General features: G+C 50.1%; 49 protein-coding genes and 1 tRNA gene (2 of these 50 cut by a window edge). 21 read left to right on the top strand and 29 right to left on the bottom strand.

Annotation, left to right across the window (positions count from 1 at the left end):
• From fruB to JK211_RS02935, 3 genes are all read right to left on the bottom strand, one after another.
• Positions 1-698 carry the 5' portion of a fused PTS fructose transporter subunit IIA/HPr protein gene (fruB, locus tag JK211_RS02925; protein WP_212707176.1) on the bottom strand. 436 nt of this gene lie to the left of the window's left edge, so the window shows 698 of its 1,134 coding nt (coding positions 1-698); it begins with the start codon at positions 696-698; its stop codon lies off the left edge, out of view.
• A gap of 394 nt (positions 699-1,092) precedes the next feature.
• Positions 1,093-1,932: an SDR family oxidoreductase gene (locus JK211_RS02930; protein WP_212707177.1), complete on the bottom strand. Its 840-nt coding sequence runs from the start codon at positions 1,930-1,932 to the stop codon at positions 1,093-1,095.
• Entirely contained in the window at positions 1,929-3,131 is a 1,203-nt protein-coding gene (locus JK211_RS02935; protein WP_212707178.1) for an MFS transporter, read from the bottom strand. The genes JK211_RS02930 and JK211_RS02935 overlap by 4 nt, the downstream gene beginning before the upstream one ends.
• Positions 3,132-3,573: 442 nt before the next feature.
• Between JK211_RS02935 and JK211_RS02940 the strand changes: the two genes are divergently transcribed.
• Positions 3,574-4,515 (top strand): LysR family transcriptional regulator, encoded by a 942-nt coding sequence (locus tag JK211_RS02940; protein ID WP_212707179.1) that lies wholly within the window; start codon positions 3,574-3,576, stop codon positions 4,513-4,515.
• Between the two features lie 67 nt (positions 4,516-4,582).
• On the opposite strand, the gene JK211_RS02945 is transcribed toward JK211_RS02940, so the two are convergent.
• Entirely contained in the window at positions 4,583-4,837 is a 255-nt protein-coding gene (locus JK211_RS02945; RefSeq protein WP_212707180.1) for a YkgJ family cysteine cluster protein, read from the bottom strand.
• Between the two features lie 172 nt (positions 4,838-5,009).
• Here JK211_RS02945 and yeiP point away from each other — a divergent pair, with 172 nt between their 5' ends.
• Positions 5,010-5,582, top strand: coding sequence for an elongation factor P-like protein YeiP (gene yeiP, locus JK211_RS02950; RefSeq protein WP_212707181.1), 573 nt, complete (start codon positions 5,010-5,012; stop codon positions 5,580-5,582).
• A gap of 331 nt (positions 5,583-5,913) precedes the next feature.
• A complete protein-coding gene (locus JK211_RS02955) occupies positions 5,914-6,609 on the top strand; it encodes a phosphatase PAP2 family protein (RefSeq protein ID WP_212707182.1) in 696 nt (231 codons plus the stop codon).
• Between the two features lie 63 nt (positions 6,610-6,672).
• On the opposite strand, the gene JK211_RS02960 is transcribed toward JK211_RS02955, so the two are convergent.
• On the bottom strand, positions 6,673-8,235 hold the full coding sequence (locus tag JK211_RS02960; protein WP_212707183.1) for an APC family permease: 1,563 nt from the start codon (positions 8,233-8,235) through the stop codon (positions 6,673-6,675).
• A gap of 656 nt (positions 8,236-8,891) precedes the next feature.
• Between JK211_RS02960 and mepS the strand changes: the two genes are divergently transcribed.
• Positions 8,892-9,467: a bifunctional murein DD-endopeptidase/murein LD-carboxypeptidase gene (gene mepS / locus JK211_RS02965; protein ID WP_212707184.1), complete on the top strand. Its 576-nt coding sequence runs from the start codon at positions 8,892-8,894 to the stop codon at positions 9,465-9,467.
• A gap of 82 nt (positions 9,468-9,549) precedes the next feature.
• On the opposite strand, the gene JK211_RS02970 is transcribed toward mepS, so the two are convergent.
• From JK211_RS02970 to rsuA, 3 genes are all read right to left on the bottom strand, one after another.
• A complete protein-coding gene (locus tag JK211_RS02970) occupies positions 9,550-9,879 on the bottom strand; it encodes a hypothetical protein (RefSeq protein WP_212707185.1) in 330 nt (109 codons plus the stop codon).
• Between the two features lie 226 nt (positions 9,880-10,105).
• Positions 10,106-11,287, bottom strand: a complete 1,182-nt coding sequence (locus JK211_RS02975) for a Bcr/CflA family multidrug efflux MFS transporter (protein WP_212707186.1) — start codon at positions 11,285-11,287, stop codon at positions 10,106-10,108.
• An 18-nt stretch (positions 11,288-11,305) separates the two neighbouring features.
• Positions 11,306-12,025, bottom strand: coding sequence for a 16S rRNA pseudouridine(516) synthase RsuA (gene rsuA, locus JK211_RS02980; RefSeq protein WP_212707187.1), 720 nt, complete (start codon positions 12,023-12,025; stop codon positions 11,306-11,308).
• 143 nt (positions 12,026-12,168) lie between these two features.
• Here rsuA and JK211_RS02985 point away from each other — a divergent pair, with 143 nt between their 5' ends.
• Positions 12,169-13,923: a DEAD/DEAH box helicase gene (locus JK211_RS02985; RefSeq protein ID WP_212707188.1), complete on the top strand. Its 1,755-nt coding sequence runs from the start codon at positions 12,169-12,171 to the stop codon at positions 13,921-13,923.
• Positions 13,924-14,064: 141 nt separating this feature from the next.
• Positions 14,065-14,352, top strand: a complete 288-nt coding sequence (gene rplY, locus JK211_RS02990; RefSeq protein ID WP_212707189.1) for a 50S ribosomal protein L25 — start codon at positions 14,065-14,067, stop codon at positions 14,350-14,352.
• Positions 14,353-14,741: 389 nt separating this feature from the next.
• Here the strand turns inward: rplY and yejK are convergent, their stop codons facing one another.
• Positions 14,742-15,752, bottom strand: a complete 1,011-nt coding sequence (gene yejK, locus JK211_RS02995; RefSeq protein WP_212707190.1) for a nucleoid-associated protein YejK — start codon at positions 15,750-15,752, stop codon at positions 14,742-14,744.
• 254 nt (positions 15,753-16,006) lie between these two features.
• On the opposite strand from yejK, the gene JK211_RS03000 reads away from it, so the two are divergent.
• The 5 genes from JK211_RS03000 to JK211_RS03020 all read left to right on the top strand — a co-directional run bounded on the left by JK211_RS03000 (position 16,007) and on the right by JK211_RS03020 (position 19,730).
• Entirely contained in the window at positions 16,007-16,234 is a 228-nt protein-coding gene (locus tag JK211_RS03000) for a YejL family protein (RefSeq protein ID WP_212707191.1), read from the top strand.
• 18 nt (positions 16,235-16,252) lie between these two features.
• Positions 16,253-18,007: an LPS biosynthesis-modulating metalloenzyme YejM gene (gene yejM / locus JK211_RS03005; protein ID WP_212707192.1), complete on the top strand. Its 1,755-nt coding sequence runs from the start codon at positions 16,253-16,255 to the stop codon at positions 18,005-18,007.
• Between the two features lie 75 nt (positions 18,008-18,082).
• Positions 18,083-18,159, top strand: a tRNA-Pro gene (locus JK211_RS03010).
• Between the two features lie 315 nt (positions 18,160-18,474).
• Positions 18,475-19,380, top strand: a complete 906-nt coding sequence (locus JK211_RS03015; protein ID WP_212707193.1) for a GGDEF domain-containing protein — start codon at positions 18,475-18,477, stop codon at positions 19,378-19,380.
• A gap of 107 nt (positions 19,381-19,487) precedes the next feature.
• Entirely contained in the window at positions 19,488-19,730 is a 243-nt protein-coding gene (locus JK211_RS03020) for a DinI family protein (protein ID WP_212707194.1), read from the top strand.
• Positions 19,731-19,855: 125 nt separating this feature from the next.
• Here JK211_RS03020 and JK211_RS03025 read toward each other — a convergent pair whose 3' ends face one another.
• A complete protein-coding gene (locus tag JK211_RS03025; protein ID WP_212707195.1) occupies positions 19,856-20,269 on the bottom strand; it encodes a DoxX family protein in 414 nt (137 codons plus the stop codon).
• A gap of 439 nt (positions 20,270-20,708) precedes the next feature.
• Positions 20,709-21,626, bottom strand: a complete 918-nt coding sequence (locus JK211_RS03030) for a LysR family transcriptional regulator (RefSeq protein ID WP_212707196.1) — start codon at positions 21,624-21,626, stop codon at positions 20,709-20,711.
• Between the two features lie 189 nt (positions 21,627-21,815).
• Here JK211_RS03030 and JK211_RS03035 point away from each other — a divergent pair, with 189 nt between their 5' ends.
• Together JK211_RS03035 and JK211_RS03040 are read left to right on the top strand one after the other, a co-directional pair.
• Entirely contained in the window at positions 21,816-22,535 is a 720-nt protein-coding gene (locus tag JK211_RS03035) for a GNAT family N-acetyltransferase (protein WP_212707197.1), read from the top strand.
• A 63-nt stretch (positions 22,536-22,598) separates the two neighbouring features.
• Positions 22,599-23,330, top strand: coding sequence for a 4'-phosphopantetheinyl transferase (locus JK211_RS03040; RefSeq protein WP_212707198.1), 732 nt, complete (start codon positions 22,599-22,601; stop codon positions 23,328-23,330).
• 7 nt (positions 23,331-23,337) lie between these two features.
• Here the strand turns inward: JK211_RS03040 and JK211_RS03045 are convergent, their stop codons facing one another.
• On the bottom strand, positions 23,338-23,949 hold the full coding sequence (locus JK211_RS03045; RefSeq protein ID WP_212707199.1) for an alpha-ketoglutarate-dependent dioxygenase AlkB: 612 nt from the start codon (positions 23,947-23,949) through the stop codon (positions 23,338-23,340).
• Between the two features lie 23 nt (positions 23,950-23,972).
• On the bottom strand, positions 23,973-25,016 hold the full coding sequence (apbE, locus tag JK211_RS03050; RefSeq protein ID WP_212707277.1) for an FAD:protein FMN transferase ApbE: 1,044 nt from the start codon (positions 25,014-25,016) through the stop codon (positions 23,973-23,975).
• Between the two features lie 194 nt (positions 25,017-25,210).
• Between apbE and JK211_RS03055 the strand changes: the two genes are divergently transcribed.
• The gene (locus JK211_RS03055) at positions 25,211-25,369 is read left to right on the top strand and encodes a hypothetical protein (RefSeq protein WP_212707200.1); all 159 of its coding nucleotides are present in this window, start codon (positions 25,211-25,213) and stop codon (positions 25,367-25,369) included.
• Between the two features lie 59 nt (positions 25,370-25,428).
• On the opposite strand, the gene ompC is transcribed toward JK211_RS03055, so the two are convergent.
• Entirely contained in the window at positions 25,429-26,556 is a 1,128-nt protein-coding gene (gene ompC / locus JK211_RS03060) for a porin OmpC (protein WP_212707201.1), read from the bottom strand.
• 975 nt (positions 26,557-27,531) lie between these two features.
• Here ompC and rcsD point away from each other — a divergent pair.
• Together rcsD and rcsB are read left to right on the top strand one after the other, a co-directional pair.
• The gene (rcsD, locus tag JK211_RS03065) at positions 27,532-30,174 is read left to right on the top strand and encodes a phosphotransferase RcsD (RefSeq protein ID WP_212707202.1); all 2,643 of its coding nucleotides are present in this window, start codon (positions 27,532-27,534) and stop codon (positions 30,172-30,174) included.
• Between the two features lie 14 nt (positions 30,175-30,188).
• Positions 30,189-30,836 carry a response regulator transcription factor RcsB gene (rcsB, locus tag JK211_RS03070; protein WP_212707203.1) on the top strand — a complete coding sequence of 216 codons (648 nt, stop codon included), beginning with the start codon at positions 30,189-30,191 and terminating at the stop codon, positions 30,834-30,836.
• A 70-nt stretch (positions 30,837-30,906) separates the two neighbouring features.
• On the opposite strand, the gene rcsC is transcribed toward rcsB, so the two are convergent.
• Both rcsC and gyrA read right to left on the bottom strand, forming a co-directional pair.
• Positions 30,907-33,747, bottom strand: a complete 2,841-nt coding sequence (gene rcsC, locus JK211_RS03075) for a two-component system sensor histidine kinase RcsC (protein WP_212707204.1) — start codon at positions 33,745-33,747, stop codon at positions 30,907-30,909.
• Between the two features lie 210 nt (positions 33,748-33,957).
• A complete protein-coding gene (gene gyrA, locus JK211_RS03080; RefSeq protein ID WP_212707205.1) occupies positions 33,958-36,591 on the bottom strand; it encodes a DNA topoisomerase (ATP-hydrolyzing) subunit A in 2,634 nt (877 codons plus the stop codon).
• 177 nt (positions 36,592-36,768) lie between these two features.
• Between gyrA and ubiG the strand changes: the two genes are divergently transcribed.
• The 4 genes from ubiG (at position 36,769) to yfaE (ending at position 41,697) form a co-directional block, all read left to right on the top strand.
• A complete protein-coding gene (ubiG, locus tag JK211_RS03085) occupies positions 36,769-37,500 on the top strand; it encodes a bifunctional 2-polyprenyl-6-hydroxyphenol methylase/3-demethylubiquinol 3-O-methyltransferase UbiG (RefSeq protein WP_212707278.1) in 732 nt (243 codons plus the stop codon).
• 426 nt (positions 37,501-37,926) lie between these two features.
• On the top strand, positions 37,927-40,206 hold the full coding sequence (nrdA, locus tag JK211_RS03090) for a class 1a ribonucleoside-diphosphate reductase subunit alpha (RefSeq protein WP_212707206.1): 2,280 nt from the start codon (positions 37,927-37,929) through the stop codon (positions 40,204-40,206).
• An 88-nt stretch (positions 40,207-40,294) separates the two neighbouring features.
• Entirely contained in the window at positions 40,295-41,425 is a 1,131-nt protein-coding gene (nrdB, locus tag JK211_RS03095; RefSeq protein ID WP_212707207.1) for a class Ia ribonucleoside-diphosphate reductase subunit beta, read from the top strand.
• A gap of 2 nt (positions 41,426-41,427) precedes the next feature.
• Positions 41,428-41,697 (top strand): class I ribonucleotide reductase maintenance protein YfaE, encoded by a 270-nt coding sequence (yfaE, locus tag JK211_RS03100; protein WP_212707208.1) that lies wholly within the window; start codon positions 41,428-41,430, stop codon positions 41,695-41,697.
• 130 nt (positions 41,698-41,827) lie between these two features.
• On the opposite strand, the gene JK211_RS03105 is transcribed toward yfaE, so the two are convergent.
• Complete coding sequence (locus JK211_RS03105) at positions 41,828-43,009, bottom strand: nicotinamide mononucleotide deamidase-related protein YfaY (protein WP_212707279.1); 1,182 nt, start codon at positions 43,007-43,009, stop codon at positions 41,828-41,830.
• 343 nt (positions 43,010-43,352) lie between these two features.
• Between JK211_RS03105 and JK211_RS03110 the strand changes: the two genes are divergently transcribed.
• Positions 43,353-45,008 (top strand): glucan biosynthesis protein D, encoded by a 1,656-nt coding sequence (locus tag JK211_RS03110; RefSeq protein WP_212707209.1) that lies wholly within the window; start codon positions 43,353-43,355, stop codon positions 45,006-45,008.
• Between the two features lie 29 nt (positions 45,009-45,037).
• Here the strand turns inward: JK211_RS03110 and JK211_RS03115 are convergent, their stop codons facing one another.
• From JK211_RS03115 to nuoC, 12 genes are all read right to left on the bottom strand, one after another.
• Positions 45,038-45,508: a GNAT family N-acetyltransferase gene (locus JK211_RS03115; RefSeq protein WP_212707210.1), complete on the bottom strand. Its 471-nt coding sequence runs from the start codon at positions 45,506-45,508 to the stop codon at positions 45,038-45,040.
• Positions 45,509-45,623: 115 nt separating this feature from the next.
• A complete protein-coding gene (nuoN, locus tag JK211_RS03120; RefSeq protein WP_212707211.1) occupies positions 45,624-47,081 on the bottom strand; it encodes an NADH-quinone oxidoreductase subunit NuoN in 1,458 nt (485 codons plus the stop codon).
• 6 nt (positions 47,082-47,087) lie between these two features.
• A complete protein-coding gene (nuoM, locus tag JK211_RS03125; protein WP_212707212.1) occupies positions 47,088-48,608 on the bottom strand; it encodes an NADH-quinone oxidoreductase subunit M in 1,521 nt (506 codons plus the stop codon).
• Between the two features lie 96 nt (positions 48,609-48,704).
• Positions 48,705-50,540: an NADH-quinone oxidoreductase subunit L gene (gene nuoL / locus JK211_RS03130; protein WP_212707213.1), complete on the bottom strand. Its 1,836-nt coding sequence runs from the start codon at positions 50,538-50,540 to the stop codon at positions 48,705-48,707.
• A complete protein-coding gene (nuoK, locus tag JK211_RS03135; RefSeq protein ID WP_212707214.1) occupies positions 50,537-50,839 on the bottom strand; it encodes an NADH-quinone oxidoreductase subunit NuoK in 303 nt (100 codons plus the stop codon). The genes nuoL and nuoK overlap by 4 nt, the downstream gene beginning before the upstream one ends.
• Complete coding sequence (gene nuoJ, locus JK211_RS03140) at positions 50,836-51,390, bottom strand: NADH-quinone oxidoreductase subunit J (protein WP_212707215.1); 555 nt, start codon at positions 51,388-51,390, stop codon at positions 50,836-50,838. The genes nuoK and nuoJ overlap by 4 nt, the downstream gene beginning before the upstream one ends.
• Before the next feature lie 10 nt (positions 51,391-51,400).
• Positions 51,401-51,943, bottom strand: a complete 543-nt coding sequence (gene nuoI / locus JK211_RS03145; protein ID WP_212707216.1) for an NADH-quinone oxidoreductase subunit NuoI — start codon at positions 51,941-51,943, stop codon at positions 51,401-51,403.
• Between the two features lie 11 nt (positions 51,944-51,954).
• Positions 51,955-52,932, bottom strand: coding sequence for an NADH-quinone oxidoreductase subunit NuoH (gene nuoH, locus JK211_RS03150; RefSeq protein ID WP_212707217.1), 978 nt, complete (start codon positions 52,930-52,932; stop codon positions 51,955-51,957).
• On the bottom strand, positions 52,929-55,652 hold the full coding sequence (gene nuoG / locus JK211_RS03155; protein WP_212707218.1) for an NADH-quinone oxidoreductase subunit NuoG: 2,724 nt from the start codon (positions 55,650-55,652) through the stop codon (positions 52,929-52,931). Before nuoG ends, nuoH begins: the two co-directional genes overlap by 4 nt.
• A gap of 113 nt (positions 55,653-55,765) precedes the next feature.
• Positions 55,766-57,112: an NADH-quinone oxidoreductase subunit NuoF gene (nuoF, locus tag JK211_RS03160; protein WP_212707219.1), complete on the bottom strand. Its 1,347-nt coding sequence runs from the start codon at positions 57,110-57,112 to the stop codon at positions 55,766-55,768.
• Entirely contained in the window at positions 57,109-57,627 is a 519-nt protein-coding gene (nuoE, locus tag JK211_RS03165) for an NADH-quinone oxidoreductase subunit NuoE (RefSeq protein WP_371734573.1), read from the bottom strand. Before nuoE ends, nuoF begins: the two co-directional genes overlap by 4 nt.
• A protein-coding gene (gene nuoC / locus JK211_RS03170) for an NADH-quinone oxidoreductase subunit C/D (RefSeq protein ID WP_212707220.1) crosses the window boundary here: on the bottom strand, positions 57,627-57,671 show its final stretch. Its footprint extends 1,755 nt past the window's final position; 45 of the gene's 1,800 nt are visible here — the last part of the coding sequence; its start codon lies off the right edge, out of view — the gene reads right to left on this strand; the stop codon is at positions 57,627-57,629. Before nuoC ends, nuoE begins: the two co-directional genes overlap by 1 nt.

Genomic DNA, 57,671 nt, shown 5'->3' on the forward strand with positions numbered 1-57,671 from the left:
AGCGCAACCCGTTCATTGTCTGCCGTGGTGAAAGGCGTTGCCGGACGACTGACCGCAATCGCACTGAAAATATTGCCTGCGGCACTGTCATTCAGCCAGATACCCTGTCCCAGGTTCAGTGGTCTGGCAGAAATTACCTGACTGACAAAAGAAGCATCCACCGCGCCGGCGGCCTGTAACCGGCCGGCATTCAGTGCCTGCAGGGTCATCAGTTCAGCCGCAGCAACATCTGTCACAATCATTGAGGTATCAAAACGGAATTCTGCCGCCTGTTTTTCCCCCATCAGAATGGCGCGTAATTCTTCAGCTGACGCGGTTTTAAGTGTTTCAGCAATGCTGTCATCACTTAACACATGTGTCAGCTGACGCAGTAAAGTCAGGTGTTCATCAGATTTGGCCGCGATACCAATCACCACATAGGCGGTCTGGTCTTCACCCCAGCTAACGCCCTGCGGAAACTGAAATACCTGCACGCCGGTTTTCAATACCAAATCGCGGGTATCGGTCGTCCCGTGGGGTATGGCAATACCATTGCCGAGGAAAGTAGAAGTTTGCTGTTCGCGTGCCAGCATTCCGCTGACGTAAGCTTCGGTCACATTACCGGCAGAAGCTAATGCCGCCGCAACCTGACGAATAGCATCGGTTTTATCACTGGCGCTGGCACCCGTGTGTATCGCCTGAACATCGAGCTGGAACATAGTACTCCTCGCTATCTGCTGTTGAATCGTTTCAGCAACTTCCCGAAAAAAAATCACCCGGTCTGAACACAGGATCCCCATAAACGCTGAAACGTATCAGTTATACTGAAGTCGAAATGATTATGCCGCAAGAAATAACCGGATTTCGATTGTAAATTTTTGAGGCCACGCACAATTCATAATTGTTACTGACGATTCTACGGTATTCCGCTCAGAGAAAATTGATACAAATCATTGACGCGAATCCTTTTCAGCAAGCTTCAGCAAACAGTATCAGGGCGCAGTGGGTCAGCGCCTAATCCACCCGCACAGCCCGTCGCCTGCCGTCGGGAGTCAACCCCGGCGCCCTGTAAAATCAGATGTTGTGCTGAATGAAACAGACTCGCGAGGAATATCAGCTTTTCATCCAGCCTTCAAAAGCAGCCTTCCAGTCAGGATGCCAGCGAGACAGAGCCGGACGGTTTTCGGTGATATCCTGAGTAGCCCACAGGATGCGTTTAGCATCCATTTCACTGGTAACGGCATTATCAGGACAGATAATGTAGAAGTCCCCGCGCTCAAAGCGCGGCAGAAAATAGTCGATAACCTGTGTTGCCGTCCATGCTTCATGCGGTTTTTTACCGTTATGCTCATCCATACCCGGATCATTCATATCAGTCCAGGTATAGCCCGGAACCAGAAGATGAGCCGTGAGTCTGGTACCGGTTTCCTGTAACAGCTGATGCGACAATTGTTCAGTAACAACTTTTACTGCGGCTTTTGAAGCATTATAAGCCGCAAATCCCGGCGGGGTTGTAATGCCTTCCTTTGACCCGAGGTTAACAATTGCTCCCTTTTTCGGCATTTTTAACATTTCAGGGAGAAACATATGCTGGACCGCGACCATTGACAACAGATTAACCTCCATCTGTTCTCTCCACAGATCGGGGGAATCACTGGCACCGGCAGTAATCTTGACCCCGGCATTGTTAAATAACAGACTCACCTCTAGCCGGGCACTGTAAACCTTGTCCATTAGCTGTTGCCGGTGTTCGCCACAGGTAATGTCACCCACCACCAGCTGTACTTTCGTATCAAGTTCGCTGGCCAGTTGTTCAAGCCGATACTTGTCACGATCGAAGAGAAACAGCGTCATCCCTTTTTGGGCCAGTACTCTTGCCGCCGCCGCTCCGATACCTTTTGCTGCACCGGTAATGACAGCAACATTACCTGCACTAATGATTTTGTCGTTCATGTGTGACTCCTGTCTTTTATACGTACTGATAAAAACATAATAAAAAGTGCCAATATGGAAAAACACGCCCCTACCCAGCCTGTAGAAATCCAGCTACCGCCCGAAACGATAATAAAACCGCCTGCTGCTGCGCCGAGGGCATTCGAAATATTAAATGCACTGTGAGTCAGTGATGAAGCAAGGGTCTGTGCCTCACCGGCAATATTCATCATATGTGACTGAAGTGCCGGTACGAGGGAAAAGCCACATCCGAGCATAAACAGCACAATAAGTGCCGGAGCTTTCAGGGTACCGGCCAGGGAAAACAGCCCGAGAAAAACGATATTCCAGAGAATGATCCCAAAAATTGAAGGGACCAGAGCAATATCAGCAAGCCGGCCGCCGATAATATTGCCGGCAACCATACCTGCTCCCCAAAGAGCAAGGATCCAAGGTACAGCCCCGAGAGGAAACCCTGCTGTATCCGTCAGCGCAGGAGTAATAAAGCTGTATACAGCAAACATCCCGGCAAAACTGACCGACGCGACTGCAAATGTCATCAGAATTTGTGGCTTTTTCAGTGCGCCAAGTTCTTTCAGCGGGGATGCTGACTTGTCTGCCGCAACAGATGGAATAAACAACACAACCATTAAGGCTGTCAGGACCAGACCCCAGGCTACGATCCAGAAGGACATACGCCACCCCAGCGCCTGCCCCGCCCGGGTAACCAGTGGAACGCCGGCAACGTTGGCTATGGCCAGTCCCAGCATGACATAACCGATATATCTGGCTTTATATTGCGGTGACACCATTGAAGCCGCCACCAGGGCGGAGACGCCATACCAGGCACCGTGAGGCATACCCGCTATAAAGCGGGCTGTCAGCATAGCATTATGACCTGCGGCCAGAGCGGTCAATGCATAGCCTGCAAATGCAATAACCAGCAACACCAACAGTAATGTTTTACGGTTATGACGCGCCCCCAGCACCGTAATCGCCGGGGCACCAATCACAACTCCGGCCGCATAAGCGCTGATATAGCCACCCGCTACAGGCACAGTGACGCCTGTTCCACGCGCCAGATCCGGCAGAAGACTCATCGGCGCGAATTCGCCCGTCCCTATAGATAATCCGCCCGCTCCCAAGGCAAGCATCGCAGGGAAAAGCCCCACAGGCGGGCGAATACGCTCATTCTGTCGGGAGAATGTTTGTTCAGACATTAATTATGACTCCACATCTATTCAGCTGCCTATAGCAAAAAATAAGAACCACTCCCCCCCGGGGTAATAATTTCCACCAGAGCGCTCCTTATCGTTCATAGCGCTGCGGGGAAATCGGTAACAGGAAATGGTGTATTAAACTGAAGTAAACTTTAACGTCTTCGAGGAAAATATTGATGAATCAGATCGCCAGCAACGATGAATCTGATTCAACAATGTACGTTATTTAATTTTACAGATAAGCACTCAGCCAGCCCTTAAGGCGACAGACCAGACTTTTTCTGTTTACCGGTAAATAATGTTTCTCGCAGAAAAATCGTTCTGCGAGGCAGCGTCGGGTTGCATCATTTTGTTCAATGAGTCTACACTTACCACCTTTCAGGTACGATTCTGTGTGTTGTTATTTGACAGTGCATTGAATTTTTATCAACGGTCTAATCTCATGTCCGCCAGGCATTCAACAACTCTGACCCGCAGCGATCTTGCTGAACTCAATGCGTTTCTGATTACTGAAGAAATGCGAAGTTTTACAAAAGCAGCTATCGCATTAGGGATTACCACTTCTGCACTTAGCCATACCATACGCAACCTTGAGACCAGACTGGGTGTCAGGCTGCTGAACAGAACCAGCCGTACGGTTTCACCTACCGAGGCAGGAGCAAGCCTTGCACTCCGCCTTGCAATGGGTTTCAAAGAAATAGCAGCCGCTCTTGAAGAAATTAATCGTCTGCGTGATACCCCCGTCGGGAAGCTCAGGCTTAATGTGCTAAGTGACGGGGCACGTCTTATTATCGCGCGCCACCTGACGCGTTTCATCAGCAAGTACCCCGAGGTAGAACTGGAAATCAGTGTAGATGACAGGATGGTTGATATTATCTCGGAAGGCTTTGATGCCGGGATACGTTTTGGCGGAACCGTCCCTGAAGATCTCGTCGCGGTCAGACTGGGAAAAGAACTCAGATGGGTGGCCGTAGCATCACCACGCTATCTTTATCAGCATACACCGCCCGCTGTGCCTGAAGATTTGCGCCTGCATGAATGTATTCAATTACGTACCGGACAGGGAGTCATTTATAAGTGGGAATTTCGTAAAGGTAATGACTATCGTGTAATTGATGTCAAAGGGCAGATCTGCGTGAGTGAAACAGCACTGGCCATTGAACTGGCCTTATCCGGGGCCGGTATCGCCTACTGCCTTGAAGAACGAGTCCGTAGTTATCTTTATGATGGCAGTCTCAGAGCAGTGCTCCCTGACTGGGCACCTGTAGAAGATCCTATGTACCTCTACTATCCTGGCCACCGGCAGGTTCCACAGGGCCTGAAGGAGCTAATTGAGGTGCTCAGAGAAGAGATTGACACGGATAATTCCATTTATCCTGAATGACCTGCGGCCTGCTCTCAGCCGTAATTTATCGTGAACTGACCAGACTGATATACGCAATGACCTGATATTACGGCGCAGTTACCGCTTCTAACTGCAATAAATACGTCATCGCTGCATCACGATCCGTCAGACACATATCCTGAGAAGGCTGAAGATTTCCGCAGACTTCAGGCCGCAGGGCTGAACCAAAAATATTGCATAAGTTCTCTTCAGATAACTGAATACATCTGACATTCGCGGGTTTACCGAGAGGCATTCCGGGAATAGGGGAAGAGATTGACGGGGCAATACAACAGGCCCCGCATTGCGAACGACATTCCACAGGATACTCCGCTAACGAACGAAAAGGCCGGGGCTGGAGCAGTCAGGGTAACATTTATTCCGGTAGCGAACAGCTATCGGTAAACATTTTCTCTGTTGCCCTATTGCCTGCCGGCGATTGCGCGGGTAACGTTGCGCCAAAATTCTGTTTTACTCACATAGAGAGAGTTCTGATGCCAAAGGCAAATGAAATAAAACGTGGTATGGCAGTCACCTGGAACGGAAAATTACTGCTGGTGAAAGATATTGATGTACAGAGCCCGAGCGCCCGCGGCGCTGCCACCCTGTATAAAATGCGTTTTACCGATATCCGTAGCGGTATGAAAGTGGAAGAGCGTTTTAAAGGTGATGATATTGTCGATACCATCGCACTCAGCCGCCGCGCGGTGACTTTTTCTTATATTGACGGTGACGAGTATGTCTTTATGGATGATGAAGACTATACCCCCTACCATTTCAATAAAAATCAGATCGAAGAAGAACTGCTGTTTATTCCGGAAAACGGTATTCCCGGGATGCACGTACTGACAATGGACGGCCAGATTCTGGCCCTCGAATTGCCCCAGACCGTGGATATGGAAATTACCGATACCTCTCCGGGCATTAAAGGTGCTTCAGCCAGTGCCCGCACTAAACCCGCAGGTATGGTGACCGGCCTGGTTATTCAGGTCCCTGAATACCTGAGTAACGGTGATAAAATCAGGATCCATATTCCTGAGCGCCGTTATATGGGCAGAGCAGATTAAGTATCACTCCCCTGCTATCCGCGGCAAAAGTGACCTCTGGCCAGAGCATTAACCCGGCCGGCGGGTCACTTTCTGCCACAGATCATAGTGCGATCCTCTGTGCCAGTTAATGTGCTATTTTTTCACATTTCAGTGGTAAATATTTACAGTTTTCTACTCCTCATCCCCTGATTCGTTCAATGTAATAATGGATTAACCGTTATAATCGCCGCGTTTTTATTATGATGACCGCAAGTCTGCGTCTGGCTTCGCTGTCCATTCAGGGAATATTAAACATCTGTTTAATTTTTCTGCCTGAGTTTGTTGAATTAATTTTATTCTGAGTTTAAAAATGCGCCTTTCACGTCTGATAACTATTCTCCTGCTTAACGCTTCAGGTCTTGCTCTGTTTTTTTCATGGTATCTTCCGGAACATCACGGCTTCTGGTTTGCTATTGATAAATCGATATTTTTCGACTTTAACAGCCGTATGGTATCCCATCCTGCGTTTGCAAAATTCGTAGCAATTACTAATTACCGCGGGTTTGATGCAGTTTCTCTGATTGCTATGGGATTACTTTACTATTCTTACTGGCGGAAAAATTCTCCGGCCGGACGTCATCGAATGCTGGCGATCGGTATTACCCTGTTACTGAGTGCCGTTGTGCTGAATCAGCTGGGACACAGAATCCCGGTGGTGCATTCCAGCCCGACCTTGTTTTTCCAGAACGTTCACCGGGTCGGCGAACTTACCGGAATTCCGACGAAAGATGCCTCGTCAGACAGTTTCCCCGGTGACCACGGTATGATGCTGATGATTTTCGCCTGCTTTATGTGGCGTTATTTTGGTGGTCGTGCTTTTGCCAAAGCCGCAGTCATTTTCTTTATCTTTGCCCTGCCGCGGGTGATGGCCGGTGCGCACTGGTTTACCGATATTGCAGTCGGCTCCCTGTCGGTGGTGCTGGTCGGTATGAGTTGGTGGCTACTGACACCAGGCAGTGATGCGGTGGTTAACTTTCTGGACAGAAAGTTACCACGCCGTAAGTAGTAATCAGGTTGTACCGGAGTAAAAAGCGCCAGTCAGGCGCTTTTTACTGTGAGTCTGCAGTATTTAACTATTCAGTTCTTCATTATCGGTAATTTCAGGCACCGGCAGGCTGGTAATAACCCCCCAGTAGTAACAGACCAGTGCAATAATCGTTACCAGGATCATATCTGTCGGGGCAGCAATGATATTAATGCCACCGAAAGTTCCCAGATAAGACACCAGCAGCACCAGCAGATAGTACACCAGTAACCACCAGCCACATTTCAGATCCCGTCCCGAAGTGACACTCTTATTACCGAATAAGACGTAACCGACCCAGGCAATCACCAGTACCGGAATTAACAGTTCATTGACCGACCAGCCGCTCCAGTAAATCAGTAAAGTACTGGCAACAAAAGCCAGCGGGCTGAAAATCGCCGCAACCGGCAGACGGAAAGGCCTAGCCATATCCGGCAGATGACGACGGAATGCGCCAAGAGTGACCGGCCCCGGCATATATGTAAAGACGGTCGCCGAGGTCACAGCGCCAATCAGCCCGCCCCATACCTGAAATTCGGAAGGTAATGTCCAGGCAATGGAAAGCATCAGTGACAGCCATAAAGCGCCGCGCGGAACACCGGATTTAGGGTCAACTTCACCAAACACTTTAAATAAATGACCATTACGCGCCCAGGCAAATAATACCCGGCTGGCACCCGCCAGATAAATATTACCGGTACCGGCAGGAGAAATAACAGCATCCACCAGGATTAGATTAATCAGCCAGGTGATACCGAGACTGCGTGCAAGATCAGCGTAAGGAGACTGGAAAACAGCTTTAAGGCCATCCCAGCCATGGGCTGACAGAGCTTCTGAAGGCACAGCCCCCATAAAAGCATACTGTAATGCGATATAAATAATAAAGCTGACAGCAATAGCGATCATAATTGATAGCGGGACATTACGCTGCGGATTTTTCGCCTCACTGGCAAAATCCACCGCCTGACGGAATCCCAGATAGGCGAAAACAATCCCTGCCCCCGTCAGAGAGGTGAAAATACCGTGAGCACCGCCGGGCGGCGGCGGTGGCACATCCAGATTAGCACCATGGTAATACATAAATAACGTACCAATCGTCAGCAGAGGCACAATAAATTTAAAGGTAGTAATAATAGTATTTACCCGGCCGAAAACACTGACACTCCAGTAATTTAATAGGAAAAAACCCACCAGCAGCAGAATTTGTACCGCAAAACCAGAGGCTGTCGGACTGCCATCCGGGTGGCTGAGCGCGGGCCACCAGTATTGTGCATATTGTCGTACCGCTTCTACCTCAACCCCGGCAGTACTGGTATATGCCAGCAGCGAGCTGACGCCGATAACAAATCCCACCACATTACCGTGAGAGAAATTAGGGTAACGGACAAAGCCGCCAGCCCGTGGAATAGCCGCCGAAAGTTCGGCAAACACTAAGCCAATCAGCAATACAATGATTGCTCCCAGTATCCATGCCCAGCCGGTCTGTGCACCTGCATAGCCTGAACTGGTCAGTGCTGCATACAACCAGCCGGAACCTATCATTGACCCTATACCCAGCAGGCTGAGATCAACCAGTCCTAATTTTTGTTTAAATGCACCCTTTGCCATAAACACCTCTTAATGTGATATCCCGACCAGACATCTGGTTTAGGTTATGGTTTATGTATTGCTGTTGTTATTTCCTTTCCCTTCAGGCTTAGCATTTTGCATGCCATATATAACAACAACCCCACAGTGGTCAGGGTGTTACCCGTAAAACATGCCAGTACACACTATGATTCCGCGGCTTACCCCCGCAGACAAGGCAGAAAAAATGCCAAAAAAGAACCACTCAGCATGTACAATGGCAGTGCGTACTGCACCCGAATGATGCTGGCTTAACGAAAAGTTACATTCAGAAATTACAGCTTATCCAGCGACAATCTGCTGAGCACTATCCGGCAAGAGTGTTCCCTTTCAGGGCAGGCGGTCAGGCGGTTTAACGGGGAAATAGTGCACAAAAATACGCCAGGACACATTTCGTAAATTATTCAAATTAATCCATGTCAAAAAATTACTTAAAAGCTCTCGCCAGTTGTCATTTTATGCGGTAATCTGAATTTCGTATCAGCGGTTAATTTTAGATAAACAGCTCATTACGGTGGTTTCTGCGTATTTATTCGTGCTCCGTAAAACAGTTTATTAATGGCTGATTATCCTCTTTCTGTTCTGTCATCTGGCTAGCGGCAATTCTGTCGTAAGGACTTTGAAGGAAACTCTGAATAATGGTCAAGTCTCAACCAACTCTGAGATATATCTGGCGGATTGTTCCTGCCATTGCATTAGCAACGTTACTCTCAGCATGCAGTACCCCGGCTAATAATACAGCCCGGATCGAGAAGCATGAAGTTAACAACCGTAGTGGTTTTTTACTTCAGGCGTCTCAGGATGAATTCGAACAGATGGTTCAGAGTGTGGATGTTAAGTCCCGCATTATGGATCAGTACGCTGACTGGAAAGGCGTACGCTACCGGATGGGCGGTGACACTAAACGCGGAATTGATTGTTCTGCCTTTGTTCAGCGGACATTCCGTGAGCAGTTTGGCCTTGATTTACCACGTTCTACTTCAGGTCAGCAGTACACGGGTTCTAAAATTTCACGAAATAAACTGCGCCCGGGGGACCTGGTTCTGTTTCGTGCCGGCTCTACCGGCCGCCATGTCGGTATTTACCTGGGCAACAATAACTTTGTCCATGCATCTACCAGCAGTGGTGTAATGATTTCGAGCCTGAATGACAGTTACTGGAAAAATCGCTACCGTGAAGCCAGACGGGTACTGAGTAACAGCGCCCACAGTTGATATTGTCAGGCCTTCCGAGTCTTTAGCCAGACAGAAACGCTGCTTTTAAGCAGCGTTTTTTTATGGTTATTTTTGTCTGTGACTACTGCGGGAAATTCTCAGCAATCGCTACCCCGTTATTCTTCAGACAGCAATTTACCGTGGCTTCATCGGTGCTGGCAACCAGCAGGCAGGCTGTACCGCGCCACTCAATAACGTTACTGTCCGTATCGACCTCTGCCAGCATTTTTTGTAGTGCTAACATCACCTGCTCAGATTGCTGCTCCTGAGAATCCAGCAGTTCAAAAATAACCACATCTTCACCACGACCGGAATGCACTACCTCGCTCACTGTGAGAGCTGAAGGCATCGCAGGTGACCAGTGATAGTAATCAGGTAACCGGTGTATAACCGATAACTGCTGCCTGTCCAAATAATCTCTCCCCGCAAACAGAAGTTCATCCGGTCCGCGTTCCGTAACCGGCAGGAAAATAACTGTGGATATTCCGCTGCCTTAACAAAGATCGCCTGTCACCGGCTGACTGATAAAAACAATCACAAACTGATGATTATTTTTATCACTTTAACTACAAATTATAAACAATAAAATAAAATCCCGCCCCACACACAGGAGGCAGGACGGTGACTCAGAGGAAGAATTAGCGCAGAGTATGACGGGATGCAAACCAGAATAATAACAGCGATAAGCTGGCACAGCTGGCAATCATCACTGCCATTGGCCAGGCTGAAGAAAAACTAAACAGTGACAGGATGGCACCGGTAACAGCCCCCACCCCAAAGCGTAATGTCCCGGCAAGAGAAGAAACAGTACCGGCGATATGCGGAAACTCATCAAGTATCACCGCCATGGCGTTGGAGGCCACCATTGATACGCAGCCGATAAACACAGCAACCCCCAGTACCAGCGGATAAAATCCAAGACCGACAGCACAAACCACTAATAGCCATATCCCGCTGATAAACTGAATAATAAGCGCAATTCTGAACAATAATAACGGACCGGCCAGCCGAACCATACGGCTATTAATCAGGGTCATCAGAAACAGAAATACGATATTCAGCGCAAAGTAATACCCGAAATGCTGCGGAGAAACATGGTACAGCGTGATGTAGACAAAAGGCCCCGCATTAAGGAACGCGAACAGCCCGGCAAACGAAAACCCGCTGGCCATCATCAGACTGAAAACTTTTTTATTACGGAACAAAATAATAAAGTTGCTGATAATAGTACGCAGATGCAGAGGCTGACGTTTATCTGCCGGTAATGACTCGCTGATCCCAAAAATTACCAGCAAAAAACCGACAGTTGCCGCAATCGCCAGTGCCCAGAAGATGGACTGCCAGTTTCCGGCCAGCAGTAACCAGCCCCCGAGGATAGGTGCCATCAGGGGAGCCAGGGTGGTAATCAGCATCATAATCGACATCATACGTGAGAAATCTGCACTGGAGTAGCTGTCCCGGATAATGGCATTGATTACCACCCCGGCCGATGCTGCCGCAAGACCATGCACCAGTCGCATCCAGATCAGGTGGTCAATCGTCCCCGCCATGGCGCACCCGGCAGCGGCAAGAATAAATATCAGTACCCCGGGTAACAGCACCGCTTTACGGCCAAGGCTGTCAGATAATGGCCCGTAAAACAGTTGTCCGACGGCAAAACCCAGAATATAGGCGTTCAGCGTCATCTGAACCTGACCGGAAGGTGCCAGAAATTCGCTGGCAATCTGTGGCATCGCAGGAAGATACATGTCGATAGACAATGGCATCAGCATTGCCAGCAAACCCAGAATAACTATCAGCCTCAATTTCTCTCTCCGCACAGGGGACTATCAGCCTGATTATTTTCGCTGCAATTCTGCAGGTAAGCCTGCACTGTCAATTTCCTCACGACTTAATTCACGATACTCACCGGGTTCAAGAGTGTCATCCAGAACGATGTCACCAATTTGCTGACGATGCAGGGCAACCACATGATTCCCTGTGGCAGCAAACATACGTTTTACCTGGTGGTAACGCCCCTCACTGATGGTCAGCAAGACTTCCGTCGGTGTCAGTATTTCCAGTGAAGCGGGCTTAGTCGGTTGTTTATCCCCGCGTAATTCAATGCCTTTCTTAAACTGCTCTGTCGCCTGTGCATCCAGCGGATTTTCCAGAGTAACATGATATGTTTTCTGGCAATGATGACGAGGAGAGGTGATACGGTGTGACCATTGGCCATCATCGGTCAGTAATACCAGCCCGGTGGTATCGATATCCAGCCGCCCTGCTGCATGAAGTTTCCATGCCATTGGCTCTTCCAGAAAGTAGAGAATTGTCGGGTGATCTTCATCTTCTGTCGCGCATACATAACCCTGCGGCTTGTTAAGCATAAAATAACGGGGCCCGGATTGTTGTTGCAGGCTGTTACCTTCATATTCGACCTGATGTTCCGGTTTAATTTTGAAAGCGCTGTCCTTAACAATCTCGCCATCCACAGTGACTTTCTGTGCACGAATTTCACGTGAGGCAATGGCCCGGCTTATTTCCAGTTGTTGAGAGATGAATTTATCGAGTCGCATGAATTTCTTTTTGCCTGTAGCAGCGAAGGGAAAATACAATGACGCTTATCGTCATGTTCAGTCTTCCAGTATAACGTGAACCTGAGCTGGCTGTCAGTGACGATATATCGTCGATTGTATACTCCTTTTAAAAAGTGATGTTTATGTCTTTTACTCTGCGCCCTTATCAGCAGGAAGCGGTTGATGCAGCTATCCGCTATTTTCGCCACCATTCGCAACCTGCGGTGATCGTACTGCCTACCGGCGCGGGGAAAAGCCTGGTGATTGCCGAACTGGCCCGTAAAGCCCGCGGACGGGTACTGGTGCTGGCTCATGTTAAAGAACTGGTGGCGCAAAACCATGCAAAATATCAGGCGCTCGGCCTGACGGCCGATATTTTTTCTGCCGGCCTGCAGCAAAAAAAGAGCCGGCAGAAAGTAGTTTTCGGCAGTGTGCAATCCGTTGCCCGCAACCTTGATGCCTTTGATGCTGAATTTTCTCTGGTGATTGTCGATGAATGCCACCGGATCGCCGATGATACAGACAGTCAGTATCAGACTATCTTTAGCTTTTTGCGGCAGCGGCGTCCGGATCTGAAGCTACTGGGACTGACAGCCACCCCTTTCCGGCTGGGGAAAGGCTGGATCTATCACCTTCATTACCACGGGATGGTTCGCGGTGATGCACAGGCTATGTTCTATGAGTGTATCTACGAACTGCCCCTGCGATACATGATCAAAAATGGTTATCTGGTTGAACCACAGCGGCTGGATATGCCGGTGGTGCACTATGATTTCTCGGCTTTATATGCCGCTAATCAGGGGCTGTTCAGTCAACGAGAGATGGATAAACAGCTGCAACAGCAACGCCGGGTGACGCCGGCCATTATCCGCCAGATTATCGAACTGTCGGAAGAGCGGCTGGGGGTGATGATTTTTGCTTCAACAGTGATGCATGCCAAAGAGATCCTCGGTTTATTGCCGGAACAGAGTGCCCTGATCAGTGGAGATACCCCGGCAAAAGAGCGCGATAAAACATTACAGGCATTTAAGCAACAACAGATCAAATATCTGGTCAATGTTTCGGTACTGACCACCGGATTCGATGCCCCCCATGTCGATGTCATTGCGATACTGCGCCCGACAGAATCTGTCAGTCTGTATCAGCAAATTGTCGGGCGTGGCCTGCGCCTGTCACAAAACAAAAAAGATTGTCTGATCCTCGATTATGCCGGTAATCCTCATGACCTGTTCAGCCCTGAAATTGGCAGTCCGAAAGGCTCCGCTGATAACCAGCCAGTGCAGGTGTTCTGCCCTGCCTGCGGTTTTGCCAATACTTTCTGGGGAAAAACAACCTCCGATGGCACGATTACCGAACATTTTGGCCGGCGCTGTCAGGGGATTATTGAAGCCCCTGATCAGCCACGCCAGCAGTGTGATTTTCGCTTCCGCTTCAAATCCTGCCCCCGGTGTAATGCAGAGAATGATATTGCGGCCCGGGTATGTCATCAGTGCCAGGGTATTCTGGCTGACCCCGACGATATGCTGAAAGCGGCACTCAGGCTCAAAGATGCCATGGTCCTGCGTTGTGCGGGAATGACATTACATACAGGGCAGGACAGCCGGGGTGAATGGCTAAAGGTTATTTACTATGATGAAGATGGCAGCGAAGTCAGCGAACTGTTCCGTTTGCACACCGCCGCACAGCGACATATTTTCGAATTACTGTTTATACGCCACCACCATAAAGCCCCCGGCACTCCCCTAAGCTGGCAACATGCGGTTGATTTGCCTGCCCTGAGCGATGCTTTCCGTTATCCTGATTTTATTGTTGCCCGTAAAAAAGGTCATTTCTGGCAAATCCGTCATAAAGTATTTGATTATCAGGGGCGCTACCGTAAAGCGAATCAGTTACGCTGATGGCGGGAAACCGCTGAATTTATTTGCCCGCCACAGGGGAAGCGGCTATAATGCCGCGCACTTTTACATTCGGTAAAAGTACATTCAAGATAACCTTCTGTTGCTGGGTCGCCTGTAGCAGAATTACAAAGAGAAATTAAGATGTTCACTATCAACGCAGAAGAACGTAAAGAGCAGGGTAAGGGTGCGAGCCGCCGCCTGCGTCGTACAGCTAACAAATTTCCGGCTATCATCTATGGCGGAAACGAAGCAGCTGTCGCTATCGAACTGGACCATGATGTTGTTATCAACATGCAGACCAACCCTGAGTTCTATTCTGAAGTTCTGACCCTGGTTGTTGCCGGTAAAGAAACTAAAGTTAAAGTTCAGGCTGTTCAGCGTCACCCGTTCAAGCCAAAACTGCAACACATCGACTTCGTTCGCGCGTAATTGCCCGATCAGTCAGTAAAAAACGCCGGGTAATACCGATCTGTCAGAGCTGACATTAACGGTTAAACGATCAGGCGGTTGTATAAAAATCCGCAATCTTTTACAAGGTTGCGGATTTTTTTATGCTGCTAAGTCAGGCGACGCAGCCGTGTCTCCGTTTGCTCAGCCAGTATTCTCCGGGGTCTGAGCCCCTGCCCCACCGTTGCTGACCGCAAACGTTGTTCCGCAACTTACCATCAACCCGCCAGCCTGATTCCGGGGTCAGCGGAAAGCTGCCACAGAGGGCAGAAGACAGAGTGCGGGAAAAAGAGACCGCAACACGGCAGGTTACGGCTTCTTTCTGACGGTTAACTGACAAATATGACGCGTAATCGCGCGTTTTTAGACAGTTATTTATTGTTTTCTCCGGTACGGCGTTGCAGCTGATCACGCAAATTCGGTGGCGTTCCTTTGATGGTCAGCGTATCCGTTGCCGGATCCCAGAAAATACGCTCACCCAGTAACATCGCATCAAAGCTGAGTGTCAGGCCGCCGCCACTGCCGGAAAATTTAGTTAACTGCCGCAGGGTACTGCGATCGGCAGGGAAACTCTCTTCCAGCGAATACTCCTGCTCGCGGGTAAAGGTTTCAAAACTTTTATCGCCCATCGCTGGCAGTTCGCCAGACAGTTCCTGAACTGTAATTTCTTCCCCGGCTTGCAGCTGCTGGTTACAGTAGCTGTAAACCTGCTGACGGTATTCCTGTCGTTGCTGTTTTCCCAGGCTGGCGTCTTCACAATAATCGTCCACTGCCTGCAACAGGCTGCGGTTCTGTGCTTTGGTGTCCAGCCCGACACTGGCCCCGAGGAAATCCATAAAGAAATCAGAGACTTTACGGCCAACACGCCCCCGTAAAAAGGTCAGGTAGCGTAATGATTCAGGCCGGGTTTCCCATTCGGTCAGGTCGATCCTTGCCACAATATCCGCATGGTTAATGTCAAGATAGTGGGTGGTACTGATATCCAGTGTTTCGTTAATCCGCATACTGCTCTGGCTGTTAAGTACTGAAATCAGAAGATATTCTGTCGCCAGGTAACGGTAACGGGCAAACAACACTACACCGCCATCGGCAAAAGGATATTTCGCCAGTTCATCACGTAAACGTCCGGTGGCCGCACGGCTGAAGGCTAAAAAATCCTGAGAACCCTTACGGCATTCACGTAATGTGTCAGCAAGTTCACTGTCTTCATTAAACAGACCATAGGCTTTATTTTTAGCACTGTAGACACGATGTAGCTCTTCCAGCATATCAGCAACGGCTTCGCTGGCTGTCAGTAATGAATCGCGTAACACCAGCTCCAGTTGATCTTCACCACGTTTAATCAACTGATGGACGACAATCTGGTCAATATCCAGACTCATGGTAGACTCTCCTTCTCAATCAGGTGCGTATTCAACCATTGCCCTGCCCGTCTTTCAATGCTAATCCGCATTTAAGCTGCAGGGTGACCAGAAAACGATGGTGCAGGAAAATCGTGAAAACCGGGCCACAATACGCTACAACAGTATTTAACAAAAATGCGCGGATTATTAAGTTAAACAGACAATAAAATTGCAGAAAAAAAGTGGCGTTTGCAGTAGAATGTCCGCCTTTTACGACTTAGCAAACTGATATTATGCCTCAATCATCCCGATATAGTGACGATCGCGTGGAACAACTCCTCGCCCAACTGGCAGAAGTGCTGGAAAAAGATCAGGCCCCGACCGACCTTTCCCTGATGGTGTTAGGCAATATGGTGACGAATCTGATTAACTCCAGCGTTGCACCGGCACAACGCCGCTCGATCGCCCGTACCTTCGCGGAAGCCCTGCAGGCTTCGGTACGCGAAGATCATGCACACTAAAGATATGACCCGATCAATATGGTAAACAACCAGCAGCGCTACAGGGAAAAAGTCTCTCAGATGATTAGCTGGGGCCACTGGTTTGCCCTGTTTAATATCTTTTTTGCACTCATTCTCGGTAGCCGTTATCTGCTGGTCACCGACTGGCCGGCCTCGCTGGCGGGCAGAATTTATGCTTACTGTAGCTGGATCGGGCATTTCAGTTTTCTGGTATTTGCCGCCTATTTACTGGTGATATTTCCGCTGACGTTTGTCGTGATGTCGCAGCGGCTGCTGCGGGCACTGTCGGCAATACTGGCGACCAGCGGGCTGACGTTACTGCTGGTCGATAGTGAAGTCTTCAATCGTTTTCATCTTCATCTGAATCCCGTGGTCTGGGATCTGGTCGTCAATCCCCAGCAGAGTGAAATGACCCGCGACTGGCAGTTAATGTTTATTGCCGTACCGCTGATCTTTCTGGTGGAGATTCTTTTCGCCACCTGGAGCTGGCAGAAATTACGCAGCCTGAACCGGCGTAATTTCGGTAAACCGCTGGCGATACTGTTTATTGTCGCCTTCTTTTCCAGCCACCTGATGTATATCTGGGCGGATGCCAATTTTTACCGTCCCATCACCATGCAGCGGGCAAACCTGCCGTTATCCTATCCGATGACTGCACGCCGCTTTCTGGAAAAACATGGTTTACTTGACCCGCAGGAATATCAGCGCCGTCTGATACAGCAGGGTGACCCGGATGCCGTCTCGGTTGCTTATCCGTTAAGTGATATCAGTTTCCGGCAGAGCAGCACTCACCATAATCTGTTATTGATTACCGTCAATGCTATTAATGAAACGACGGTAGCCAGTGACTTCCCTGTACTGAATGAATTTGCCAGCCAGAATGTGCGTTTCACCAACCATTTCAGCTCCGGCACCACCGATGAAAACGGACTGTTTGGCCTGTTTTACGGTATCTCCTCCAGCTATATGAATGGTATTCTGGCAACCCGCACGCCGTCAGCGTTGCTCAGTGCACTGAACAGCCGCGGTTATCAGTTTGGTCTGTTTTCTTCTGATGGTTTCAGCCAGTCACTCTATCGCCAGGCATTACTGGCAGATTACTCATTGCCGGCGGCCAGGCCACAGACAGACCAGCAGACCGTTTCACAATGGCAGGACTGGCTACAGAAACAACAACATTCTGCCACCCCCTGGTTCTCCTGGGTGTCGCTGGATGGCATCAATAATGACGGCAATAGTGATAATGCGCGTCAGAAAAATTACCTGAATTCGGCTAAAGCCACCGACCAGCAGATTGGAGAGATACTCTCCCAGCTGAAAAAAAGCGGAGAACTGGATAATACCGTAGTTATTATTACTGCACGCCACGGTATGTCCCTGACCGACAGTAACAATAACCAGGATCGTCAGTTGCTGCAGGTCCCCCTGGTGGTCCACTGGCCATCGACACCCGCACAGTCAGTCACTAATCTGACCGACCATCAGGACGTCATGACAACCCTGATGCAAAGATTACTGCATGTAACCACCTCGCCGGAAGACTATTCTCAGGGTGAGGATCTTTTCAGTCCACAGCAGCAGCATCAGTGGGTGACCGGCAGTGATGACAGTAACCGGCTGATTATTACCACCCCGGCATCAACGCTGGTACTGGATAATCAAGGTAATTACACCACTTATGACACAGCAGGCAACGAACTGAAAAATCAGCGCCCTGAACTGGGACTGTTATTACAGGTGCTGACAGAAGAAAAGCGCTTTATCGCAAACTGATTATTAATGAGTCAGTTAGCATAACCGGATATTGCAATCTGCAAAATTATCCGTACTATGTGGTGGCAACAGTATCGGCACGTAGCGCAGCCTGGTAGCGCACTGTCATGGGGTGTCAGGGGTCGGAGGTTCAAATCCTCTCGTGCCGACCAAATCATTATTCTGTTAGTACCGGTTACTGATGGAAACCCCGCAAAAACCCGTATTCTCACTGAGTTTACGGGTTTTTTGTTGTCTGTTTCCGTAGTAATATCCATGCCGTGTCTCAGCGGCCCGCGAGCCCTCCTTCCTGTATCAAAACAGTTACCGCCATTCTTATACGCAGCTCTGCTGTCCGTGTGTAACGTTCAGCATCTGGTGCGGATAATCACAGCTGCAAGCAAAGTCATCAGCAGAGAATCAGAGGCCGAAAACCACTTATTCCATTAACCAGTAAGTTAACGTTGCCGCAGATTCGGGAGGTAACCATGAATATGAAAAATAATGACACCTTAATAGATTTCAAAGGAAAGCCGGGCCGGTTACTGTATTTCTCTTTCCTGACGTATACCCTGCTGACCCTGGCAGGGATTATCGTGCTGGCCGCAGCAACCACAGCTCTGTCAGACATCGAAAGCTATTTTTATATTGATTTTATCACGGCGGTAATGATTGCCTGGTTTTTATCCAAATCTCTGCGGACCCAGCCTTATGAGAGATACGTAGCGTTATTCAGAACCGGGTTATTTATTATATTTAACTGCCTGCTGGTTATTTTGCTCACCGGCCTCGACATATTATCTGCCCGCTGTTCACTGGTCATTGTCTCTGTTGTGTTTATTCCGGCCATTTTGCTTATTATTACCTCATTTAACGAGTTTATTTCCTTCATAAACTTTAACTATAAATCCGCCGTTAACCTGTCTTTAACCGACGAACTGACCGGACTGCCAAACCGAAGAGCGTTAAACTTTACTCTCAGGGAATTGGAGAAAAAAGCAGCGACGGTATGTATCCTTGATATTGACCATTTCAAACGTATCAATGATTCCTTTGGCCATAAAATGGGTGACAAAGTGCTGATTTCTGTCGGTCTGGCGCTCAGTGAGTTCAGAGACGAAAACGTTTCTGTCGCCAGGTCGGGGGGGGAAGAGTTTTGCCTGATCATTAAAGATAACGTTGACGCTAATCAGGTTATCAGCAGGGTAAAAAAATCGCTGTCCATTGATTATAATAACGATATCAAAATCACTATCAGCGCCGGAGTGGCATCTAAAGGACGCAACGAAAACTTCACTTCTGCACTGATTTACGCGGATGAAGCCCTTTACCGTGCCAAACGAGAGGGTCGCGACTGTATCGTATTTGCGGACAACGGAACGATTCAAAGATAATCGCCGACAACGACGCAAAAAATGCGTTATATCGCAAAAAAATGCTGCGTCCCCGCGGGTTAACTGCTAAATTACTGGTTATATAACCAGTAATGAGTGCCGCCATCATGTTTGTAGAATTAGTGTACGATAAACGCAATGTCGCCGGTCTGGAAAATGCCAGAGAGATTATCCTGGAAGAACTTACCCGCCGTGTACAACGTATTTTCCCGGAAGCTGAGGTCAGAGTAAAACCGATGCAGACCAACGGACTGAACAGCGATGCCAGTAAGAGTGACCGGGAAAAACTTAACCGGATGCTGGAAGAGATGTTTGATGAGTCGGATATGTGGCTGGTAAACGAATACTGATATTTTTACTGGCGACAGCAATACACTCCGGACCGCTCAGCCTGAAAAGTCCGCTACAATATCGTCTGTTACGGCTGCCGGTAAAAAACCGGGGATTCCCCCCGGCATTTCAGAAGGCTGCCCGCTTATTTACGGTCAATGGAGTATCTGCCCGGGCCGGTCAGCGCCAGTGCCAGGAAACCACCGGCAATACTGATGTTTTTATAGAAGTTAATCATGGCACCATACTGCGCCATTCCTGTCATATGCCAGTACTGATGCCCCATCAGGCCTGTTGCAACAGTATAAACGGCCAGCACTATCGCCAGCGGGCGGGTGTAATAACCAGCAATAATCAGAACACCAAAAACCAGTTCAACGACCACCGCAACTACCGCCGCGACAGCAGGTAAAGGCGCACCCACTGATGCCATATAACCGATAGTCGCTTCAAAACCCGCCAGCTTTTCCCAGCCAAAAATGACAAACAACAGCATCAGTAAAATACGAGTCAGTAACAGAAGAGCATCACGATATTTTTCCAAAGACAGATATTGCATATTAATTACCTCAGGGTTAATTGCTTATACCGCGGCTCTCCGCTGCGGAAAGTATATTGATAAGTATTGAAATTATTACGTTTCTTACATGAAATAAAGAGAAGGCAGGCTCAGGATCGTTCCGTGTTCTCTGGTGCACTGATGTTACATCAACCATATTGAACATCAACACAGCAGATTGATAATCACTGTCCCTCCTCAGGTGACAATAAGGGCTGGAAAAACTGCCGGGCCGGCTAACATGAACAGTACAATTCGTCAGTCAGCAAACAGGAATTAAACATATTACTTTCTAAAACAACACGTTAATAAATTCATTGATAAACTATCGGTGAAAATCAGAATAAATATTCCCCGGACAATAATCATCAGTATTTTTGAATAAGTTGAGCAGAGAATTATAAGAAGATAGATTGCCTGCCACAGGCTGCCTGTGCTTTCAGGCCGGGAGAATACCGTTCTGCTCACCGGAAGGGTGGCTGGCAGTAATATGCGGGCTGATAAATGCCAGTAATGCACGGATTACCGGGTTGTGCTGACGATGACCGGGATAGATGGCGTTCAGTGATAACCCCTGCGGGGTAAAATCGGCTAACACCGGAAGCAGTCTGCCTGCATTAATCGCGTCATTAACAATAAAGCGGGGTAATAATACCAGCCCTAACCCTGCTTCTGCAGACTCTCTGAGTACTTCCCCGTTATTACTTGATACCGGGCCGTTTATCGCAAAGAAACGGCTCTTCCCCTCAACCAGCAGGTTCCAGCCCGATGGCCCTGCGGTACCGTATCGCAGACAACGGTGACGGCTGAGATCGGCGGGAAGTAAGGGTATACCCGTCTGTTGCAGGTAGTCAGGACTGCCGCAGATAACCATCGGCAATATCCCCAGTTGACGGGCAATCATGCTGGAATCAGCCAGTGCGCCAATCCGTAATACCATATCGAAACCTTCGCCGATCAGATCGACAAACCGGTCATTAATTTCGATATGCAGACTGACTGACAAATGCTGATGCTGAAAACGGGTAAGCAAAGGGGCAATATGCCGCAACCCGTAGGTGTGTGGCAGACTGATCTTGAAATTTCCCACCAGCTGACTCTGGCGTAGCGATATCGCATCTTCAGCCTGACGGACTTCATCAAGAATACGGCTGGCATGTTGAAAAAATACCTGTCCGGCATCAGTCACTGATAAACTGCGGGTATTACGTACCAGTAGCTGCGCGGCCAGACCGGTTTCCAATGCACCGATCCGCCGGCTGACAAACTGTTTTGATAACATCAGCCGGTCTGCCGCTGCGGTGAAGCTGCCGGTATTTACAATGGCGACAAAAATACGCATATCATCAAGGGTCATGGTGTCGATCCGGAATATCGGTTTTCTGCCAGATTGTCCGGCTGCCTGCCCGGCAGTGTATCACCCTCCCCCGGGCTCTGTACTGACAGAAAAGATATTTCACACTTCAGCCCGGAAATATTGTTCCACCGGAATCAGGCTGACACTTATAGTAGGTTTTCCACGCCACTGACTGACAGGAAAAGAACAATGACTGACAGAATCAATAAGTTCGGACAACCCATCGGCCTGCCGGTGGATACCTGGCAACCCGCAAAGCTCCCTGAAGCAGTAACACTGACGGGCCACTATTGCCAGTTACAGCCGTTAGACAGCCAGCGCCATGAACAGGATCTCTGTCAGGCACTACAGTGTGAAACAGGCGGTGAATCTTTATGGACATATATGTTTTCAGGCCCCTTTACCTCGCGGCAGCACTTTCATGAATATATTCGCGCCGCTGCTAACAGCCGCGATCCATTCCATTTTGCTGTTATTGATAACGCTACCGGTAAAGCCACAGGCAGCTTGTCACTGATGAGAATCGATACGGCTAATGGCGTGGCAGAAGCCGGACATGTTATGTTTTCACCACAACTGCAACGTACTCCGCTTTCTACAGAAGCACAGTATTTACTGATGCGCTACGCATTTGACACTCTGGGTTATCGTCGTTATGAATGGAAATGCGACAGCCTGAATACACCTTCACGCAATGCAGCACTCAGGCTGGGATTCCGTTTTGAAGGTATATTCCGTCAGGCGATGGTGTATAAAGGACGCAACCGCGATACTGCATGGTTTTCCGTAACCGACGAGGAATGGCCCGGATTGCGATCAGCATTTACACAATGGCTGAGTGCAGACAATTTCGACTCTGCGGGGCAACAGCGTTATCCGCTACGTTATTTTCGCTCCGGCACGCTATAATTCTGCTGCCGGCTGAATCCGCCGGCCTGATTTTATTCCCGGAGCCGGTTAAGCCGGATAACTATGCTGATGTCTGCTGAGTTCCCTTCTGCCGTTACCGAAAATTTAGTCCTGCCTGACGGACAGTTTATCTGTCGCGCGGCTTTTTCTGCGTCATCTCCGGTTCTGGCCTGTGCTGCCTTTGATAGCGCAACCTTCAGTCCGCATCTGTACCAGCACTATAATATTCCCTGCCCGATGGCCATCAGCGGGGCTGCCCGTAAACGCCAGGCAGAATACCTGGCCAGCCGCTGGCTGGTCAGATCAATTGCCGCCAGCTACGGTATTAAAAATTTTATACTGACCAACAATCCTGATCGTTCGCCCCGCTGGCCCCCGGCCCTGACGGCATCCTTGTCACATACCAGCGGAATGGTATTTTTGCTGGCAGACCCGCAAAAGCGTCTGGCAGGAAACGATACGGAACAGTGGATGAACCGCCATACGACCAGCCAGATCAGGGATATCCTGATGGATAAAGAAGAAGGGAAGCTGCTGGCTTCAGTACAGTTACCCCCGGAGCAGGCAGTAACCCTGCTATTTTCTCTGAAAGAGAGTCTGTATAAGGCATTATGGCCGGAAGTCCGTCAGTATATCGACTTCCTGCAGGTAAGATTACTGACTATTGATGAAATGAACTCGACGGCCTGTTTACAGCTGAAACAGACTCTGTCACAGGACTATCCCCAGGGCCGCTGTTTTACTGTCAGCTATGCTATTACCCGGCAACGCGTATTCAGCTGGATCAGTCACTGATACACCATTACCCGGCACAACGAAACGTCATATTATAACGGTATTTTCCGGTCAGGGGATGTGAGCCTGGTTTCAGGGGTAAAATCCCGTGAAAACGCAGCCGGGAACGTCCCCCCCAGACCACGACATCCCCGTGTTCCAGCATAACTTTAGTCACCGGATCGCCGCGTTCAAAGCCTCCGAATTGAAATACCGCAGCCAGCCCGAGAGATACAGAGACAATCGGCTGACGCAGATCCTTTTCGTCTTTATCCTGATGTAACGATAACTTGCTGTCGACAGCATAACGGTTCATCAGACAGGAGTCTGGCCGAAAGCCGGTGAAACCGGCACTCAGGGCGGTAGTAATAGCGTATTTTCTTAAGTTATCAGGCATCAGCAACCCGCCATTAATCGGATGAGCGTCTGCGGGCCGGCCATACAGGCCACAATGGGTCATCGCCACCGACATCCGAAAACCGCCGGGGGTAATCCGGTGCTGAAAGGGACGCTGGCTGGCAATCGCCATAATCTGGTCGAACAGCCAGTGATCATCATGCCTGGCATAACGCCGCAGGATGACAGCGTCTTCTGCCAGTGCCTCCTGCCACGGGGGGTCGCCCTCAAAAAGATCCAGCATGGTTTATTATTACTCCGCAGAGGTTACTTTGCTTCAGTAAGCAAAAATGATTTAAACAACGGTGAGGCCCAGCTTTCAAATTTATCTCCGTTACGGGTAATAAGAAAAACAGCCAGATGCTGTTTCAGGGCCAGTGCTTTTGCTTTTTCCGTCCCCAGAACCATCAGTCCTGTATCCCAGCCATCAGCTTCTCCGGCAGTGGTGGCTATCACAGTTGCTGATGCCAGTTTATGCTCAATCGGGCGGCCGGTAGCAGGATCGATAATATGAGAGATACGCTGACCATCCAGCTCATAATAGTTACGGTAATCACCCGAAGTACTGATACCATGCCCCTGTAAATCCACTACTGCCTGTGCTTCATTTTCCAGATCCGTTGGCTTCTGAATGGCTACTCGCCAGGGTTTACCTTCTGCCGTATGCCCCCGCGAGAGCAACGCCCCCCCGACAGAAACAAGGTAGTTAGTAATTCCCTGAGATTCCATTAAACGGGCAAGATGATCGGTGGCATATCCTTCGCCCATGGTTGACAAATCAACATATAAATCAGGAAGATCTTTTTGTAACGCCTGGCCATCCGCCGTCTGAATGACTTTGAGATGTCTGAGTCCCGTCCGGGCTTTGGCCTGATCAATCTGTTGTTGTGCAGGAGTATGTGCCGGCATTTTTTCCGGACCAAATCCCCATAAATTGACCAGCGGCCCGACCGTAATATCCATTGCTCCGCCGGTTTTGGCACCGATACGCAATGCCATGGTAACAATATCGGCCATCGCTTCGCTGACCGGCCAGGGCCGGGTGCCGGTGTATTGGTTAAAACGCGACAGTGCCGAGTCAGTTTTCCAGGTTGAAAGTTCCTGATCATCATTATCCAGCTGTTGCTGAATAACCTGCTGTAACTGACTGCGGCGTGAGGCAGGTACATCAGCGACAGTCACACGCCAGACCGTACCCATGGTTTTACCTTCCATCACCAGATTCTGACCGGAGGAAGACGTTGCATTATCACAACCACTCAGGGCGAGTACCATACTCAGTAGTACGGTGCCGCAGCAAAGAACTCTCATCAAATTTATTTCCGGAATTATAAGCCAGGTTCAGCCGGAAGTTCACCAGCCACCACAGGGCAAAGACGCACCAAAATGAGGCGCTATACTAACAAAATGACTGCCGGGCCCCGTGAATATCCGTGCTATCTGCTGGCATAAATTTTGCTGTCAATAGAGTGAATAACCGGTGAAGTAATAATGAGGTACTGCAGATGAAGAAATTTTCGGCGATCGGTCAGCAGCTAAAGCAGTTATGGGCACAATGGTTATTGTCCGCGGTTTTTACCCAGGCAGGCTCGGCTCTGGAAGGAACCCATCGCCACTTATCCCGCCCATTAAACCGTGGCGGGAAAAGTGACAACAGGTACTGAGGATTCAGGCTACCCCGACAGGAAACAGGCAGCACATAACATTCGCTGCCTGTTTTTTATCAGAACTGATATACCAGACCAAGTGCAACAATATTATCAGTATTAATATTGGCCGCTTCAGTGAACTGGTTGTTTTTCAGCAGGTTGATCTGATAGTCAACATAGGTAGACATATTTTTGTTGAAGTAATATGTGGCGCCGACATCCACATAACGTTTCAGGTTCTGTGCACCGTATTTTTCCACACTGGTACCCCGTGAAGAAATAAATGCCAGAGACGGACGTAAACCGAAGTCAAACTGGTACTGGGCAACTAATTCCAGATTATCGGCTTTATCCGCATAACCGTAAGCGGTTGAATCGCTGCTGTTACCAAACCGGGTCGCATTATAAGAACGGGTATACATAGCCGCCAGATAAACATCGCCGTTGTCGAATTTCACACCGCCTGTATAGGCTTGTGCTTTATTACCTTTACCCAGAATGTGATTTTTATCAGCGCTGATATAGTTATTCTGTTCCGTGGTCCGGTTGGAAGAGAACATCGCCGCACCCAGAGATAAGTCCGGACTAAGATCATAGCTGGCACTCATACCCCAGCCATCACCGTTCTGACCTAAGACATCACGGCCATTGGCGGTTTCACTGGAACTGCCATTTTTTCCCTGGTACTGCACTGCAATCTTCAGGCCGTTAATCAGTCCCCAGAAGTCTGAATTACGGTAAGTCAGCAATCCGCTGGAACGCTGGAACATAAAGTTATCCGAACCGTAGGTATCGCCGCCAAATTCCGGCAGTACATCCGTCCAGCTGGCAATATCATACACAACACCGTAATTACGGCCATAATCCAGTGAACCGTCATTATCAAATTTCAGCCCGGCAAAACCATAACGGGTATAGTTGTCAGCACTGCCCTGGGACTCAGCATTATTCACGGCGACCTGATATTCCCATGCGCCATATCCTGTCAGTTGATCTGAAATTTGCGTTTCGCCTTTAAAACCAAAACGCATATATGACTGATCACCGTCTGAGCCATTATCCTTTGAGAAGTAGTGTAAGCCGTCAACTTTGCCAGACAAGTCTAACTTGTTACCGTCTTTATTATAAATTTCGGCTGCACTGGCTGATCCTGCAGCCATGAGCAGTGCCGGTACCAATAGTGAAAGAACGCGAAGTTTCATGTTATTACCCTCGAGTGGGACCCGTAACGTCAGAGACTGACTCAGGAAAATTATATAAAAGTAAAGCAAGTGTTTTCTTAAGTCATGTTAATTCAGGATAAGAAATAATCTATCCGCAAAATGATACTAAACAGACGAAAATGCTTCAATTTATTTCTAAATAATTTCAGAATGTAAACCTTGCGGAACTTTTTCAAACCAGGCACCACTATTAATGAGCACTAAAGGTTAAATCAACAAAAAAATTATTCCGGTAAAGAATTAGGCACTAATTGTCAAAGAGTTAAATGTTCTTGTAAATGCTTTGATGTTAAAAATAACCGCACTGAATGATAAATAAAAACGGGGTGACGGGAATATAATGTCAATTGCTATCATCATTTATTTTATTATTACCTTCATTCACCCCGAATGATTATTGTCTTAACATTCCCTGCCGGACTTCGCGTCCGGTTTTTTTTGCCCAAAAAACAGTCTGATAATTACTCCCCCCCTGCCCTGACTGACATCTTATTTTGTGCCGGTCAAATAATTAATATCTTTTAATAATTATCCTGCGCGATAAATATCACTTAACGAAATTAAATAATGATTAATATTACTCATGATTAACGATGGTTTTTCAGCCTCACGGCTTCTGCCGACAGAATTTATCAGCGTCCTGATAACCGGCAGCTGACTTCAGGATGTTCAGTACTGATAGTTATAAGATGTTATCCGTGCTGGCGCTTGTCAGGAGCCGATTGCCGGTGCCCGTATCAGCGGTAAGTTATTTCGGGACGCAGCTTTACTTCCTCACCTATTGAGGATATTTTTAGCGCACAATAGCGTCTGCCATTACGGACCTGGATAAGTCAGTGGCCTGGTATCAGCCCGGCAAAACAGGTTACCCTGTGCGGTACTTCGCTGATATCCATCGTCACAGTCCATCTTTTGTGGGAGCGATTCCACATTACCTCAGGTTCAGAAACTTTTATGTCCGGAAAAAATAATTCGCCGCTGTCAGGTCATTTACTTAAATTTCTTATTTTTTTCAACGTGATAGTTATTGCTATTATCATCAGCGTTATCTATGACAGCCTGGGTACCCAACTGCATCACCAGCAGACTCTGGTAGAGAATTTTGCACGCTCAACACAACTGCGCATTGATAACTACCGGTTTGCCACCTGGCAAATATACGGTAATCAGACCTCCGCTGATGATGCTACCGACGATGATAGTGCCACCCTGCAGGAAACCCGCTTGCGGGCTGATGTCTACGCCCCGGCGCAAGATCGCCATAAAACAGAAGCACTGATTTTTGGCTCTCATGACAGTAATACTCTCGCCAGCGCCCGCAGCGCGACCGATTTCCTGGACAGTTTCTGGGCATTAAAGAAAAATACCTGGTCAATGTATTACCTGAATGGCCAGGATAACAGCCTGACGATGATATCCACTCTGCCACTGAAAGATATGCTGAGCCGCTATAACGGTGAAAGCATTACCGGACTGGTTTCCGCACGCCGGGCAGAAATGCTGCAACAGGCAAATACCCTGGATGAGCGCGAAAGTTTTTCCGGCCTGCGGCATTTACCTAACAGTAATGACTACTACTTCACATTAAGAACCACCTTTAACCAGCCGGGCCACCTGGCCACGGTACTGGCATTTGACCTGCCGGTGGATGACTTACTGAACGGTGATTTGCGTCCGGAATGGTTAACTTTTCATAATACAGAGAACCTTAACGGTAATAATGATACCCGTAACTCAGACAGCCTGAATCTGGCGACCACCTCCGTTGATCTGGTCGCCCCGTTAAATGCTTCACCGATGACTATTACCTATCATCTGCCGGTGATGGTATTACTGCATCAGGCTCTGCAGGGATCTTTTTTAACTTTATCCCTGTCGCTGCTATTACTGATGCTCTCGGTAGCCGGCAGTTTCTGGCTGCGCCGTGTGCCTGCTCCGGCAGAAGAATCACCTGATCCGGAAACAGATTTACTGCGTCAGATGAATAAAGAAATGGTAGACAGTCTGCCGATAGGTTTCCTTATTTATGATTTCAATACCCGTCAGGAAGTGGTGAGTAATGAAAAGGCCGCTCAGCTGATCCCTCATCTCAACCTGCAGAAAATTATTACGCTGTCAGACGGTGATCGTGGCGTGTTGCAGGTAACTGTTAACAATGAAGTCTACGAAGTCAGACACCAGCAAAGTCAGTGTTCCCCTCAATACTGCTTCTTTATGATCCGTAACCAGGACAGGGAGATCCTGGTGAATAAAAAACTACAGCACGCCCAGAAAATTCTCGATCAAAACCACCAGATGCGGCATCAGTTACTGGAAAATATCGGTAACGCTTTTCGCCAGCCTCTGCACCGGTTACTGCAGCGTCTGACTTCCCTGCATGGCCAGCTGGATGAACCCGGCTGGCAGCAACTGATCGATTCAGGCGAACATCTGGTGCGGATGACCGGCAATATTATTTTGCTGACCCGGCTGGAAAACCGGCAGTGGTCAGCAGACCTGCAGCCTTTCTGTCTCCAGCAACTTATTGATGACATAGTGAGCACTTTACTGCCATCAATTAACCAGCGTGGTCTGGAAATCATTGTCAGTAATTTACGGCCTGCGGACGAAATTCGTCTCGGTGACCGTAACCTGTTACGTGAAATTCTGCTGACACTACTCTGGTACTCCTTCGGAACGACCCATTGGGGTAAAATATCTGTCAGGATCAGCGCAAGCCCGGAACATACTGATCGACTATTGATAAATATTGTAGATACTGGTCAGGGTCTGAATAAGACAGAATTAGCCAATGCCGATTTTCCGTTCAGCGGAGAAGTCAGTACGGTCAATGATGAAAAATCAAACAGTATGGATTTGTTTTTTTGTCGCCAGTTTTGCCAGACCCTGAACGGAAAGCTGGATATTATCTCTAAACCCGGTATCGGCAGCCATTTTAGTCTGTTGATGCCTCTGCCGGTTCAGCAACAGGGAATCGATCAGGAAGAAAAAATACTGGATGGAATAACAGTATTGGTGGATGTGGTGGTTGATGATATCTATAAAATTGTCAGTCGTCAGTTAGAGTTCTGGGGAGCAAAATGCCTGATAGCTGACGACCGGGTGCCGGGCCAGGACTATGATTTTCTGCTGACTGATGTGCCCGCCAGACTGAGCGGATGGGCACTGCTGATCACCGGCTCAGAGCAGGGTTATACTGCGATTAATGCGCAACAGTACCGGGTGAATTATAATCTGAACCAGGCATTTCTGGATGCGCTGTTATTACTGATTGAGAAACAACTGACTAAGGACGAGACGGAGGAAGCTCCTGAGAGCAACACGGGCGATATGCTAAAAGAACCCGAGTACTTTCAGATATTTAAGGACACAGTGCCCGATGATGTCGAAAAATTATATCTTGAAATTTCTGATAACGATTATGCTGCGCTTGCCCTGACTGCTCATCGTCTGAAAGGCGTTTTCGCGATGCTTGGCCTGCAGGATGGCAAAGTATACTGTGAACAGTTGGAGCGTTTGATTGAAGAGCGCGATGATTTAAACATTAAAAATACCACCAGTGATATCGAACACTACGTGAACTCACTGCTGCAGTAAGGTAGCTAAAAAAAATGGATAACTTAAACGTAATTATTGCCGATGATCATCCGATTGTTTTATTCGGGATCCGTAAATCTCTGGAACAGATAGACTGGATTAACGTCGTCGGTGAGTTCGAAGATTCAACCACACTCATCAATAACTTATCTAAGCTCGAAGCCAATGTCCTGATCACCGACCTGTCGATGCCGGGTGATAAATACGGCGATGGGATCACTCTGATTAAGTATATAAAACGTCATTATCCGGATTTGGCGATCATCGTACTGACGATGAACAACAACCCGGCGATTCTCAGTTCGGTACTGGACCTGGATATCGAAGGCATTGTACTGAAACAAGGTGCTCCCACCGATTTACCTAAAGCTCTGGCCGCCCTGCAGAAAGGTAAGAAGTACACTCCGGAATCTGTTGCCCGGTTACTGGAAAAAATCAGTGCCGGTGGCTACGGAGACAAACGTCTGTCACCGAAAGAGAGTGAAGTACTGCGCTTGTTTGCTGAAGGTTTTTTAGTAACAGAAATCGCCCGCAAACTGAACCGTAGTATTAAAACCATCAGTAGCCAGAAAAAATCTGCCATGATGAAGCTGGGTGTGGATAACGATATTGCCCTGCTTAACTATCTGTCTTCTGTCAGCGCAACACCACCAAAAGACTGATTATCTGAGCAGCCTCGTGCCCTGAGGCAGAGGCTGCTGTTCTCTGTACTGAAATGAAAAATCCAGCCAGTTACGCCTGCGATGGTCGGGACTTTCTGACCTGCTCTGTATAACTGCGCAAGCTTACTTTCAGCTCCTGTAATGTGACTGGTTTTGATAAACAGTCATCCATTCCCGCCGCCAGACAACGCTGTTTCTCATCAGCCAGCGCATTGGCTGTGACGCCGATCACCGGCCGCTGATAGCCCGACTCACGCAAGGTCTGTGTCAGCGTATAGCCATCCATATTCGGCATATTGACATCACTGAGCACAATGTCCGCATCAATGCGTTTCATCACGTTCAGAGCATCCACCCCATCCTGAGCCGTTTTTACCTGGTATCCCAGGGTGTGCAACTGGCCGGACAACAGCATCCGGTTAATCGGATGATCGTCCACCACCAGGATAAGAATATCTTCATTGGCACTATTATCACCATTATCCGGGGTCTGCTCTGTCAGTAATTTCACTTCACTGACCGGCCGGTAAATGCGGCGCAACAGTTCCGGCAACTCATGGGGCATCGAAGTGGTGATCAGCCATACTCCTGGCCTGATTTCACTCGGGAAATCCGTGTGCTCACTGCTGAAACAGATACGTGCTTTACAGGCAATATCGGCAGTATCGTCACAGTCGGTCAGCCAGATATCCTCCGGGGTTAACTGCTGTTCTGTGGTCAGCAGCGTCACCGATAATGCCAGTAACTGGCGTCGCAGATAATCGGCAAAACAACGGTTTTTCAGGGAGAGATATATCCGCCTGCCTTTGAGATCACTGGCTGCCGGTGTCCATAGTCCCTGATATACCGGCAGACGCACCGTAAACTGGCTGCCCATACCCGGTTCTGATTCCACATCAATATCGCCATCCATCATATTGATCAGTTTTTCACAAATAGCCAGTCCCAGTCCGGTTCCCTGGAAATTACGTTGTACTCCGGTGCCCACCTGAAAGAACGGGTCAAACAAACGCAGTACATCGCGGGCGGGTATCCCTACCCCCGTATCACGTACCCTGAATGCCAGGTACCCCTGTTGCTGATAGACATGAAGTACGATAACCCCGGTATGGGTAAACTTAATCGCATTACTGAGCAGATTAGAGACAACCTGCTGCAGGCGCATGGCATCGCCAAACAGGGCGGTCGGAATATCATGTTCGATCAGGCAATACAGGGTCAGGCGTTTTTTTACCACCAGGGACAGGTAGTTAGAGATAATATGTCCCATCATCTCATGGGGGGAGAATGTCCCTGGTTCAATTTTTAACTGTTCAGATTCAATCTTGGAAAAATCAAGAATATCGTTAATGATCTTCAATAAAAGATCTGATGAGTTCGTCATCGCACTGACCAGTGCGTCTGAATTTTTCGGCAGTTCGCGGGTTTTCAGTAAATCCAGATTACCGATAATACCGTACAGAGGCGTACGCAGTTCATGGCTGACGGTAGCAAGGAACATAGATTTTGACTGGCTGGCCTGTTCCGCTGAGTCGGCCATTTCCTGCAGAGACTGCTCCATTTTTATCCTGGCACTGACATCCACCAGTACGCAGATAGCGACATCTTCATTACGGTAACGGCTATGGACAAAACTGATTTGCAGGTTAGTGTTAGAGCCGGTCAGCACATCCACAAAATTCACCTGCTGTCCGCCTATAATTTCTGTCAGCCGCAGTTTATCTTCGGCCGTCAGCAGCGTCAGATAGTCATGTGCCAGTTCGTTACTCAGAATATTACTGCCATCACTGGTCCGCAGGATACAGATGCCGACCGGTGCAGAGGCTACAATCTTCCGGTTAAACTGCTCATGTTCCTCCAGACGCAGTGCATTATCTTCTGCTGGCAGTAACATCCGCCGTTCAAAGATGATCGTCAGTGCAATAAGAATTAATGCGCTGAAAATGTTCAGCAGAATGGCATTGATGATCATCAGTTTCATCTGATTAAACAGCAAACCGGTCGGCAGAGAATAGATAATACTGAAAGGGCTCGGTGACAGTGACTGCTTCAGTATTAACTGGCTATAGCCATTAATATAGCCAAACCACTCCCGGCTGTCGGGCAGCGATTCGAAACTATGGCTGCTGATACTGCTGTCCGTGGATAACACCAGCTGATCATCATCATTAACAATCGACGTAGCCACCGGGGTACTGCCCGGGGTAACCAGCTCATCCAGCCGTAAGTTTTGTTCAAAGCTCAGCAAAGCGACCTGCTGATTGCCCGTATACACCGGCATCATCATATAAAATGCCCCGACGCCCGGCTGATTCCCCGCCGTGATCCAGTAGACAGGGTTACGTTGTTCTGCCGCAGAGCTGTTATTAAATCTCAGCACATTTTCCTGCAGGGAATTCATGCCGGAGTCACTGCTGACTTCGCTGGTTGTAAAGGAAAACGTCGCCAGACAATTACTGCCATTATGCAGCAGAAAAATCCGGCTCATTTCATAAGATGAGACATACTGGCTTTCCCAGTAATGCAAAAAACCGCCCAGCGTGGATAACGTAGTCCGCCAGCCTGTATCGACGCTGCTGCAATCATCGTCACTGAACAACGGTGAAAACTGAGGCGAGTAATTTTTGCTGCTGCTCAGGGTAAAAGAGTTATCATCGGGGCTATTATTTAACTGCCCTTCGGTAATGTATTTCAGTTCCCGCATCGCTTCATTGGAATGGGCGATATACCAGCCGGCCAGACTGTAGTTGCCGGAAAGCTGTTCCCTGATATCCGATTCCTTTTCATGTAACACATTCAGCAGGTAAAACGCGCTCAGTAACCCACCCAGCAGCCAGAGCAAGAGTGCCAGTATGCGAAACAGATAACGAGAAACCCGTAGCGTGGTACGAAAAGAGACAAGATATTTCACTGGAAACTCACTGCAGTAAGTCGGAACGAACAAAACGATGAATGGGGTAACCGGCTCATCAGTACAAAGTGACAGCAACCGCTGACGGGCTTAAGACTATCACATACATTTTAATTTTACAGAGATGCCACCCCGAAAGCACCGGCAGACAGACATAAAAAAGAGGCACCACAGGGATGCCTCTTTTGCTATCTGCTGAACGCAGGGAAATTATTCGTCGTCAGACTCTGTATCATCATCTGTTTCAGGTTCCTGAAGCAGATCATCATCGCCTTCGGCCACCGAACCATCAATTGCATCCAGCTCTTCTTCAGCAACCGGTTCAGCAACACGCTGCAAACCGACAACATTTTCATCGTCAGCCGTACGGATCAGGATTACGCCCTGGGTGTTACGACCCACAACACTGACTTCGGAGACACGGGTTCTCACCAGGGTGCCGGCATCGGTGATCATCATAATCTGGTCACTGTCATCAACCTGTACCGCACCGATCACCGGACCATTACGCTCCGTCACTTTGATGGAGATCACCCCCTGGGTGGCACGGGATTTGGTCGGGTACTGCTGGTTAGCGGTACGTTTACCATAACCATTACGGGTAACCGTCAGAATAGCCCCGTCTTCACGAGGAATAATCAGTGAAACCACCCGATCATTTTCTGCCAGTTTGATTCCGCGGACCCCGGAAGCAGTACGCCCCATCGCCCGCACGGCCTGTTCGGAGAAACGGACCACTTTACCGGCAGCAGAGAACAGCATTGCTTCATCATTACCGTCGGTCAAAGCCACACCGATAAGCTCATCGTCATCACGCAGATTAACCGCAATGATCCCGGCACTGCGCGGGCGGCTGAATTCGGTCAGTGCCGTTTTCTTCACTGTCCCGCTGGCGGTTGCCATAAAGATATTCAGGCCTTCAGCATACTCACGTACCGGCAGGATCGCGGTAATACGCTCGTTGGCTTCCAGTGGCAGCAGGTTAACAATCGGACGTCCGCGGGCGCCACGGCTGGCTTCCGGTAACTGATACACTTTCATCCAGTACAGACGGCCACGGCTGGAGAAGCACAGGATGGTATCATGGGTATTCGCCACCAGCAGGCGATCGATAAAGTCTTCTTCTTTGATCCTGGCAGCGGATTTACCTTTACCACCACGGCGTTGTGCTTCGTAGTCTGTCAGGGGCTGATATTTTACATATCCCTGGTGCGACAGAGTAACGACCACATCTTCCTGGCTGATCAAATCTTCGATGTTAATATCAGCCGAATTGGCAGTGATTTCCGTGCGGCGTGCGTCACCAAACTGCTCACGGACCGCAACCAGTTCTTCACGGATCACATCCATCAGACGATTAGCATCTTCCAGGATAAAGATCAGCCCGGCAATTTCACTCAGTAACTGCTTGTACTCATCCAGCAGTTTTTCATGTTCCATACCGGTCAGTTTTTGCAGACGCAGGTCGAGGATCGCCTGAGCCTGTTGTTCTGTCAGGTAATACTCACCGTCACGGATACCATACTCCGGTTCCAGCCATTCCGGACGCGCTGCATCATCGCCGGCTTTTTCCAGCATAACGGCAACGTTACCCAGCGCCCAGCCCTGAGCAACCAGTGCAGCCTTCGCTTCTGCCGGAGAAGGTGCGCGGCGGATCATCTCGATCACCGGATCAATGTTCGCCAGAGCAATCGCCAGCCCTTCAAGAATATGAGCACGGTCACGCGCTTTACGCAGTTCATAAATGGTACGACGGGTAACCACTTCACGGCGGTGACGGACAAACGCTTCCAGAATATCTTTCAGTGGCATAATTTTTGGCTGGCCCTGATGCAGTGCCACCATATTAATACCGAAAGACGTCTGTAACTGGGTCAGAGAATAGAGGTTATTAAGCACCACTTCACCGACCGCATCACGTTTCACTTCAATGACAATACGCATACCGTCTTTATCAGACTCGTCACGCAACGCACTGATGCCCTCAATACGCTTCTCTTTGACCAGCTCCGCGATTTTTTCGATCAGCCGGGCTTTGTTCACCTGATAAGGTATTTCGTGGACGATAATTGTTTCACGTCCGGTTTTAGGGTCTGTTTCCACTTCACCACGGCCGCGAATATAAATTTTCCCGCGTCCGGTACGGTATGCTTCTTCGATGCCACGACGACCATTAATGATCGCTGCCGTCGGGAAGTCCGGTCCGGGGATGTGCTCCATCAGACCTTCAACGGTAATATCGCCATCGTCGATTAATGCCAGACAACCGTTAATCACTTCATTCAGGTTGTGCGGAGGTATATTGGTCGCCATGCCGACGGCAATACCTGACGAACCATTGACCAGCAGGTTAGGGATCTTTGTCGGCATGACTTCAGGAATTTGTTCTGTGCCATCATAGTTAGGCACAAAATCAACCGTTTCTTTGTCCAGGTCTGCCAGCAATTCATGGGCGATTTTTGCCATACGGATTTCCGTATAACGCATCGCCGCGGCGGAGTCACCGTCAATAGAACCAAAGTTACCCTGCCCGTCTACCAGCATATAACGTAATGAAAACGGCTGTGCCATACGGACAATCGTTTCATAGACTGCGGAGTCACCGTGCGGGTGATATTTACCGATCACATCCCCGACAACACGGGCAGATTTTTTGTAGGCTTTGTTCCAGTCATTACCTAACTCGCTCATGGCAAACAATACACGACGGTGTACTGGTTTCAGGCCATCACGCACATCAGGTAACGCACGGCCAACGATGACCGACATGGCATAATCGAGATAAGAATTTTTTAATTCTTCCTCGATATTAACCGGTGTGATTTCTCTTGCTAAGTCGCTCATGGAGCCGATATCCCTCTAGATATTGCCGACTATTCAGGCGGCGAATCATATCACAGTACCACCCTGCGGTGCACGTCAGCATCAGATTAGTTATGCAGATCCACAGACTAAGGGTGCCGCTGGCCGATTAAGTGTTTATACTCGGTAAAATTTTTTCAGGAGTCGTAATCCATGAATATGCCTGCACAGGAAAATCAGTCAAACCAGAACGTTGACCATCAGGAGATTGCCAAATTTGAAGCAGTCGCCTCCCGCTGGTGGGATTTGGAAGGCGAATTCAAACCTCTGCACCGTATTAACCCGTTGCGTCTCGGTTATATCAGCCAGAACAGCCACGGGTTATTTGGCAAAAAAGTCCTGGATGTCGGTTGTGGCGGCGGGATCCTTGCCGAGAGTATGGCCCGCGAAGGGGCTGAGGTGACCGGTCTGGATATGGGAGCAGAACCTTTACAAGTTGCCCGGCTGCATGCCCTGGAAAGTGGCGTCAGCGTCGATTATGTGCAGCGTACGGTCGAAGAACATGCCAGCGAATTTGCAGGACAATACGATGTTGTTACCTGTATGGAAATGCTGGAACATGTGCCAGACCCGCGTTCGGTGGTCCATGCCTGCGCCAGACTGGTGAAACCCGGCGGGCAGGTATTTTTCTCGACCATCAACCGCAACCCTAAAGCCTGGCTGATGGCGGTATTCGGTGCAGAGTATCTGTTACGTATGGTACCGCGCGGCACCCACGATATTAAAAAGTTTATCCGTCCTGCGGAGCTGCTGAACTGGGTAGATGAAACTCCGTTACGCGAAGAAGGCATGATCGGCCTGCACTATAATCCGCTGACCAGCCATTTCCGCCTCGGTCATGGTGTCGACGTCAACTATATGGTACATACCAGCTGCCCGGAAAAATCCTAACTCCGGCATTTTATGCTTAAAAAGTTTCCGGCAGAAGAACAAAACCAACCTGCCGGAAAATAAAGCAGTCTCTGTCTCCTGAACCATTTCGTTTGTCAGTGTAAATGCCTTCCCCGGTTCTCCCTGAATGAAAAATCGGCTACCGATCATAAAAAGAATTTTTTTCTTCCAAATGTTGACATCAGATGGTGCCTTTAATCATGCGGGCTACGAAAAAAAACAAAAATTACAAGTCAAATTACGCCCTATTTTTGCACTTGTTAACTCCGCGGAAGTCACTAAAATACAGCCTATCTTGTTATATATTTTATCGACACCCCCTACATGTAGTGGTTATCCACAGTTTTATTCACAATGAGAATACTGTGCATAACTACACGAAATATATAACTCACTGATACTAATGCATAGATAGGTAAACGCGACATGAACCAAAGTCTGCTCGTTACGAAACGCGATGGAAGCCAGGAACGAATCAATCTCGATAAAATACACCGGGTACTCGACTGGGCAGCGGAAGGTCTTCACAATGTCTCGGTCTCACAGGTAGAGCTGCGCTCGCACATTCAGTTTTATGACGGCATCAGAACCTCCGATATTCATGAAACCATTATCAAAGCAGCCGCGGACCTGATTTCCCGCGAAGCGCCTGATTACCAATACCTGGCAGCCCGACTGGCTATTTTCCACCTGCGTAAAAAAGCGTACGGACAGTTTGAACCACCGGCACTGTTTGACCATGTCACGTCAATGGTTGAACGCGGTAAGTACGATCCACACCTGCTGGAAGACTACACCGCAGAAGAGTTTGCTCAGATGGACAGCTTTATCGACCACTGGCGCGACATGACCTTCTCTTATGCTGCGGTCAAACAGCTGGAAGGTAAATACCTGGTTCAGAACCGTGTCAGCGGTGATATTTACGAGAGTGCACAGTTCCTGTACATCCTGGTTGCGGCTTGCCTGTTCTCTGCCTATCCGCGTGACACCCGTCTCGACTACATCAGACGTTTTTATGACGCGGTATCGACCTTTAAGATCTCGTTACCTACGCCGATCATGGCCGGTGTGCGTACCCCGACCCGCCAGTTCAGCTCCTGTGTATTAATTGAATGCGGCGACAGTCTTGATTCCATTAATGCTACTTCCAGTGCGATTGTGAAATATGTCTCACAGCGCGCCGGTATTGGTATTAACGCTGGCCGTATCCGTGCGCTGGGCAGCCCGATCCGTGGCGGCGAAGCCTTCCATACGGGATGTATTCCTTTTTACAAGCATTTCCAGACTGCGGTTAAGTCCTGTTCTCAGGGTGGCGTTCGCGGCGGCGCAGCGACCCTGTTTTATCCATTATGGCACCTGGAAGTCGAAAGCCTGCTGGTGTTAAAAAATAACCGCGGTGTCGAAGGTAACCGCGTCCGTCATATGGATTATGGCGTACAGCTCAACAAGCTGATGTACCAGCGTTTACTGAAAGGGGAAGATATCACCCTGTTCAGCCCGTCTGATGTGCCGGGTCTGTACGATGCCTTCTTTGCCGACCAGAATGAATTCGAACGTCTGTACGTAAAATACGAGCAGGACAGCACCATCCGTAAACAGCGGATTAAAGCGGTAGAACTGTTCTCCCTGATGATGCAGGAACGTGCGTCTACCGGACGTATTTATATTCAGAACGTTGATCACTGTAATACCCATAGCCCGTTTGATCCGGCCATTGCTCCGGTCCGTCAGTCGAACCTGTGCCTGGAAATTGCGCTGCCAACCCGGCCGCTGAATGACGTAAATGACGAAAATGGCGAGATTGCCCTTTGTACGCTGTCTGCCTTCAACCTGGGTGCCATTAACAGCCTGGATGAACTCGAAGAACTGGCAATCCTGGCAGTACGTGCGCTGGATGCCCTGCTGGACTACCAGGACTACCCGATCCCCGCAGCACAACGCGGGGCCATGGGACGCCGTACCCTGGGGATAGGTGTGATCAACTTTGCTTACTACCTGGCGAAACACGGTAAACGTTATTCCGATGGCAGTGCAAATAACCTGACGCATAAAACCTTTGAAGCGATTCAGTACTACCTGCTGAAAGCCTCAAATGAACTGGCTAAAGAACAGGGTGCGTGCCCGTGGTTTAATGAAACCACCTATGCCGCCGGAGTACTGCCGATCGACACTTATAAGGCTGACCTGAATGCGATCTGTGATGAGCCTCTGCATCTGGACTGGGAGTCCCTGCGCGAGTCGATCAAAACTCACGGTCTGCGTAACTCAACCCTGTCCGCGCTGATGCCGTCAGAAACCTCTTCGCAGATTTCTAACGCCACGAATGGTATTGAACCTCCGCGCGGTCATGTCAGTATTAAAGCGTCGAAAGACGGTATTCTGCGCCAGGTCGTACCGGACTATGAAACCCTGAAAGACAACTATGAACTGCTGTGGGAAATGCCATCTAATGACGGATATCTGCAGCTGGTCGGTGTGATGCAGAAATTTGTCGATCAGTCGATTTCTGCCAATACCAACTACGACCCTTCCCGTTTCGCTAACGGCAAGGTGCCGATGAAGCAGTTACTGAAAGATCTGCTGACCGCCTATAAATTTGGTGTAAAAACGCTTTACTACCAGAACACCCGTGACGGTGCCGAAGATGCTCAGGATGACCTGGCCCCGGCGGACGACGGCTGTGAAGGCGGCGCCTGCAAGATTTAACCCTTTCCGTCAGGAGCCGCCGCGGCGGCCCCTGACTTTAGCTTTTTAACCGCTGAAACGTCAGCCAGTATTTATCGGATGTTTCCTGATGGCCTACACTACATTCTCGCAAAACAAAAACGATCAGTTAAAAGAACCGATGTTCTTCGGACAGTCCGTCAACGTTGCCCGTTACGACCAGCAAAAATATGATATTTTTGAAAAGCTGATCGAAAAACAGCTCTCTTTTTTCTGGCGTCCGGAAGAAGTTGATGTTGCCCGTGACAGAATTGACTATCAGTCACTGCCTGAACACGAAAAACATATCTTTATCAGCAACCTGAAATATCAGACTCTGCTGGACTCTATCCAGGGCCGCAGTCCTAACGTTGCGTTGCTGCCGTTAGTCTCCATCCCTGAACTGGAAACCTGGATTGAAACCTGGGCATTTTCCGAAACGATCCACTCACGTTCTTACACCCATATTATCCGTAACATTGTCACAGACCCGGCACTGGTGTTTGATGATATCGTGACTAATGAACAAATCCTTAAGCGTGCTGAAGATATTACCGGCTATTATGACGATTTAATCGAAATGAGCAGCTACTGGCACTTACTGGGAGAAGGTACTCACCAGGTCGCCGGTAAAGAGGTCGTTGTCAGCCTGCGTAACCTGAAGAAACAGCTTTATCTGTGTCTGATGAGCGTAAATGCGCTCGAAGCTATCCGTTTTTATGTCAGCTTCGCCTGCTCTTTTGCTTTCGCCGAACGGGAACTGATGGAAGGTAATGCTAAAATTATCCGCCTGATTGCCCGCGATGAAGCCCTGCACCTGACAGGTACCCAGCATATGCTGAACCTGATGCGCAGCGGGGAAGATGACCCGGAAATGAAAGAGATCGCCGCGGAATGTCAGCAACAGTGTTATGAGCTGTTCAAAAAAGCCGCCATTCAGGAAAAAGAATGGGCAGAATATCTGTTCCGTGACGGTTCAATGATTGGTCTGAACAAAGATATCCTGTGCCAGTATATTGAATATATTACCAATATCCGTATGCAGGCTGTCGGGCTGGATCTGCCATTCCAGACCCGCTCCAACCCGATCCCATGGATTAACTCCTGGCTGGTATCAGATAACGTTCAGGTCGCTCCGCAGGAAGTGGAAGTCAGTTCTTATTTAGTCGGCCAAATCGACTCAGAAGTCGGTGCTGATGATTTTAACGACTTCCAGCTGTAACCATGCCGGATAAACCAGAGGTCATTACGCTCAGCCGTTCGGGGCGGCAGCTCGAATGTGCTAAGAATACCTACCCTGATTTGCTCACTGCCCTTGAGGCCCATCAGCTTCCGGTCGAGTATCAGTGTCGCGAAGGTTACTGTGGTTCCTGCAGGGTCAGACTGCGTAAGGGCCAGGTGTGCTACCGCAGTAAACCTCTGGCATTTGTCGGACAGGGTGAAATACTGCCCTGCTGCTGCCGTCCGGTCGGTGATATAGAGCTGGATCTGTAACCCGCGACGCTCCACAGCCAGTGACGCAGGCAAAGCTGCGAAGAAAATAGTCAGCAAAGACTCAGAGGCCCGCCGCACACGGCAGGCCTCTTTCAGCACAATCGCCCGCCGGCCTGCCCGGAAAATATCGTCACCGGTTCAGTACCTCAGTCACTTCCAGCCAGCTATAGCTTCCATGACTGTTTTTCCCCTGTAACCAGCGCAACAGCATATGCATGGCAACGGTACTGATCAGCTCCTGCCGGGCGGCCTGCGAATGACGCAGGGTAGTAAATGTCAGGGCCTGCGCCCGTATTTCCTGTGGTGTCACCAGACAGATGCCTAATGACTGGTCACTGAGTTCACTCACCCCGAGTGCCAGCGGCACCTGTTGAGACTCAGCCAGCAGTTGCAGCCGGTCTGCCAGCTGTCCTAAGCTTTCCCGGCCTGGCCGCGGAAGATCGCCGCCGCTGAGGGGAACATCCGCCGCCGCCAGCGACCAGTGCAGTAATCCGGCCGTAAAAACCTCACTTACAGCCAGCCGCAGATCACGACCCATAAGCTCACGGGCCAGTAATGCCGGCAACCCTTCAGTTCCTTCAAACAGCGTCCAGTCAGCCAGTTTCTGCCGGATAAGCTGCCAGCAGCTCTCCATCTGCTGACGTTCACTGGCGGGCCCCGTCAGCTTAATTTCGACAATCGGCATCGCGGCACGGTAGCCCAGGCTGACGCCCTCGGGCAACGGCAGGTGGTCAAACTCTTCGGCCAGTTCACTCTCTCCGCGACCGAACGTTGTCAGCCGCAGACAAACCGGGGCGGCAGGCAGGCTGTACTGCGCCGCCAGACGCGGCAGAATCTGCTCATTCACCATCACCTTAAACTCAGCAGGAACCCCCGGAGTAAAAAAAATACGACATTTATTCAGTGTTACTGCAAAACCACAGGCGGTACCGACCCGGTTATCAATAACCTCTGCATGACGGGGAATTTCTGCCTGTTTACGGTTAGACGCCGCCATCGGCCTGCCCCGTTGACGAAAAAAGGCTTCTATCTGTTGCAGCCACTGCTGATTCAGTTCAAGTTCAACCCCGCAGGCCATGGCTGCCGCCAGCGCACTTAAATCATCACTGGTCGGTCCCAGCCCGCCATTAACAATCAGAATATCCGCATACTGACTGCGCTGTTGCAATTCTTCCACCAGCGGCCCCAGTTGATCACCGACGGTCGAACGGTGGGTCATCACCAGTCCGTGCGTAAATAACCGGTCAGCCAGCCAGGCGGCATTGGTATCAATAATCTGTCCGTACAGTACTTCATCACCGGTCGACAACATTTCAATATTCAACGTGCAACTCCTGCGCATACAGCGGAAACAGGCCCGGACAGCCAGACACACTGACCGGAAAAGTAAACATAAATTCAGTCAGTTATTAAAGTCCTCTCCGCACGCTATTACAAGAACGATATTCAGTGACTGCCTTTCCGCCGATAAAATAACTGCCGCAACCCTGCGGAAAATGCATCGTTTCTCTGATTATTCTGATAAATTTCTGATTAATGAATTTTACCCGTGGCGATCTGTCGTAGTGAATGAACAACGTTTACTGGCATAATCTGCTGTGACAGGGTTACCGCAGCCACCATACACCTGAACAACCAAGGATAACGTTTTCGGTATGAATCGCAGAATGTTTATGAAAGGCTCGCTGGCGGTTTCCGCCCTCGGGACAATGACAGGGTTATCTTCACTGCTGGCAAATTCAGCCTGGGCTGCCGACGGTATCGCCGACGGAAATGCCAGAAAATTCGATTTCGCAAAACTTAAGCAGCAGGCCGCCGCACTGGCAAAACAGCCCTGGGCCGGGGCGCCGGGGCCGCTGCCTGAAACACTGGCAAACCTGACGCCACAGGACTATAACGCCATTCAGTATGATGCTAATCATTCACTGTGGAACAACATCCCTGACCGTCAGCTGGATGTGCAGTTTTTCCACACCGGTATGGGGTTTAAGCGACGGATCAGAATGTTCTCGGTTGACCCTGATAACCGTGAGGCACGGGAAGTCCATTTCCGGCCTGAATTGTTCAACTACAACGATGCCCATGTCGATGTAAAACAGCTGGCAGGTAAAACAGATCTCGGTTTTGCCGGATTCCGTGTCTTCAAAAAACCGGAACTGGCCCGCCGTGATATCGTTGCATTCCTCGGTGCCAGTTATTTCCGTGCGGTAGATGATACCTATCAGTACGGTTTGTCGGCCCGTGGTGTGGCGATTAATACTTTTACCAGCCATGAAGAGTTTCCGGATTTCACAGCATTCTGGTTCGAAACACCGAAGCCGGAAGATACCCGTTTTGTGGTATACGCCCTGCTGGATGGTGCCAGCATCACTGGTGCGTTTAAATTCACTATCGACTGTGAAGAAAAACGGGTGGTCATGACGGTCGAAAACAGTTTGTATACCCGTAAAGCGATAGAGCAATTAGGTATTGCGCCGATGACCAGCATGTTCAGTTGCGGCACTAATGACCGCCGGATGTGCAACACCTATCATCCGCAAATCCATGATTCGGATCGCCTCTCTATGTGGACCGGTAACGGTGAATGGATTGCGCGGCCGCTGAATAATCCTCAGCGCCTGACATTTAACAGTTTTACCGATGAAAACCCACGTGGCTTCGGACTGTTGCAGCTGGATCATGATTTTAACGATTATCAGGATGTTATTGGCTGGTATGACAAACGTCCGAGTCTGTGGGTTGAGCCCATCGGTAAATGGGGAAAAGGCGCCATCAATCTGATGGAAATCCCCACGACCGGGGAAACGCTGGATAATATCGTCTGCTTCTGGAGGCCGGAGGCCGCGGTCGATGCAGGCAGCGAACTCAGCTTTGAGTATAAATTATACTGGAGCGGACTGCCGCCGGTCGAAAGCTCACTGGCCCGGGTCGGGGCCACCCGCACCGGTATCGGCGGATTTCCTGAAGGCTGGGCCCCCGGGGAACATTTTCCTGAGTCCTGGTGTCGCCGTTTCGCTATCGACTTTGTCGGCGGTGACCTGAAAACTGCCGCCCCTAAAGGTATTGAGCCGGTAATCACTGTTTCTTCCGGTACCTTTAAACAGGTTGAGATCCTGTATGTAGAGCCGCTGAACGCCTACCGGATCCTGTTTGACTGGTATCCGGACAGTGATTCGACCGATCCGGTCAATATGCGTCTGTTCCTCAGAAGTCAGGGACAGACCCTCAGTGAAACCTGGATGTATCAGTATGTGCCGCCGGCACCAGACCAGCGTAAATATGTAGATGACCGGCAGATGACAGCCGGATAACCTCAGGGCGGCGGAGCGCTGCTTCGCCGCTACAGAGTATCTCCCGCCTGAAGCAGCATACCGATATGGTCAATCCCGTCTTCCTGATAAACCTCAGTGCAGGCGGCAAAACCCTGTGCCCTGTAAAACGACTGCAGATGGGCCTGGGCCGATAACCGGATTGTCCGTCGGGGATAATACTTCTGACAACTTTCCAGTACTTTCTCCAGTAAATGGTGGCCCAGCTTTCGTCCGCGGGCATACGGCGCCACAATCACCCGGCCGATGCTCAGCGGTTGCCGGTTGTCTGCCGGTACCAGCACCCGGGCACAGGCTGCCAGCTTATCGCCGTCAAATCCCAGTAAGTGGCGGTTATCTCCCTGCACATCTTCCCCGTCAATATCCTGATAGGGGCAGCATTGTTCGACAATAAACACCTGATTACGCAGCGCCAGTAGCTGATAAAGCGTCGCGACTGTCAGTTCACTGTGGTGCAGATCTTTCCAGATAATTTCAGACATAACGTTTCCCATCATCCCGCGCTGCCGGTCTTCACCGGCAGTTCTGATTAACAGTAAAAAAAAGACCATGCGATGCATGGCCTTTGTGGTTATTCCCTGCGGCTAAACAAGTCACTCACATCAGCGGCTGTGCCAGTTTTACCAGCGAAATCAGCGGCTGCGGGAAAATACCCAGTAACATCACCAGTATCCCGGACACCAGAATCACTACCCCGCCGGCAGTATAGCCCCAGCCATCAGTAGTATCCCGGTGATGTAACCCCGGAGCGCTCAGGAACAGACTGACAGTAACCCGCAGGTAGTAATACAGCCCGATAGCACTCCCCGCAACAACGGCTCCCGCCAGCCACCATAACTGGCCGTGTATCGCCGATGCCAGCACATAGAATTTACCAATAAAGCCAAGGGTCGACGGGATCCCTGCCAGAGACAGCATCATTACTGCCATCACGGCAGACAATGCCGGCCGGTGCCAGAATAACCCGCGATAAGAATACAGAGAGTCCGTATCTGTCTCCTGACCGGCTGCTGACATCAGGCTGACGACCCCGAAAGCGCCAAGGCTGCTGAACAGATACCCTGCCAGATAAACGCCGGTGGTTTCCAGAGATAATTGCTGTGATCCTGCGGCAATTAAGGCCACCAGCAAATATCCCAGATGTGCAATCGAAGAATACCCCAGCAGGCGTTTAATATTGCTCTGAGCAATAGCCATCAGGTTACCGAACAGAATAGACGCAAAGGCAATGAATCCCAGTGCCGTCCGCATACCTTCACTATGGGTTAATGGCGTTTCAAGGAACAAACGCATTATCACCGCAAAGATAGCAATTTTACTGCCGGTCGCCAGGAACGCAGAGACCGGAGCAGGGGCGCCCTGATAAACATCCGGCGTCCAGAGATGGAAAGGCACCAGTGACAGTTTGAAACCAATACCGATAACGATCATCCCGAATCCGGTCAGCATCAGAGGTGAATTCAGACCAGCCGCCAGCAGGTGACTTCCCAGCCCGGAAAAAGTTAAATCACCACTGCCGGCATACACCAGCGCAATACCGAATAGCAGAAAGGACGAAGCCGCTGCCGACAGAATCGTATATTTCAGTGCCGCTTCCAGTGACCGTTTATGACGGAAGGCATACCCCACCAGCCCGAACAACGGCAGGGAGAGCAACTCCACTCCGATAAACATTGACGCCAGATGATCTGCACTGGCCAGTACTATCCCGCCCAGAACCGCGATGCTCAGCAGCAGATAGAACTCATCGCTATTATCCCGGAAAGATTTCAGCCATGGAAACGCAAAGGTACAGGTGGCTAAGCCCGCCATCAGTACCAATGCGCTGTAGAACACCGAATAACCGTCCACCCGTAACAGGGAGGTCACGTCCGTTGCTCCGTTATGGCCAACAAACCACAGAGATAACAACGCAAGGTTAAGACCAATGACTGTCAGTGTGGCGTTCACAACCGGGTTGCGTCGCCATGCAATGGACAGCATCACCACCACCACAGTTAATCCGGTGATTAACAGGGGGAGAAGCGCAATCAATTGTTCAGTAGTTATTGTCATGGCTAATCATGGCCTTGTTATTAAAGTTGAAGCGGTAAACCAGTGTTGAATATTACTCATGGCCGCACTTGAGGTATCGAGAATCGGTTGCGGATAAACCCCCAGCAGCACCAGCAATACCACCAGTACCAGAATCATCAGAAACTCACGGGCAGACATGCCCCGCAGCGGCGTCAGAGATTTGGGTGCACCGTAGTATGCCCGCTGCATCATGATTAATGAGTATACGGAAGCGAATACCAGACCAAAGGTGGCGATAATAATCACCACCGGCACTACCCGGAAACTGCCAGTCAGGATCATAAATTCACCGACAAAGTTACCGGTGCCCGGCATCCCGAGGTTAGCCGCCGCAAAAAACAACGACAGCCCCGGTAACCATTTAATTCTTGACCACAGTCCCCCCATCAGACGCATATCACGGGTATGTAACCGTTCATACAACTGACCACACAGAATAAACAGGGCTGCAGAAGATAACCCGTGAGCGATCATTTGTACCACGGCGCCCTGGAAAGCCAGCATACTGCCCGTATAAATCGCTATCAGCACAAACCCCATATGAGAAACAGAGCTGTAAGCAATCAGACGCTTAATATCCGTCTGGGCAAATGCCATCCAGGCACCGTAGAAAATCCCCAGTAAACCCAGCCCCATCGCGATGGGGGCAAATTCAGCTGATGCCTGAGGAAACAGCGGCAGACTGAAACGTAATAAGCCATAAGCGGCTGTTTTCAGCAGAATACCCGCCAGATCGACTGAGCCTGCTGTCGGGGCCTGGCTATGGGCATCCGGTAACCAGCCATGCAGCGGTACCACCGGCATTTTTACCGCAAATGCGATAAAGAAACCCAGCATCAGCAAATATTGCACAGGGTAAGACATCGGTGTGTTCAGTAGTTGTTCATAGCTGAACGTCAGCACTCCGGTTGCATCGAAATGTACGAACACTAAGCCAAGGATGGCAATCAGCATCACTAAACCCGACGCCTGGGTATAAATGAAAAATTTTGTGGCGGCTGAGATACGCGTTTTACCATCTGAGGCTTTATGTCCCCACAAAGCAATCAGGAAATACATCGGTACCAGCATCAGTTCCCAGAAGAAGAAGAACAGGAACATATCCATCGACAGGAAGACACCGACCACACCGCCCAGGATCCACATCAGATTCAGGTAAAAGAAACCCTGATATTTCTGAATTTCATTCCAGGAACAGAGCACTGCCATTGTCCCGAGTAACCCGGTCAGCACCACCATCAGCAGCGATAATCCGTCAATCGCCAGATGGAAACTGATACCCAGTGCCGGGATCCAGGGCACCGAAAATTCAGACTGCCACTGCGGGATACCCGCAGCCTGAGTTAATGAATACCCTCCCTGCGACCAGAGCAGCAGGGAAAGTGCCAGTGTTAACCCCATTGTTAACAGTGCTATCCAGCGTGGTGCTTTAACACCAAAACGTTCAGCCAGCCAGCAAAGGAAGCCGCCAACGAAGGGGATTATAATTAGCCAAGGTAGTAACACGGCGTTTGGTTCCCTTTTAGTGATCCGCGGGTGTCTGCGACCCGCGAAAATTTATCAAGCATGGAAGGAATGACATAATGTCCCTGCCAGCTCACCTCAAACCACCAGCATTAACGCCAGCACCACAACTGCACCGATGCCCATTGAAGCGACATACCAGCGCAGATAACCATTTTCGCTCACTACCAGACCTTTACTGGCCAGCCGCGAACCGCCTGCCAGCAAGCCAATCAGCGTATTTAACGGGTCCGATTTCAGTAACCAGGCAATGGCGCGATAAGGTCTGACAAATAACAGGTCATATAACCAGTCGAAACCCCAGGCAGCGAACCACCAGCGAGAGAGAATGCGTCCCGGTGCACTGGCTGCCACCGCTGACACCAGCCGGCGTTTACCCAGCCACAACAACCCGGCAATCACAAGACCGGCAACGGCAACAATCCCTGACGCGATTTCCAGGGCCATTTTCCCGCCATCAGCACCGTTACCCTGCGGCAGAACGTTAGCCAGCGGTGGTGTGATTAATGCGCCGACAAAAGTCGAAAGCACCAGTAATACCAGCAGCGGTAAACTGTGAGTGATCCCTTTTCCTGCATGAGCCTTAATTTTCTCTTCACCGTGGAACACAATAAAGATCATCCGGAAGGTGTACAGGGAGGTAAGGAAAGCCCCGGCCAGACCGGCTGCCAGTAAAGCATTGTGGCCGCTGCTCATTGCACCGTAGAGAATTTCATCTTTACTGTAGAAACCTGCGGTGATCACCGGTAACGCAGACAACGCGGCACCGCCTACCAGGAAACAGGCATAGACCAGCGGCAGGCTCTTACGTAATCCCCCCATCTTGAAAATGTTCTGTTCATGATGACAGGCAAGGATCACCGAACCGGAGGACAGGAACAACAGAGCCTTAAAGAACGCATGGGTCATCAGATGGAAAATGGCAGCATCCCAGGCCTGGACCCCCAGCGCCACGAACATATAACCAATCTGGCTCATGGTCGAATAGGCCAGTACCCGTTTGATATCGGTTTGTACCAGTGCCGCAAAGCCTGCCAGCACCAGGGTTATTGCGCCGATAATCCCCACCAGATGTAAAACGTCCGGTGTCAGCAGGAACAGGCCATGGGTGCGGGCAATCAGATAGACTCCGGCGGTGACCATAGTCGCCGCATGGATCAGTGCAGATACCGGCGTCGGTCCGGCCATTGCATCAGCCAGCCAGGTTTGTAACGGTAACTGGGCCGATTTCCCGACAGCCCCCCCCAGCAACATCAGGGTGGCGAATTGCAGCATATGATTATCCGCCGCAAAGTGCGCAGGTGCCAGTTCGACCATTTCACGGAAATTCAGCGTACCCAGCTCGTTGTAAAGAATAAACAACGCAATGGCGAGAAACACATCCCCGATACGGGTAATGATAAATGCTTTCATCGCGGCTTTGCCGTTATCCGGATTGGTATAATAGAAACCAATTAACAGATAAGAGCACAGCCCTACTCCTTCCCAGCCGAGGTACATCAGCATCAGGTTATCGGCAAGTACCAGCACCACCATACTGGCGATAAACAGGTTGGTATAAGCAAAAAACCGTGAATACCCTTCTTCACCGCGCATATACCATGAGGCAAACATATGGATCAGGAAACCCACACCGGTCACCACCGACAACATAGTCAGGGACAGGCCATCCAGCGTCAGGTTCACCTGAATATTAAATTGCCCGACCTGCATCCAGGTCCAGAGGGCCTGCTGATAGACAGCCTCGCCCCGGGCGAAGAAATCCATTCCGGCATACAGCGTAACCAGCGCAGCCAGCCCCACCGAGCCAATTCCCACGGTGGCGGAGACATTCTCCGACCAACGGCCACGGGAAAATGCCAGTAACAGAAAGCCGATCAGCGGCAATAAAATAGTTAAATAGAGAAGGTTCATCCGCGCATCTCGCTCACTGAATCAATATTCAGAGTCTGACGACGACGATGCAATTGCAGAAGTAAAGCCAGCCCGATACTGGCTTCTGCAGCCGCCAGACTGATCGCCAGAATATACATAACCTGACCATCCGCCTGCCCCCAGTAACTGCCGGCAACCACCAGTGCCAGTGCGGCCGCATTAATCATAATTTCCAGACCAATCAGCATAAACAGTAAATTACGGCGCAGCATCAGTGAGGTCAGCCCCATCACAAACAGAATTGCCGCAAGAATAAGTCCGTGTTGCAGAGGGATCATATCTGTTCCTCCTTGTTACCTTTGATTGTGTCGTCGGGCCGGTTACTGAGCACCTCACCCCGTCTGTCTTCACGGCCAATATGGTAAGCCACCACAACCCCCGCCAGCAGCAGCATCGACGCCAGTTCCACCGCCAGCACATAGGGGCCAAACAGGCTGATCCCTACGGCTTTAGCGCCCATCACCGTACCGTCGATCCCCTGATCGTTAATGCCGGAAATGGCATGAACCAGAGCAATCAGTAACAGTAATGAGATAGTCCCGGGTCCGAACCATAAACCCGGCTTCAGCCATTCACGTTCCTGTTGCTGCTGAACTTTGCCGAGATTCAGCATCATCACCACAAACACAAACAGCACCATAATTGCACCGGCATAGACGATAATTTCCAGTGCGCCGGCAAAATAGGCGCCGAGGGAGAAAAACACGCCTGCCACTGCCAGCAACGAAACAATCAGATACAGCAGGGCATGTACCGGGCTGGTGTGAGTAATCACCCTGAAGGTGGTTAACACCGCAATTGCCCCACAAAAATAAAATGCGAACTCCATTGCCGACTCCTTAGGGTAATAAGCCTTTAACGTCGATAGGTTTGGCTTCGTTTTCGGCAGAACCTTTATCCTTACCGTCGATAGCCATACCGGCCATACGGTAAAAATTATATTCCGGATATTTGCCGGGGCCTGAAATCAGCAGATCACCTTTTTCATACACCAAGTCCTGACGTTTAAATTCACCCAGTTCAAAATCAGGTGTCAGCTGAATCGCAGTAGTCGGGCAGGCTTCTTCACATAATCCGCAGAAAATACAACGCGAAAAATTGATGCGAAAAAACTCCGGATACCAGCGTCCGTCACTCATTTCCGCTTTTTGTAAAGAGATACACCCGACCGGACAGGCTACAGCACAGAGGTTACAGGCCACACAACGTTCCTGGCCGTCAGGGTCGCGGGTCAGCACAATCCGCCCGCGATAGCGCGGCGGCAGATAGACCGGCTCTTCCGGATACATCTGGGTTTCGCGCTTAGCAAAGGCGTGCATTCCGATCATCCAGATACTGCGCACCTGTGTCGCAAATCCCACCACAATATCTTTTAATGTCATGGTGTAGCTCCTTATTGCGCGTTGTACAGAATCACTGCTGCGGTAGCCAGCAGGTTCAACAGCGTCAACGGCAAACATACTTTCCAGCCGAACGACATCACCTGGTCATAACGCGGACGCGGCAGCGCAGCGCGGATCAGAATAAACATCATCATAAAAAATGCCGTTTTGAGGGCAAACCAGATAAATGGCGGTAACCAGGGACCTAACCAGCCGCCAAAGAACAGTGTGACAATCAGTGCCGATACTGTGGTAATAGCCACATATTCACCGACAAAGAACAGACCGAATTTCATCCCCGCATATTCAATGTGATAACCATCCGCCAGCTCCTGCTCAGCCTCTGGCTGGTCAAACGGATGACGGTGACAGACCGCAACGCCGGCAATACAGAAGGTCAAAAAGCCAAAGAATTGCGGAATGATATTCCACAGATGAGTCTGACTGACGATAATATCGGTCATATTGAACGAGCCCGCCTGCGCCACGACCCCCATCAGGGATAGCCCGAGGAAGACTTCATAACTGAGCGTCTGGGCCGAAGCACGCATCGCCCCCAGCAGTGAGTATTTGTTATTACTCGACCAGCCAGCAAACAACACCGCATACACCGCCAGCCCTGCCATCATCAGGAAAAACAACAATCCGATATTCAGATCGCTGACCATCCAGTCCGGAGAGACCGGGACAATGGCAAACGCCAGCAGTAAGGCGACAAAGGCAATGACCGGTGCAAGGGTAAAAATAGCCCGATCAGTAAAAGGCGGAACCCAGTCCTCTTTAAAGAACATTTTGATCATATCTGCAGCCAGCTGCAGTGAGCCCCCCCAGCCGACACGGTTTGGCCCGTAACGGTTCTGGAATAACCCCAGCAGGCGGCGTTCGGCAAAACTCATCAAGGCGCCACAGGCCACAACCACCAGCAGGATAACTATTGCCTTCACTATTTGGATCAGTACCGCGATGACTTCAGGAGTAAACCAACTCATTGTGCTGCCTCCTGCAGTTTTTCAATAGTGGCACCGGACAGGAACAGAGGAACCCCCGGCATTCCCAGCGGCAAGCCTGCCTGACCGGCAGGTAACGTCGCTGAAAAACGGACCGGCAGGCGGAGGGTTTCACCGGCGCATTGCAGTTCCAGCCATGTGCCGCGGGTGATACCCAGCTTTTCCGCCTCCCCCTGATTCAGAACCACACAGGCTTCAGTCATACGTTCACGGAACACCGCCGAGCGCTGTGACAGCTCTTCACTGCCAAATAAGCGATACAGAGGGGCTACCTGCCATTGACCACGGATCACCGGGGCTGGCAGCGGCGGCATAAACCACTCCAGTTGTCCGGCAGAAGGTTCGATTAACCGGACCCCGGGGTCGCCATGACGTAAATGCCCGCCGACCTCATCCTGGAATTTATTCCACGCCTGAGGTGAATTCCAGCCGGGTGCCCAGGCGAACGGCACCTGAGAACGCGGTGCGGAAGGCTGGTTATTCCCTTCCATGGAGAAGGCGAACATCGTATCAATATCCTGCGGCTGCCGCGGTTCATGCACACTGATATTGGCGCGCATGGCCGTACGCCCGCTATAACGATGAGGTGAGCGGGCCAGTTTCTGCCCGCGGATACGAAAGGCTGCGTCCGGAGCGGCATCTTTAATCGCCGCCAGCTGAGGCTGTGCAGCAATCACTGAGTCAATAACATGATCCAGCTGTGACCAGTCAATTTTCCGGCTTTCCAGCGCCACATGCAGCGAATGCAGCCAGCGCCAGCTTTCGGTAATTTGTACCGAATTATCGTAGAATGCAGGGTCAAATACCTGGAAGAAACGTTGTGCACGCCCTTCCTGGCTGACAACGGTCCCGTCAGCTTCGGCAAAAGTTGCCGCAGGCAGTACGAAACTGGCTTTATCCAGGGTTCTGGTCTGCTGGTGATCCGCCACTATGACCTGCTGGCAACGTGCCAGCGCCGCATCCACCAGTGATGCCGGAGCATGGCGATAGAGGTCATTCTCAAGGACTACAACCGTATCAGCGTCCCCCTGGTGCAGCCTATCCAGTACCGGCTCAAGCGGCTGACCACCGAGCATCGCCAGCCCGAGGCTGTTAGCCTGAGGCAACAGGAGAGTGATACCCACATCTGATCCGCGGTTTTTCAGTGCTCTGGCCACATTGGCCGCGGCATCGATTATTGCCTGGCTGCCGGAGTGAGTGCCGGAAATAATCAGCGGTTTCTTCGCACCACTCAGTGCCTGCACAATCACATCCAGTTTGCCCTCCAGAGAGGCGTCCATCTCTCCGGCCGCCGGTGCCGAGCTGTCGATGGCATGGGCAATCGCAAAGCCAAGCCGGGCCTGATCTTCCACCGCTGCCCGATAGCTCCAGGCAGCAATATCATCCAGCCGGGTTTCCTCGGTATGGGTTAAAAATAGCGGATGTTTCGCATGCTGGCCGATATTGAGGATCGCCGCAATCTGCCAGTCAGCCACTTTCTGGGCCGCTGCCATTTCACGCGCTTTTCCTTTCAGGGCCTGACGTACGGATAAGGCTACCCGCGCCCCTACCTGGGTCAGGTCTTCTCCCAGTACCAGTACGGCATCATAAGATTCGATATCCCGTAAGGACGGCGTGTTGATACCGCCATCACGCAGCACCTGCAGAACCCGCATCACATTATTATGTTCACTGCTGGCCATTCCGGTCGAAAAGTTTTCTGCTCCGACCAGTTGCTGTAACGCAAAGTTACTTTCTATACTGGCGCGTCCGGAGCCGATACCAATGACCTTTTTCCCCTGACGTATTATATCGGCAGCCGCATTAATCACCTGTTCTGAACTCAGGGTAACCCAGTCACTGCCGTGCCGCTGGCGAGGATGACGGGGACGGTCATCACGGTTTACATACCCGTAGCCAAACCGGCCACGGTCACACAGGAAATAGTGGTTAACACTGCCGTTAAAACGGTTTTCGATACGTCGCAATTCACCATAACGCTCACCGGGGCTGATATTACAGCCGACGCTGCACTGCTGACAGATGCTGGGAGCGAACTGCATATCCCATTTACGGTTGTAGCGTTCGGAATGAGTTTTGTCGGTAAACACGCCGGTCGGGCAGACTTCTGTCAGGTTACCTGAAAATTCGCTTTCGAGGGTGCCATCCTGCGGCCGGCCAAAGTAGACATTGTCGTGGGCACCATAGACCCCGAGGTCGGTACCACCCGCATAATCTTTGTAATAACGGACGCAACGATAGCAGGCAATACAGCGGTTCATCTCATGAGAGATAAAAGGCCCGAGATCCTGGTTACGATGGGTGCGTTTGGTGAAACGATAACGCCGGAAACTGTGTCCGGTCATCACCGTCATGTCCTGCAGATGACAATTCCCCCCTTCTTCACAGACAGGACAATCATGGGGATGATTGGTCATCAGCCATTCAACCACACTTTCACGAAACTCTTTCGCTTCGGCATCTTCCACCGAAATAAAAGTGCCGTCAGAGGCCGGGGTCATACAGGACATCACCAGACGTCCACGGGTATCTTCGGCATTCTGGTATTGCTTTACCGCACACTGACGGCAGGCACCTACACTGCCCAGCGCCGGATGCCAGCAAAAATAAGGAATATCCAGCCCGAGAGAAAGACAAGCCTGTAACAGATTGTCAGCCCCGTTTACTTCATATTCTTTACCGTCTACATGAATAGTAGCCATAGTGAACATGCTTCCGTAAGGCTCGTGCCGGCACGAGCGTTAAACATAATACTTATAATTTATCGTGGTGAATCAGGCGCCAGGCTCCCCTGACCGCGGGGAGGCTACCTGACTTACCATCGTGATTTCAGCAGGTTAGGCTGAATACCCTTCACAGGACGGATATTGCCGAATACCTGGGGTGCAATACCCGCTTCAAACTCATCACGGAAATATTTAATCGCACTCTGCAATGGCTCTACGGCACCAGGCGCATGGGCGCAGAACGTTTTGCCCGGGCCTAGCTGGCGACAGAGTTGTTGCAGCGTTTCAATATCCCCCGGCTGCCCTTTTCCCTGTTCCAGAGCGCGAAGAATTTTGACACTCCACGGCAGGCCATCACGGCACGGGGTACACCAGCCACAGGACTCGCGGGCAAAAAACTCTTCAAGATTACGGACCAGGGAAACCATATTAATTTCATGATCAACCGCCATCGCCAGCGCGGTCCCCAAACGGCTGCCGGCTTTACCAATACTGGCAAACTCCATCGGTAAATCGAGATGCGCATCAGTCAGAAAGTCGGTGCCTGCACCGCCGGGTTGCCAGGCTTTAAACTGCAGCCCGTCACGCATTCCTCCGGCATAGTCCTCAAGAATTTCACGGGCAGTAATCCCGAAAGGCAGTTCCCAGACACCGGGGTTTTTCACCCGTCCGGAAAACCCCATCATTTTGGTCCCGGCATCATCACTGCCGGAAATCCCTTTGTACCAGTCCACCCCGTTGGCAATAATGGCCGGCACATTTGACAGGGTTTCAACATTATTCACACAGGTCGGTTTACCCCACACACCAGCGGATGCCGGGAACGGTGGTTTGGAGCGCGGGTTAGCCCGGCGGCCTTCCAGTGAGTTAATCAGAGCGGTTTCTTCACCACAGATATAGCGCCCGGCGCCCGTATGAACGATCAATTCAAAGTTAAAACCGGTCCCAAGGATATTTTTTCCCAGCAGGCCCGCCGCGGTCGCTTCATCTATTGCCCGTCGCAGGTGCGCGGCCGCTTCAATATACTCACCGCGCAGGAAGATATAGCCGCGGTAGGCTTTCAGAGCAAATGCCCCAATCAGCATCCCTTCCACCAGCTGGTGTGGCATCTGTTCCATTAGCAGGCGGTCTTTATAGGTGCCGGGCTCCATCTCATCCGCATTGCATAACAGATAACGGATATTCATGGATTCATCTTTAGGCATCAGGCTCCATTTCAGGCCGGTGGAGAAACCAGCCCCGCCACGGCCTTTCAGCCCGGAGTCCTTGATTTGTGCCACAATGTCATCCGGCGACAAACTCTGAAGTGCTTTTACAGCACCGGCATAGCCATTTTTACTGCGGTACTCTTCCAGCCACACGGGTTGCTTATCATCCCGCATCCGCCAGGTCAGAGGATGGGTTTCCGCAGTACGAATGATTGTTTTAACGGTCATTGATACTGCTCCAGTAAAGTGGCAATTGCTTCCGGTGTCAGATGGACATGCGTCTGCTCGTTGACCATCATGACCGGCCCCTTATCACAGTTTCCCAGACAACAGGTAGGTAACAGCGTGAAGCGCCCGTCGGCGGTGGTCTGTCCCGGTTTAATATTCAGGGTGTGTTCCAGTGCCGTCTGTATCCCCTGGTAGCCGGTAATATGACAGACCACGCTGTCACAGTAGCGGATCACATACCGGCCGACCGGCTGGCGATAAATCTGGCTGTAAAAGGTGGCGACCCCTTCGACATCACTGGCCGGAATACCGAGCACACCGGCAATCGCATCAATCGCCCCGTCGGGAACCCAGCCGCGATGTTTCTGGACAATTTTCAGAGCTTCTATCGACGCGGCGCGGGCATCTTCGTAATGATGCTTTTCGTGTTCAATGGCCTGATGTTCTTCTGCGCTCAGCACAAAAGTTTCTGCAGGGTCTATCGTTTTAACGGCTATTTGCTGGTTATTCATCATTAGCGGTCCACGTCAGACATAACAAAATCAATACTGCCAAGATA

The organism is Tatumella sp. JGM130, from assembly GCF_018257525.1.
In the GTDB taxonomy this organism is placed as follows: domain Bacteria; phylum Pseudomonadota; class Gammaproteobacteria; order Enterobacterales; family Enterobacteriaceae; genus Tatumella; species Tatumella punctata.

What these genes read in the sequence shown, in the direction of transcription:
- yeiP (WP_212707181.1), top strand. Translation starts at nt 5,010, where the DNA reads ATGCCAAAGGCAAATGAAATAAAACGTGGTATGGCAGTCACCTGGAAC.
- yejK (WP_212707190.1), bottom strand. Translation starts at nt 15,752, where the DNA reads ATGAGTCTGGATATTGACCAGATTGTCGTCCATCAGTTGATTAAACGT.
- nrdA (WP_212707206.1), top strand. Translation starts at nt 37,927, where the DNA reads ATGAACCAAAGTCTGCTCGTTACGAAACGCGATGGAAGCCAGGAACGA.
- rcsD (WP_212707202.1), top strand. Translation starts at nt 27,532, where the DNA reads ATGTCCGGAAAAAATAATTCGCCGCTGTCAGGTCATTTACTTAAATTT.
- JK211_RS02985 (WP_212707188.1), top strand. Translation starts at nt 12,169, where the DNA reads ATGTCTTTTACTCTGCGCCCTTATCAGCAGGAAGCGGTTGATGCAGCT.
- JK211_RS03035 (WP_212707197.1), top strand. Translation starts at nt 21,816, where the DNA reads ATGACTGACAGAATCAATAAGTTCGGACAACCCATCGGCCTGCCGGTG.
- JK211_RS03045 (WP_212707199.1), bottom strand. Translation starts at nt 23,949, where the DNA reads ATGCTGGATCTTTTTGAGGGCGACCCCCCGTGGCAGGAGGCACTGGCA.
- JK211_RS03015 (WP_212707193.1), top strand. Translation starts at nt 18,475, where the DNA reads ATGAATATGAAAAATAATGACACCTTAATAGATTTCAAAGGAAAGCCG.
- JK211_RS02955 (WP_212707182.1), top strand. Translation starts at nt 5,914, where the DNA reads ATGCGCCTTTCACGTCTGATAACTATTCTCCTGCTTAACGCTTCAGGT.
- JK211_RS03020 (WP_212707194.1), top strand. Translation starts at nt 19,488, where the DNA reads ATGTTTGTAGAATTAGTGTACGATAAACGCAATGTCGCCGGTCTGGAA.
- yejM (WP_212707192.1), top strand. Translation starts at nt 16,253, where the DNA reads ATGGTAAACAACCAGCAGCGCTACAGGGAAAAAGTCTCTCAGATGATT.
- JK211_RS02935 (WP_212707178.1), bottom strand. Translation starts at nt 3,131, where the DNA reads ATGTCTGAACAAACATTCTCCCGACAGAATGAGCGTATTCGCCCGCCT.
- nuoG (WP_212707218.1), bottom strand. Translation starts at nt 55,652, where the DNA reads ATGGCTACTATTCATGTAGACGGTAAAGAATATGAAGTAAACGGGGCT.
- nuoH (WP_212707217.1), bottom strand. Translation starts at nt 52,932, where the DNA reads ATGAGTTGGTTTACTCCTGAAGTCATCGCGGTACTGATCCAAATAGTG.
- JK211_RS03105 (WP_212707279.1), bottom strand. Translation starts at nt 43,009, where the DNA reads ATGTTGTCGACCGGTGATGAAGTACTGTACGGACAGATTATTGATACC.
- JK211_RS03115 (WP_212707210.1), bottom strand. Translation starts at nt 45,508, where the DNA reads ATGTCTGAAATTATCTGGAAAGATCTGCACCACAGTGAACTGACAGTC.
- nuoE (WP_371734573.1), bottom strand. Translation starts at nt 57,627, where the DNA reads ATGATGAATAACCAGCAAATAGCCGTTAAAACGATAGACCCTGCAGAA.
- nuoN (WP_212707211.1), bottom strand. Translation starts at nt 47,081, where the DNA reads ATGACAATAACTACTGAACAATTGATTGCGCTTCTCCCCCTGTTAATC.
- nuoK (WP_212707214.1), bottom strand. Translation starts at nt 50,839, where the DNA reads ATGATCCCTCTGCAACACGGACTTATTCTTGCGGCAATTCTGTTTGTG.
- mepS (WP_212707184.1), top strand. Translation starts at nt 8,892, where the DNA reads ATGGTCAAGTCTCAACCAACTCTGAGATATATCTGGCGGATTGTTCCT.
- nrdB (WP_212707207.1), top strand. Translation starts at nt 40,295, where the DNA reads ATGGCCTACACTACATTCTCGCAAAACAAAAACGATCAGTTAAAAGAA.
- JK211_RS03025 (WP_212707195.1), bottom strand. Translation starts at nt 20,269, where the DNA reads ATGCAATATCTGTCTTTGGAAAAATATCGTGATGCTCTTCTGTTACTG.
- JK211_RS03040 (WP_212707198.1), top strand. Translation starts at nt 22,599, where the DNA reads ATGCTGATGTCTGCTGAGTTCCCTTCTGCCGTTACCGAAAATTTAGTC.
- gyrA (WP_212707205.1), bottom strand. Translation starts at nt 36,591, where the DNA reads ATGAGCGACTTAGCAAGAGAAATCACACCGGTTAATATCGAGGAAGAA.
- JK211_RS02940 (WP_212707179.1), top strand. Translation starts at nt 3,574, where the DNA reads ATGTCCGCCAGGCATTCAACAACTCTGACCCGCAGCGATCTTGCTGAA.
- ubiG (WP_212707278.1), top strand. Translation starts at nt 36,769, where the DNA reads ATGCCTGCACAGGAAAATCAGTCAAACCAGAACGTTGACCATCAGGAG.
- apbE (WP_212707277.1), bottom strand. Translation starts at nt 25,016, where the DNA reads ATGAGAGTTCTTTGCTGCGGCACCGTACTACTGAGTATGGTACTCGCC.
- rcsB (WP_212707203.1), top strand. Translation starts at nt 30,189, where the DNA reads ATGGATAACTTAAACGTAATTATTGCCGATGATCATCCGATTGTTTTA.
- nuoJ (WP_212707215.1), bottom strand. Translation starts at nt 51,390, where the DNA reads ATGGAGTTCGCATTTTATTTTTGTGGGGCAATTGCGGTGTTAACCACC.
- rsuA (WP_212707187.1), bottom strand. Translation starts at nt 12,025, where the DNA reads ATGCGACTCGATAAATTCATCTCTCAACAACTGGAAATAAGCCGGGCC.
- nuoF (WP_212707219.1), bottom strand. Translation starts at nt 57,112, where the DNA reads ATGACCGTTAAAACAATCATTCGTACTGCGGAAACCCATCCTCTGACC.
- JK211_RS02960 (WP_212707183.1), bottom strand. Translation starts at nt 8,235, where the DNA reads ATGGCAAAGGGTGCATTTAAACAAAAATTAGGACTGGTTGATCTCAGC.
- nuoI (WP_212707216.1), bottom strand. Translation starts at nt 51,943, where the DNA reads ATGACATTAAAAGATATTGTGGTGGGATTTGCGACACAGGTGCGCAGT.
- JK211_RS03030 (WP_212707196.1), bottom strand. Translation starts at nt 21,626, where the DNA reads ATGACCCTTGATGATATGCGTATTTTTGTCGCCATTGTAAATACCGGC.
- yfaE (WP_212707208.1), top strand. Translation starts at nt 41,428, where the DNA reads ATGCCGGATAAACCAGAGGTCATTACGCTCAGCCGTTCGGGGCGGCAG.
- JK211_RS02930 (WP_212707177.1), bottom strand. Translation starts at nt 1,932, where the DNA reads ATGAACGACAAAATCATTAGTGCAGGTAATGTTGCTGTCATTACCGGT.
- rplY (WP_212707189.1), top strand. Translation starts at nt 14,065, where the DNA reads ATGTTCACTATCAACGCAGAAGAACGTAAAGAGCAGGGTAAGGGTGCG.
- JK211_RS03000 (WP_212707191.1), top strand. Translation starts at nt 16,007, where the DNA reads ATGCCTCAATCATCCCGATATAGTGACGATCGCGTGGAACAACTCCTC.
- JK211_RS03055 (WP_212707200.1), top strand. Translation starts at nt 25,211, where the DNA reads ATGAAGAAATTTTCGGCGATCGGTCAGCAGCTAAAGCAGTTATGGGCA.
- nuoL (WP_212707213.1), bottom strand. Translation starts at nt 50,540, where the DNA reads ATGAACCTTCTCTATTTAACTATTTTATTGCCGCTGATCGGCTTTCTG.
- JK211_RS03110 (WP_212707209.1), top strand. Translation starts at nt 43,353, where the DNA reads ATGAATCGCAGAATGTTTATGAAAGGCTCGCTGGCGGTTTCCGCCCTC.
- ompC (WP_212707201.1), bottom strand. Translation starts at nt 26,556, where the DNA reads ATGAAACTTCGCGTTCTTTCACTATTGGTACCGGCACTGCTCATGGCT.